Origin of the sequence: Amycolatopsis sp. NPDC051372, from assembly GCF_040682095.1 — a bacterium.
Classification (GTDB): domain Bacteria; phylum Actinomycetota; class Actinomycetes; order Mycobacteriales; family Pseudonocardiaceae; genus Amycolatopsis.
In genome coordinates, this window is the sequence record NZ_JBFBAF010000008.1 from 1 (window position 1) to 56,488 (window position 56,488).

Consider the following 56,488-nt stretch of genomic DNA (forward strand, 5'->3'; position numbering starts at 1 on the left):
GCCATGGGCTCGTTCGTCGCGCTCTACAACGCCGCCGGCTTCCGCCTCACCGGCCGATCGCACCGCCCCATCCGGAAGCCGGCGCGATCTCGCTGGTGGGTCGCCTCGGCAGGGTGAGTTGGGTGGGAATGTGCAGGTGTGTGTGGGCGAGCGAAGGTGAGTGGGCAGGAGGTCCGCGACCACGGGTGTGGGGGCCGGGGGTGAGCGAGCAGGCGGTGCGCGACCGGGGGCGGGAGGCCGGGATGAGGGAGTAGGTGGTGCGCGACCGGGGGCGGGAGGGCGGGGTGAGGGAGTAGGTGGTGCGCGAGCCGGGGTGAGTGGGGAGGGGCGAGTGAGGAGGTTCGATCGTTTGGCGTGATCGTTCGAACAAAAGGATTGTGCGTTGCCGAGGTTGCTGTGCGACCATGCGAGTGCCGAACCCGAGGAGGATGCGCCTGCGATGACCGAATCATCCCTGTCTGCAGGTTTGCCGCGCGCCGCGCGGTTTGCGACGTGGAGCTTCTTCGCGCTCAACGGGTTCGCCGTCGGCATGTGGGTGGTGCACATCCCCGTCGTCGAGCGGGCCACGGGGATTTCGCACACGACGCTCGGCGCGTTGCTGCTGGTGCTCGGCGGTGCGGCCTTCGTCGGGATGCAGGTGTCCGGCCCGCTCGCCGATCGGTTCGGCCATCGCCGCGTGGTGCCGGCGGCCGGTGTGCTGCTGGGCCTGGCGCTCTTCCTGCCCGGGCTGGCCACCAGTTGGTGGGCGCTCGGGCTCTCGCTGGTGGTCTTCGGGTTCTTCAACGGCTCTCTCGACGTGGCCATGAACGCCCAGGCCGTGGTCGTCGAACGCGCCTATCCGCGGCCGATCATGGCGGCGTTCCACGCGATGTGGTCGATCGGCGGCGCGCTCGCGGCCGTGGTCGGGGCGGCGGTGCTGGGCACCGGGATCCCGACGGCGGTCACGCTGAGCGCCACCGGCGCGTTGTGCGTGGTCGCTTCGCTGGCTGCTGGGCGGCTCCTGCTCGACTCCGGGCGCGGCGAGCCCGAAACCGAAACAGGAACCGGCCCCGCGCCGGTCACGCCGAGCCGGACTCCATCGCGTGTGGTCTGGCTGCTCGGCGCGCTCGCGTTCGCGCTGATGCTCGCCGAGGGCGTCGCGAACGACTGGGCCGCGCTGCACCTGCAGGACGTGCTGGGTACGTCGGCGAGCACCGCCGCGCTCGCGTACGGCTCTTTCGCCGTGGCGATGACCGTCGGCCGCTTCGCCACCGACCGGGTCGCCGCGCTGGCCGGGCCGGTCGCGGTGGTGCGCTACGGCTCGGCGCTCGCCGCCGTCGGCCTCGCCACCGCGTCGCTGTCGCCCTGGGCGCCGCTCGCGCTCGTCGGCTGGGCGATCTTCGGCCTCGGTCTCGCAGGTGGCGTGCCGCAGCTGTTCACCGCGGCCGGCAACCTCGACACGCGGGCGTCGGGTGCGCTGATGGCGCGGGTCGTCGGACTCGGGTACGTCGGGCTGCTCGCCGGCCCCGCCCTCATCGGTGGGCTCACGCGGTGGATGCCGCTGAACGTCGCGTTCGCGGTGCCGTTCGCGCTCTGCGTGGCCGCGGTGGTGGCGGCGCCGGTGATCGCGCCGCGGCAGGTCCGCGAACCGGCCGAAGTCGGCTGACGGCGCTCAGCCGCAGCGTTCGCCGCTGCGGACGTTGCCCCCGCCGACGAGCGTGAACACGCTGTCATCCGGGGCGTCACGCAGGTGCAGTGTGCACACGATCTGCGACACGGCCAAGGAAGACAGCGCCTGCACGTCGGTGGCCAGCTGCACGGTGACCTCCGACGCGGAGATCATCACGGTGGCCGGCAGGGCGGACTGCGGGACCTCGGTGGTGAAGCCGGACGCCTTCTCTGCCGACGTCGGCCCTTGTACCAGCGCGTCGATCAGCGCGGAATCGGTCTGGTCCAGACCGGGGCGCTGGACCCGGGCGACCACGCCGTCGGCGACGAGGTAGATCGAGCTGACCGCCGGCGTGCCCGGCGCGGTGGACCGCGGGCCGCTCGGCGCGGCGTCGCCCGAGATCGCGCCGCTCGGCTGCACGCCGCACGCGGTGGCGGCCAGCGCGACCAGCACGAGCGCCACGTACCCGAACGACCTGGTGGCGCGCCGGATCACGCCTCACCGCCCGGGTTCAGCGGGAGGCGCAGCGTGAAGATCGCACCGCCTTGCGGACGGTTGGCGGCGGTGAGCTCGCCGCCGTGCAGCTTGGCGTTCTCCCACGCGATCGCGAGCCCGAGTCCGCTGCCCTCGGAGCGGCTGCGCGCGGTGTCGGCCTTGTAGAAGCGGTCGAACAGGTGGGGGAGCACCTCCTCTTTCAGCCCCGGGCCCTCGTCGGTGACCTCGATCATGAGCGATTCCTCGGCCGCGCTCAACCTCAGCCGGACGGGCGGCGCTCCGTGGCGCAGCGCGTTGCCGACGAGGTTCGCGACGACCACATCGAGCCGGCGCGGGTCGAGCCGCGCGCGGACAGCCGGCGGCAGCTCCGTGGCGACGGCGTCGACCCAGCCGCGGGCGCGCAGGGTGGCGCCGATCGCGTCGGCGACGTCCACCTCGTCGAGCGCGAGCGACGCGGAACCGGAATCGAAGCGCGTGACCTCGATCAGGTCGTTGACCAGCCGGGTGAGATTGTGGGTCTCCTGGCTCACCAGCCGCACCGCGCGCCCGGCGATCTCGGGCAGGCCGGCGACCTCGGCCTCGAGCACCTCGGTGACCGCGGTCATCGCGGCGAGCGGGGTGCGCAGCTCGTGGGACACGTCGGCGACGAACCGCCGCGCGTCGGACTCCATCCGTTCCAGCTCACCGACGTGGTGCTGCAGCGACTCCGCGGTGGTGTTGAACGTCTTGCCGACCTCCGCGAGCTCGTCGGTGCCGTGGATGGTCAGGCGCGTGTCCAGGTCGCCCTCGCCGAGGCGGTGCGCTGCGCGACGCAGTTCGCGCACCGGCCCGAGCACGCTGCGGGCGGCCGCGAGCGCCAGCAGCAGCGCCAGGATCACCGCGCCGGTGCCGGTCAGCCACGCACTGCGGGCCAACGTGGCGATGCTCTCGTTCTCGGCGTCCAAGGGCTGCAGCACGAAGACCTCGATCCCGGACGGATCCGTCTCGTGTGACTTGCTGGTCGTGAGCCGCAGCTGGGTGCCGATCAGCAGCCGGGTTTCGCCGCCGACGGCCACGCGCTGCCAGCCGATCTCGCCCCGCCCGACGATCTCCTTGACGTCGTCCGTGATCACGGACGAGGGCAGATCACCGCCGGAGACGCCGCCTGCGGTCACGAGCGCGTTGCCGGTCCGTCCGGAGATCGCGCCGGCGACGTGGTCGAGCTGGTCCTGGGACGGCTGGTCCACGGGCAGCGGGTAGAGCAGCTGGATGCGGCTGGTCAGCTCCCGCACCGCGTTGTCCTGCGTGTTCGTCAGGATGGTGTTGCGCGCGGTCCGGTACCCGAACCCGGCGACGGCGATGGTCGTGAGCACGCTCAGCAGCACGAACGCGAGCAGCAGCCGCGTGCGCAGACCCCAGCCGGGCCAGAGCTTGCGGAACCGGGCGCCGGTCACAGGGGCCCGAAGCGGTACCCGAACCCGCGCAGGGTATGCACGTACACCGGGGCCGCGGCGTCGTCCTCGATCTTCGCGCGCAGCCGCTGCACGCACGCGTCGACGAGCCGCGAGTCACCCAGGTAACCCTGGTCCCACACGGATTCCAGCAGCTGCTGGCGGCTGAGCACCCGGCCCGGCGACGCGGACAGCTCCAGCAGCAGCCGCATCTCCGTGGGCGCGAGGCTGACGGGGCGGCCGTGTTTGCTCACGACGAGCCCGTCTCGGTCGATGGTGAGGTCGCCGTGGCGCTCGACCTCGGGTTTCGACGTGCCCGCCTGGCGCTGCTCGCCGCCGGTGCGCCGCAGCACGGCCTTGATCCGGGCCTCGAGCACGCGCGGCTGGGCGGGCTTCACCACGTAGTCGTCGGCCCCGGCCTCGAGCCCGGCGACCACGTCGATGTCGTCGTTGCGCGCGGTGAGCATGATGATCGGCAGGTCACCGCTCGCGCGGATGCGCCGGCACACCTCGAACCCGTCCATCCCGGGCAGCATCAGGTCGAGCACGACTACATCGGCCGGGCCCGCGCTCAGCCGCGCGAGCCCTTCCTCGCCGCTTTCCACCGCGTCGACGGTGTGACCCTGGTAGGTCAGGGCGATCTGCAGGCCGTCTCGCACGGCCTGGTCGTCTTCGATCAACAGCACCCGGGGCATGTCTCCCACTATCGCAGCGCACTTCCGGGCCCGCCCGTCCGGATTCCCCGGACAGTCCACAGCGGACACCTCCCGAGAGGATCCGCGTCCGGTCTCATCGCGGGGTGCGCGGAATGTCATGGTTGCGTAACAGCCTCATCCGTGCGCAGCTGTTACAAAACTGTCGGGGTCCGCGTACACGACTTCGACCGTCGGCGCACACGGGGCCGCGACCGTGGACACCATGACCGAACTGCTCCGCTCCCGTGCCGCGGCCTACGCGACGGCCGCCCGGTTGCTGGCCGTGCTGCTGCTGCCGGTGGCCTTCGTGAGTTCGCCCCACCACGCCCGCCGGCTCGCCTGCCGGTGGGCGCTCGCGCTGCGCTACCCGGCGGAGGACCTGGCCGGCCTCACGGCCGCGGCGCGCGAGGCGTTCGTGGCGGCGCGTACCGACGCGTTCTGGCGCGACGGGCAGCTGATCGGCCTCACCTCCGGCCATCGCGACGCCGCCCGGCAGCACGCGATGTTCACCGCCGAGGTCCGGCGCACGGGTTCCGTGTGGGCGGCCCGCCGGCTCGTGCTGCCGCCCGAGGAGTCGGCCCACGTCGGCGGCTTCGCGCTCGACGTACGGCCCACGGAAGGCGCGCAGTGGCTGGAACGCCACGGCGCGGCCTACGACCTGCACCGCCGCTACGACAACGAGTGGTGGCACTTCGAGTACCACCCCGACACGCTGCCGATCCGCCTGCCGCACCCGGGCGTGGCCGTATTGGTCAGAACCGCCGGGTGAACGGCATCGGCTTGCGCATGCGGATCAGCAGGAGCAGGGGCACGAGCACGTACCAGATGTTGAAGGCCAGGAACTTGACCGGGTTGCCCGTGCGCATCGCCGGGTCGCCGAAGAACTCCACGCCGAACACGACGACGCCGGTGAGCGTCACGATCATCGTCGCGTAGATCACCGCGAAGAGCTGGATCCAGTTCTTGCCGGCGAGCAGGCATACGACGAGCACGACGTAGAACGGCATGTACACGAACGCCGAGAGCCCCGTGACGATCCGCATCCAGTCCGGCGGGTGCATGAAGAGGATGTCGGCGTCGTGGGCGTACCAGTAGTTGGAGTTCACGAAGAAGTTGTCCGACGGGCGCGAGAAATCGACGCCCACGGTCGGCAGCAGGTCGCTGATGAGCGAGGTGATCGTGAACGCGGCGAACACGATCGCGAAGAAGATGTCGATCCCGCGTCGGCGCAGCGGCAGGTTCATAGGATGATCCTAAGCGGGCGGCTCGGGCGGTACTCGGGCAGTAGAGTGCGGGCATGAACGCGTTCCAGGCCTGCCTCTGCGTCTTCGCGGGTGTCTGCGCCCTGTGCTGGGTGCTCTCGGTGATCACGCGCGAGTACTCGTGGGTGGACCGGATCTGGTCCCTGGTGCCCGTGGCGTACGTCGCGATCTTCGCCGCCTTCGCAGGCTTCGCCGACGCGCGCCTCGACGTGATGTTCGTCTTGGTGCTTCTCTGGGGTTTGCGCCTCACCTTCAACTTCGCCCGCAAGGGCGGCTACGCCCGCGACGGCGAGGACTACCGCTGGGTGGTGCTGCGCGGGAAGATGGCGCCCTGGCAGTTCCAGATCTTCAACTTCTTCTTCATCACGATCTACCAGAACGCCATTCTGCTGCTGATCACGCTGCCGGCGTGGACGGCCTTGGAGTATCGGTCGCCGTTCGGCGTGGGTGATGTGATCGTGGCGGTGATCTTCGTCGCGTGCCTGGTGGGGGAGACGGTCGCGGATCAGCAGCAGTGGAACTTCCACCAGTGGAAGAAGCGCGAGCAGGACGCCGGGCGCGTGCCTTCGCCGCGGTTCCTGCAGAGTGGTCTGTTCCGCTTCTCGCGGCACCCGAACTTCTTCTTCGAGCAGGCGCAGTGGTGGCTGATCTTTGTCTTCGGGGCGGTGGCCTTCGGCGGGATCCCCTGGACGATCGCGGGCGCGGTCCTGCTGACACTGCTGTTCGTGGGCTCGACGATCTTCACGGAGACCATCACGCGGGGGCGGTACCCGGAGTACGCGGAATATCAGAAGCGGACTTCGGCTGTCGTGCCGTGGATTCCTCGGAGCCGGGTTCCGGTGGGCTGAGTTTCCTTCGCTTCGCCGGCGGCGTCAGCTTTCGTCGGCGAACTCGATGTGATCCGCCTGCAACTGCGGCGGCCGGTAGCGCATCCCGTCGAGCTGGGCCCCTTCGAACCTGACGTCGCCGTCGAACGTGGCGTCGACGAACGTGGTGTAGCTGGCGAACGAGACCCCCTCGAACCACGCCCGCTCTCCGAACCTCGCGCGGTCGAAGTACGCGCTCTGCGCGGCCACGTCGTCGTCGAACACCGGCGCGACCATGAACCCCGCTCGGTTGAAGTTCGCACTGCGCGCGAAGATGGCGTCGCTGAACCGCACGATGCCGCGGAAGAGGGCTTTGTCGAACCGCGCGTTGTGGGCGAACTGCGCGCTGCGAAATGCCGTGGTGCCCACGAACTCGGTGTCTTCGAAACGAGCTTCGCCGTGGAATTCCGCGTTCTCGAATCGGGTACTGCCCTTGAACGTGGCCCGGGTGAACCAGGCGTCGCCCGCGAAAGTGGCGCCGTCGAACCGGGTGGTGCCGGTGAAGCGCACCTCGTGGAACCAGGCGTCACCGGCGAACCGCGTGGCGGCGAAGCGGGCATTGTGGAGCTCGCAGCCATTCAGCGGGAAGTCGATGAGCACCGCGCCGGAGAGATCGAGCTCGATGCCGGCCCAGAACCGATCACCCTCGTCGGCCGGCACGAGGTGCCGCACGAGCAGCCGTTGCGCGGTCAGCCGCACTTCACGTTCTTGCAACTGGTCGCGGTCGGCATCGAGACCGGCGCTGGACCCGGGCAGCTCGTACGGCATGCGCAGGTAGGCACTGATGACATCGGCGATCGTCTGGCGCAGCTGCGCGTTGTCCTGCGCCAGGCGGTCGAGCGCGTACAGCCCGGCGAGCCGGACCGGTGCCTTTTCCGAACCCAGCTGCTCCACGGCTTTCAGGTAGAGCTCGTTGATCCGGCGTTCGGTGGCGTCGTGCCGCGCGGCCCGGTCGGCCTGTTCCCGGAGCCGCAGTTCCGCGCGCTTGGTCGCCAGATCGTGCTCGGCGTCTGCTGCCGCCTTGCCGCGAGCACCAGCGCCAGAGCGCCGCCGGTGCCGACCACGATCGTCCCGACGGTGCGGATACCGTCGAGCCGAGCGCGATCGGCGTCGGTGCCGTGGCCGTACAACGTGAGCAGGACCCAGCAGGCCACCGTTGCGATCGCCACCATCAGAACGCCGCACAGTGCGATCGTCCGGTTGGACAGCGTCCGGCCCGGGTGCGGTCGAATCCCTGCGCCGGCGAGCGGTTCCGCGGTGGTTGAAGGGATTTCGGCCACGACTTCCATGATCGCAGTTCCCGGAAGCGGGGAAAGGTGCAATCGGGTGGTGAATCCGAACCCCCGGGGGCGCTGTCGCGAGTGTCCTCAGTAGACGCTCACTCCGTGAACGAAACCGCCAAGCCGCCACCGCCCGTCTGCGGGGCGCCCGCCGGGCGGACCGACACCTGCGGCTGGTCCTGTTCAGGAACAGGCGTGGTGGTCGGCCGAGGCTTGGAAGGCGACGAAGGCCGCGGCGTAACCGAAGAAGGCGGCGTCCCCGCAACAGTGAATGTCGCCGTCGCCACGCGGCCGTCTGTGCAGGGGAACGTGGCGGTGTACGTGCCGGGGCGGGTGGCGGCGGTGCCGGTGCCCCCGTGGTGGCCCCAGTTGCCGCCGAGGGGCCAGGGGATCGGGGCGGCGAAGCCGGGTGAGGTGACGGGGCCGGCCGGGTTGCAGCCGTTGCCCTGGGCGGCATAGGTTTCCACGTGCATTTCCCCGCCCGGTGCCACTTCCGACGGCCACAGGGACCAGCCGACGTCACCTGGTGCCACAAGCGATGCGCTCAGCAGGGCCGCGCCCGTGAGAAATTCCGTGAACATGTCGTCCTCCCCGAGACTGTGTACCGAACACGTTCGGGGAGGACGGGTGGTTGCCGCTAGCGGTCGTAGAAGTTCGACGGTGGTTCGTTCCACTGCTGCGTCGGCGCGTCGGGCCGCGTGGAGCGCTTGCGGCGGTGCAGGGTGCGTGCGTTGGCCGCCATGCTGTTCACCACGATGGCGATCACCAAGCCGATCACGAGGTTGATCGCGGCCGTCGCGTATTTGGCGCTGGGTTCGACCGTCAACGTCAACGGCAGGACCACCGCGATCAGCGTCACGAGCACCATGATCCAGCCGAAGAACTGGCTGGGCGCGGGCGTCGCGACGCTCAGCAGGTGCATGAGGCCCGTGGCGAGCAGGGCGGCAAGAGCGGCGGCGAGCGCATACGCGGCGGTGCTGGCGCTGCCCCACGCGCCCTCGCCTTTGGGGGCGAGCACGGGGACGTCGAAGATGCCGCGGGCGATGAGCAGGCCGACGATGGCGACGAGTGCCGCCACCACCGCCGTGGCGACGCCGCCCGCCCACAGCCGCGCCGCGTCGATGCCGGGCCGGGCGTCCTGGTCGTACGGGTTCTGCGCCATCACGGATCCCTCCGTCAACGAAGCTGTCCCATTCGATTGTCGTCCTAAGCGGGCTCGTTCGCCTGCTCGAGTTTCGCGACGCGCCGCAGGCGGAAGGACAGGACGACGAGCATGATCCCGTACAGCAGCGCATAGATGCCCACGAGCAAGGCGATTCCGTACGCCCCCGCGATCGGGTGGATGAGCACCAGCACGCCCGCGATGACGGACACCGCGCCGGCCACGATGAGGAACGCCTCGCCCGTGATCTGCTTGCGCAGGCGGATCGCGGCGACGATCTCGGCGACGCCCGTGACCACCGCCCACGCCCCGACGAGCGTCGCCAGCACGAGGATGGTCGCGCCGGGCCACACCAGCGCGATCACCCCGGCGGCGAGCCCGAGCAGACCCAGCAACGCGTACGCGAACCGGTGCGCGCCGTCGCCCGGTCGGAACGCCTGCATGAACGCACCCACAGCGTCCACGAGAGCGTAGATACCGAAGACGAGCGCCAGCGCCAGCACGGTGACGCCCGGCCAGATCAGCGCGATCACGCCGAACACCACCGCCAGCACACCGCGCACGAGCACCAGCGGCCACGTCTGCCGCGGGTCCATCACGAGACCACCGACTCCAGCAGAGATGTGTGCGGACATGCTTGCCTCCCGAGCACGATGCTGACCTGGGAAAACGTTAGCAGCGCAGGAAGATCCAAGCACCGCTTCGTTGTTCACCCGATCGGTGACGAAGTGTCCGAAGAGGACGTCAGAAGCTCACCGGCAGCCCGGCGAGCCGCCACGTGCCGGGGTCGGGCGCGCGCCGCACGTCGCCCAGGCGCAGCTCGGGAAAACGCTCCAGCAAGCCTCGCAACGCCACCTCCGCCTCCACGCGCGCGAGCGCCGCGCCGAGGCAGAAGTGCGGGCCGTACGCGAACCCGAGGTGCCCGCCCTCGGTGCGGCGCACGTCGAGGCGGTCGGGATCGGTGAACACGCGCGGGTCGCGGTTGGCCGACGCGATCGCGGCCGACACGGGCTCGGCCGCCCGGATCGCCACGCCGTGCAGGGAAAGGTCCTCGGTGGCCTGCCGGGGAATCGTCAGCAGCTGAGGTCCACACCACCGCATCAGCTCCTCGACCGCCGTCGGCCACAGTTCGGGTTCCGCGCGCAGCACGGCGAGCTGGTCCGGATGGGTGAGCAGGGCCTCGACGGCGTTGGCGACGAAGTTCGCCGGCGTCTGCCCCGCGAGCACCAGCTGCCAGACGAGGGTCACGAGCTCGGGTTCGGTGAGGCCTTCGGTCCCGGCCAGCAGTTCGAGGAACTCGCTCGCCGGCGGCGTGGTGAGGCCGCGCGCGCCGTCGATGATGCCGGGTACCGCGGCGGCGAAGCTCTCTCCCGAGCCGGCGACCACGTTCTGGCCGTAGCTGTGCCAGCGCGTCCGATCCGCCTCGGGCACACCGACGAGCTCGCAGATCACCTCCATCGGCAACGGCTGTGCGAACCCGGTCAGCAGGTCGGCGCCCTCGGCGGGGAGGCCGTCGAGCAGCTCGCCGACGATCGGCTCGATCCGCGGCCGGAAGTCCGCCGCACGGCGCGCCGTGAACGCGGGGGAGACGAGACCGCGCAGCCGCCGGTGCTCCGCGCCTTCCATCTCCTGCATCGTCCGCAGGTACGCCCGGCAGTGCTCGGGCACGTCGAGCGCCTGGTAGCTGCCCGGGCCGAGCGCGAAGCGCGGGTCGGTGAGCATCGCGCGCGCGTCGGCGAGGCGGGTGAGGACCCACAGCGGGCCAAAGCCGGGGCCGACGAGCTTGGCCACGGGGCCGTGCTCGCGCGCGGCGCCGTAGACGGCGAACGGGTCGCGGTGGACCGCGGGGTCGGTCAGGTCGATCTCGGGGACGTCGCTCACGGGCGCTCCTCATTCTGGATGTCCGAATCAGATGGTCTCATCATATGTACCCGAGCGCTATCGTGACCAGCACGGGAGCACGAGGAGGACGATGGCCCGGCTGACCAGGGCGGAGGCACAGGAGCTCAACCGCGCGAAGGTGCTCGCCGCCGCGCGCGACGAGTTCACCGAGCGCGGCTTCCGCGAGACGAAGATCGACGTGATCGCCGAACGCGCCGAGCTCACCCGCGGCGCCGTCTACTCGAACTTCCCCGGCAAACGCGCGTTGTATTTCGCCGTGCTCGCGGAGGAGGCCGAGCGCGTCGCCGCCGAGCCCCCGGCTTCGGACCCCGGCCTCACGACCGCGGAGGCCCTGGGTGCCCTCGCCCGCGCCTGGGTCGCGCGCCTGCCGCTCGCCACCGACCCCGGCCCACGTCTCGGCGTGGACCTCGGGCCGGAGATTCTCGCCGACGAGCTCACCCACCGCCCGTACGCCCAGCTCTTGCGCTTCGAAGCCGTCGTCCTCGGCCTGGCCCTCGAACGGCTCGCACCGGCCGCCGGCCGTCTCGTCCGCGTCGCCGAACTCGCACTGACCACGTTGCACGGCGCCACCGGCCTGGCCGCGGCCGCGCCGGGCTTCGGCGAACCGTTCAACGTAGTGCGCGCGTGCGAAGCCCTGCCCTCCCTTGGGCTGGACGACATGTGGCCCGCGGTCCCACCGATCGTGGCGCACGCGCAGCCGGTGGACGAACCTTGGGTTCCGCCCGCGGCGTTCGACTCACTGCGGTCGCGGCCGGCCGAGCTGTCCGGTGACGGTGTCGTCGCGATCCTCGGCCTGCACCGGCTTTCCGCCGCGGAGGAGGCCGTCCGCGCCGCACCTGCGGACGCTGCCGTGACAGTCGCCGTGGTGACGGGTTCGGCGCCGGAGCTGGCGCCGTTGACGCACCTCGCGCTGGCGGAGCTGCGTGGTCACCTGCGCCGGGCTTTCCCGGCTTCGGCGTGGCCGCGCCTGCAGGTGCTGCGCGACGACGCCGGCGCGGTCGCGTCGGCGGCCGGGGTTTCGGCGGTGAGCGATGCGACCGAAACGGCGGTGCGGATCACTTCGAGCCGGATCGTGCGCCGCGCCGAGGGGTTCGGCGCCTGCCACGCCGCGGCGACGGGCTGAAAGAAAACCGGGCCGCCAGTCCGAAAAGGACTGACGGCCCGGTTGTCCGGAAACGACACTCAGCCGATCTTGTAGCTGTACGGCAGCGTCGCGATCACTTCACCGGTGCCGACCTGCGGCAGACCCGTCACGCCGGTCGGGAGGGTCGGCACGGTCACCAGGTTGAGGTGGCCGGTCACCGACGCGCCGCGCTTGCCCGAAGGCGTGATCGTCACGTTGACGGTCACCGTCTGGCCCGGCTGGACGAGCAGCGGCGTGCCGCCCGTGCCGTTGGGGTCGACGGACTGGTCGTACGGGTCGCCGGTGGACGAGGTCACCGCGGCGTCGAAGCCCGCCGTCTTGATCGACGCCGTGTAGGAGGCGTGGCCGGCCGGGGCGCCCGACGGGCCGAACGGGCCCATCTCCTGGACGCTGGCGAACCAGATGCCCTTCGTGACGTAGCCCTGCTTCTCGCCGATCGTCGCGACGGACACGGTGCTGCCGGCCTGCGCGGCCTTCAGGTCACCGAGCACGTCGATGCCCGCGGCCGAGCCCTGCAGCTCCACCTGAGCCGGCACCGAAGACGACGTCGCGACGGTGAACTTGCTCGTGTCCGGCGGGATCGAGTAGATCGGCGCGTTGGCGCCGACCTCGGGCAGGTCGACGTCGGTCGAGCCCTGGATGGGCTGCGGCTGCAGGGTCTGCTGCGCGTTGGTCCGCGCGTCCACGCCGATCGCGATCGGCTCGACACCCGTGTTGCGCACCGTCACCGGCACCGTGACAGCCTGGCCGGCGGCCAGCTTCTTCGAGGCCGAGTTCGGCAGCGCCGGAGCGCTCACCACGACCTGGTCGAAGCCCACCGTGCCGGTGAACGGCTGCTCGATCTGCTTGCCCGTCACCGGGTTCTGCACCACGACCACGAAGTGCCAGCGGCCCGGCAGCGGGTTCGCGTCCGTGAGCTGCAGCGTGGTGCCCTGCGACAGTTGGGTCGCGGAGCTGAGGAACACGTTGCTGTTCACGTCCGCGAGCTCACCGTTCGGGTCCACGAGCACCCCGTCGATGACGGTGCCCGGGTCCTGCAGCTTCACCGCGACGTCGAGGTCCTTCTTGCCCTTGGGCACGTCGAACTCGTAGCTGAACGTCTGCGCCGGCGAGACCGCCCGCGCGTTGCCGCCCGTGATCGTGCCGCCGAAGGAACCCTTGCCGTTCTTGGTCGGGACCAGCGCGCGCAGCACGGCGGACACGGTGGTCTGGTGGCCGTCGGAGCTGCCGAACGTGATCGAGTAGTCCGCGTCGCCGCCCGTCGCCGGGGTCTGCAGCGAGACCTTGACCGGCTTGGTCTGGCCCGGCTTCAGCGTCAGCACGGCCGGGGAGACCTGGCCGTACGGGATCGCCCGCTGAGTGGAGGTGGCGAGCTGGATGTTGCCGGTGTAGCCGGTCGGGCCACCGGCGGAGTACAGCACCGCGGTCCACGTGCCCGCGACCGGGCGCGTGACGTCCACGTTGGCGTAGTTCGCCGTGGCCGCGCCACCCTGCGGGCGGCTGTTGGCCACGAACGTGCCGTCGGGTGCCAGCAGCGACACGCGCACGACCGGGGTCACCGACTGGCCGTTCACGGTCTTCGGGCTGCCCTGCCACGCCATCCGCGCGAGCAGGCGCTGCGCACCGGCCGGCACGGAGAAGGTGACCTTCTTGTACGCCCAGTCCGTGCCGTTGTAGTACGGGAACGTCGGCAGCTTCGTCGAGTCGAACGCGGTGGTCTGCGTCTGCGCCGAAAGCGGAGCGAACGAGCGCGTGCCCGCCGTGACCGTCAGCGGCTTGGTGCCGACGTTGGTCACGTTGACCGTGGCCTTCTGCGTGCTGCCCGGCGCGCCCTCCAGCGTGAGCTGGTCGGCCGACAGGGCGATGTTCGACGAGACACCCGCCGGGGCACCGGAAGTGCCGGGCGAGGTCAGTGCCGCCTCCACGGCCGCGCGCGCGTCGAGCAGACCGGAGCCCTGCTCGTCGGCGGGCAGGCCGAGGTCACGCGTGGTGCCGGTGATGAACTGCTTCACCTGCGCGGGCGTCGGCGACGCACCGTGGTGCGTGCCGCGGTAGGCCTGGATCACCAGCGCGGCGACACCCGCAGTCAGCGGGGCCGATTCACTGGTGCCACCGAAGGACTCGAGGTCCGTCGGCTGCGGCACGGTCTTGAAGTCGCGGCATTCGGCATACGCGGGCGCGCAGTCGGCCCAGTTGCCCTCACCCGGGGCGACCAGGTCGATGGTGCGCCCGTTCTGTGTGATGCCCGATGAGGACAGCGCGGAGATGTTGTCGCTCGTCCACTTCCCGTTGGAGAACGGGAAGGCCGCGTAGGTGGTCTGCGCGTAGAGCCGGTTGTCCGTGGTCGCGCCGGCGGAGATCACCAGCGGGTCGGTGGCCGGGCTGCCGATGGTCGACGTGATGCCCGCGTCGCCGCTGGAGGCGGTGACGGTGACGCCCGCGGCCACGGCCTCGTCGTTGAACACCTGGAACAGGTTGCGCGAGCTCGCGTCCGGGTACTGGTTCAGACCCAGCGACTCGTTGATCACGTCGACGTGGTCCACGGTCACGGCGTAGTCGATCGCCTGCAGCACCGCGGAGTTCGTGGCGGTGGAGCCGAACACGTTGAGCCCCACCAGGCTCGCGCCCGGCGAAACACCCTTCACCACAATGTTGCAGCCCGCGGGCAGCGGGTGCTTCTCGTTCACGAACTTCGACAGGTCGTGCACCACCACGCCCTGCGCGGCGATGGACGACGCGTCGCCGAAGGCCTCGGCGCCGGATTCGGTCGTGGCGGGACCGTCGCCGGAGAAGTCCTGGTAGTCGGAGAAGACGTGGGAACCGTCGGGACGGATGAAGTCCGCGTAGTTCGGGTCCATGTTGTCCGCGAGGAACGCGACCTTCACGCCTGAGCCGTCGGCGAGGTCCGAAGCGGCCTTGGACCCGTCGGTGCTGTAAGCGTGGATCGAGGTCAGCGCCTCGGGCTCCAGCAACGGCTTCGCCGGGTCGGTCGGGCAGATCGCGTTCGGGTCCTGGTTCTGCGCCGTGCCGCCGCCGGCCTTGGGCGCGCCGGCGTCCGCGTTCTTGCCCGCGGGGTTCGCGTCGGGCAGCGTGACTTTGCTGTCCGGCAGCACCTGCGCCACGGCCGGGTCGGCCGCCAGCTGCGCCGCCTGGTCCGGCGTCACCGTGGCGGAGAACGCGTTGCCCAGCGCGAAGTGCTTGACCTTGGCCGGCGCCGTGCCGGCCAGCTTGGCCAGCACCGACTCCTGCTGCTGGGTCGCCTTGGCCCGCCGGGTGCCCGAAGCCGCCTTGGTGGCGGGCGCGTCGGGCAGCTGGTCCTTGAGGACCACGATCACCGATTGCGGTGCGCTGCTCGCCTGAGCGGTGGGCGCGGCGACGGCGGCCTGACTGCCGAGCTGGGTGACCCCGGCCAGTGCCAGACCGCCTGTCGCGGCTATTACGAGCGCGCGAACGGATCGCGAGGAACGCCGCATGTGCAGCTCCCACTTCCTTCTCGAAGGGTTCGAAAGTTACCGGCCCCGACGAAATCGAGCACAGTCGTGCCGGCCCGATTTCCCATGCCGGAGAACTATTTCGCGCGCCTCGACGATCCACAAGCGACAATAGTGGTGAAGAAATCGACGCAAATGGGACACCATTTCCGGAATGCCCGGAATCGGTGTCCCATTTGTCGGTGAAGCGAATTCCCGCTCAGGTCACGGGAAGGTGACTACGGGAGTTTCGGGCAACGGTGAGTGTCCCCGCGAACGCCACCACGGCGAGGCAGCCGAGCAACATCGGGTAGCTCGCGACTCCGCTGAGCGCCGCGAGCAGCGACGGCAGCAGGAAGCCGATGTAGGCCAGCGCGTAGTAGACCCCGGTCAGCTGGGCGATTTCCTCAGGTCGCGCGAGCCGTTGCAGCTCCAGGAGTCCGGACACCACGACGATGCCGTACGCGGTCCCGAGCACCACGGCCGTGATCAGCGCGAGCCATGGCGAACGCAGATCCGCGGCGACGGCGGCGAGGACCAGACCAGTGCACATCACGGCCATTCCGGTGAGCACCGCGCGGGCGCTGGTGGTCCGGTCCACGCGTTTGGCGATCGGCTGGATCCCGACTCCCGCGCCGATCGCGCACACCGTCAGCAGCGTTGAGTAGGCGAGTGACCACGAACCGAGTTTGTCCTGCACCAGTTGCGGCATGATCGCGTACGCGACGCCGCACGAGCCGAAGATCCACGGGGCCATCGGCAGGATGATCCGGCGGAACCGCGGGTGCCGGGTCGTCACGGGCAGCCGGCTCAGCGCCGGCTTGCGGCTTTCGAGGCCGAGCGTTTCCGGGCTTCGCGGGATGAGCGGCAGGGCGAGCAGTGCCAGTCCGATGTGGACCGCGAAGGGCAGCACCATCGGCCACGGCCCCCACTGCGCGAGCACCCCGGCCGCGCCGGGCCCGATGCCGAGCCCGAGCGTGAGGCACAGGGCCGCTCGCCGGGTGCCGAGGTCGGCCGCGCCGCGCGGGTCGGCGTCGGCGAGCTCCTTGATCCACGTGGAGCCCACGGCCATCGCGGCCGCCACGGCCACGCCGGTCAGGAACCGGCCCGCGGCGATCCAGCCGGCGCCTTCCGGGCCGAGCGCGATGAGCACGCTCGCGAGCAGCGACAGCACGGTGCCGGCGAGCATTACAGGCCGGCGACCGTAGCGATTGGACAGTCCACCCGAAAGCAGCAAGCCGGGCACCAGCCCGACCACGTACGCGCCCAGCAGCGCGTCGACGGTGAAGGTGGAGTAGCCGGCTTCCTCGTACATCACCAGGAGCGGTGTGAACTGGTTGCCGCCCCAGCCGACCACGAACACCGCCGCGGCGGCGCCGAACCAGGCCGGGCGCGCGGTGGCGGCCTGGGGGAGCGGGGTGCTTTCGGCGGTGGCGGTCATCGGCGGTGCACCAGGTCCAGGTGTGCGCGCAGCGCGGGGCCGAACGCGTCGCCGTCGGCGCGCTCGATGATGCCGAGCAGGTCCTCGTGTTCACGCAGCACCACCGGCAGCACATCCGGGATCGGGCGCAGGGCGTGCACGTTCATCCGGCGCTGCCGGTCGGCGAGCGTGGCGTAGAAGTCGAGCAGCAACGCGTTGCCGCCGGCCGCGACGATGGTGCGGTGGAACAGCTCGTCGGCTTCGGCGAACCCGTGCAGGTCACCGGAGTCCGCATGACCGCGCTGGGTGTCCAGCACCCCGCGCAGCTGCTCCAGCGCGTCGGGGATGAGGTCGGGCCGGCGCACGAGGCGGCGCACGGCCGCGCCCTCCACGGCCTCCCGCGCGTCGAGCACGTCCTCGGCCTCGCCCGGCGGCACGGGCACCACCACGGCACCGCGCTTCGGGATGAGGTTGAGGAACCCCTCGACCTGCAGGCGCAGGAACGCCTCGCGCACGGGCGTGCGGCTCACCCCGAGCCGCTCGGCGATCTCCCCTTCGCTGAACAGGTGCCCACCGGGGAGCTCGCCCGTGAGGACGAGCTCCTTCGTGAGCCGGTACGCGCGGTCGGCAGCGCCGGGCGCGGTGTACTTGGCAGGTGTCACGCCTGCGAAGCTAGCATGCGTCCAAGCTTGTATCTAAGGCCATGTGACCTGCGGCTCACTCGATCCAGCGCAGCACGGGAGCCGACGTCAGCGCACCCGGCTGGAGCGTCGCCTCGGTCTCGACGGTGAACGTCGCCGACTCGCCGGGTAGCAGCGTCACGAGGGCGAAGTCCACGCTCGCGTCGGCGGCGAGGCGGTCGGGGAACAGGCAGACGTCGCGCATGAGCGTGTCGGCGATGACGGTGACCTCGTAGCCGCCGTCGAAGCCGGTGACGGACTGCGTGAACTCGGCCTGGGGGTAGGCGATGTCCTTGTCCTCGGCGAAGAACCAGAACGCGCGCTCGTCGCCGGCGTCGGCCACGAGGAACTCGCGCGTCGGGTCGCCGGCCGCGAACTCGGGGCGCGGCGCGATGCCGGGCGCGACCGCGGCCGACGCCAGCTCCTCGCCGGTCACGGACATCCGCCGCACGTCGACCGTCTCCGGGGCGAAGCCGAGCGCGAAGACCGTGAGGCCTCCGGGGCGCGGCTGGATCGTGAGCAGTTCGTCGGCGTAGACCTCGCGCAGCGCGTACCACAGCGGCTTCGGCCGGCCCGCGCCGTCGACCGCGGCCCACGACGTGACGGGCCAGCAGTCGTTGAGCTGCCACACGATCGCGCCCATGCAGCGCGGCGCGTGCGAGCGGTAGTGCTCCACGGCCAGCCGGATCGCGCGGGCCTGGTTGACCTGGTTGAGGAAGTGCCAGTCGTCGAAACTCGTCGGCTCGGCGAAGTGCGGCTCGAGGCCGCGCGCGAGCTTTCCGTTGCCGTCGAAGGCTTTCTGGTGGTGCAGCACGCCGGGGGAGTCGGCAGCCAGTGGCTCGTCGTGCACGGCCTCGGTGAGCGTGGCGTACGTCGGCGGAGCCTGCCAGCCGAACTCGGACACGAACCGCGGCACGGTGTCGCGGTAGCCGAGGTAGTCGCGCTCGTTCCACATGTCCCACACGTGCTGGCAGCCGTAGTCGGGGTCCAGCGCGTCGCGCTCCGGCGAGAGCGCCCACGGGCTGCCCGGCACGTACGGCCGCGTCGGGTCCAGCTCGCCGACGACCGCCGGCAGCAGCTTCTCGTAGAACGTCGCGCCCCACGGCTGGCCGGCCAGGCGCTCCTGCCAGTCCCAGTGGAACCAGCCGAGGTAGTTTTCGTTGTTGCCGCACCACAGCGCCAGCGACGGGTGCGGCGCGAGGCGGGCCACGTTCTCACGCGCCTCGGCCTCGACCTCGTCGGCCAGCACGTCCTCGGGGTACGGCATGCAGGCGAACAGGAAGTCCTGCCACACGAGCACGCCTTCGCGGTCGCACTCGGCGTAGAACTCGTCGCTTTCGAAGATCCCGCCGCCCCACACGCGCAGCAGGTCGATGTTCACGTCCTTCGCCTGCTCGATGCGGCGGGCGTAGCGCTGCGCGTCGACGCGGTGGGGGAAGCAGTCGTCGGGGATCCAGTTGGCGCCGCGGACGAACAGCGGCGTGCCGTTGACCGACAGGGTGAACGCGCCGTCGGTGGTGTCGAGCGCGACCGTGCGGAAGCCGATCTCGCGGGTCCAGGTGTCGAGCACGGTTCCGTCGGCGGCCTCGAGCGTCACCTCCAGCGGGTACAGCGGCTGCTCGCCGAGTGTGTGCGGCCACCACAGTTCAGGCGACGGCACGCGCGCGGTGTCGCCGGCCGCCTCGACGCCGGCCACGCGGATGCGCACGGTGCCTTCGCCCTCGACCTCGGTGTGGACCGTGACCACACCGTCGGTGCCGTCGACCGTGATCACTGGCCGGACGGACGCGAGCCGGCCCGTGGTGACCTCAAGGCGCGCCGGGCGCCAGAGGCCGGCGGTGACGAGCGACGGGCCCCAGTCCCAGCCGAAGTTGCAGGCCATCTTGCGGATGAAGTTCGACGGCTCGCCGTCGTTGGTGCGCGGCAGCGGGTGGGCCTCGGCCCGCGCACGGGCGTAGCGCACGGCGGAGGCGAAGGTGACCGACAGCTCGTTGCCCTCGGGCCGCAGCTCACCGGCCGGGAAGCGGTAGGAGCGGTGCATGTTCTCGGTCTCGCCGAGCACGCGGCCGTTGAGCTCGATCTTGGCGACGGTGTCGAGGCCGTCGAACGCGAGCGCGGCCGCGCCAGGGGCGTCCGGACGGTCGAACCCGGTCTCGTAGCGCCAGTCCGTGAGCCCGATCCACTGCACGAGGTCCTCGTTGCGGTCGAGGTACGGGTCGGGGATCAGGCCGGCGGCGAGCAGGTCGGTGTGCACCGAGCCGGGCACGGTCGCCGGCAGCCCGGCCCGCAGCGTCTCCACGAGCTCGGCGGGCACCTCGCCCAGGTCGCCGGTCGCCCGCACCGTCCACCGCGTCAGGTCCATCCCCATGCCTCGCCGTCCTCTCTCCGGGCCTGTCCGCGCGATCATGCCTTGTCTCGTCGTTGTCCACCGCCACGAGGGACCGCGAACGCGCTGCTCCTTATGGTCTGAACCATTGCTCTCTTCGCCGCGCGGACGTTCCGGACACCGGGAAAACCCTGATCCTGTCTGGGCTTCTGTCCGTTCGGACGTGATCGTTCACGCCGGGAGCGCTGACAGAATCCGCGACGTCGGGTGAGCAGCCGACCGCGATTCGTCAGCGAAAGGGACGCGCATGTCGTTCGCCAAAGCGGCACTGAAGATCCTCCTCACGTTCCTCCTGGCGGTGGTCGCGTTCACCGTGGTGCCCGCGCTCGCCCAGGCCGCGCCGGCCGCCGCTGTAGCCCCGGTGGCGCCGGTCGTCGGGCGCAAGGCGTGCCCGGAGCAGCCGAAACCCGGTGAGGTCACGTGCTTCGCGCTGTTCCGCGGCGACGCGCACGGGATGCAGCGCGCCGCGGCGCCGCAGGGCTACGGCCCGGCGGACCTCGCCGGCGCGTACGAGCTCCCGACGGCCACGGGCGGCGACGGGATGACGGTCGCGATCGTCGACGCCTACGACACCCCCGACGCGGAAGCCGAGATGGGCGTGTACCGCGCGCAGTTCGGCCTGCCCCCGTGCACGGTCGCGAACGGCTGCTTCACGCGCGTGGACCAGCGCGGCGGCCAGGACTTCCCGGCCGGGAACACGGGCTGGCAGCAGGAGACGATGCTCGACCTCGACATGGTCTCGGCCGTCTGCCCGCGCTGCCACATCCTGCTCGTCGAGGCCGACGACTCGCTGGTGCCGAACATGGGCGCCGCGGTGAACCAGGCCGTCGCCATGGGCGCGAAGTTCGTGTCCAACAGCTACGGCGCCGACGAGGACCCGGCCGAGCTCGACCTGGACGAGGCCTACTACGACCACCCCGGCGTCGTGGTCACCGCGAGCTCGGGCGATTACGGCTACGGGCCGCAGTTCCCCGCAGCCTCGCCGCACGTGACGTCGGTCGGCGGCACCTCGCTCTACCGCGACGCGAACGCCCGCGGCTGGCGCGAGACGGTGTGGTCCGGCACCGGCAGCGGCTGTTCCGCGTACGAGCCGAAGCCCCCGGCGCAGACGGATTCCGGCTGTGCCAACCGGACCATCGCCGACGTCTCGGCGGTCGCGGACCTCGCCACCGGTGTCGCGGTCTTCGTGCACGGCGCGTGGGGTCTCGCGGGTGGCACGAGCGCGTCGTCGCCGATCGTCGCGGCGGCCTACGCGCTGGCCGGCACTCCCGCGGCGGGCACTTACCCGAACGCGCTGCCCTACCGCTCCGGCGCGACCTTCAACGACGTCACCGAAGGCGCCAACGGCACGTGCGCCCCGGCGTACCTCTGCACCGCCGGCGCCGGCTTCGACGGACCCACGGGCCTGGGTACGCCGCGCGGCATCTCGGCCTTCACGCCCGGCGCGACCGGCCTCGTCTCCGGCACGGTCCGCGACGCCGCCGGCGCGCCGCTGGCCGGTGCGCAGGTGAAGGCCGGTGACCTCGCCACGACGGTGGACGCCGAGGGCCACTACACGCTGGGCGTGCCCGTGGGCACCTACGCCGTGACCGCGGGCAAGTTCTCCTACCGCGACACCACTGTCGACGACGTGACCGTCGAGGCCGGCAAGACCGCGACCGCGAACTTCACGCTGGCGTCCGTGCCTTCCGTGCAGCTGAGCGGGACCGTGCGCGACGGCAGTGGCCACGGCTGGCCGGTGGCCGCGCATGTCCAGGTCGCCGGGCAGCCGACCACGGCCGTGCAGACGGATCCGCTCACCGGGCGGTACTCGATGACCGTGCCCGAGGACGCGACCTACTCCGTGCAGGTCGACCCGGACTACCCCGGATACCTGCCCCGCTCCGCGTCCGTGCCGGTCGGCGACACCGCCGCCACGCACGACGCCGTCGTGACCGTCGACCCCGTGACCTGCGGCGCGCCCGGCTACGCCAACCGCTTCACCGGCGACACGCAGGACTTCGAGGCGCCCTCGACGTGGCAGGTGGTGAACAACCTCGGTGACGGCGCGGCCACGTGGGCGTTCGACAACCCGGGCGGCCGCGACAACTACACCGGCGGCACCGGCGCGTTCGCCACCGTGGACAGCAACTCGATCGGCGGCGACCAGGACACGTCGCTGGTCAGCCCCGTCGTCGACCTGAGCGGCACGGCCAACCCGACCGTGCGGTTCGCGAGCGACTACCAGGGCACGCAGGGCCAGCAGGGCGCCGTGGACTTCACGACCGACGGCGGCGCCACCTGGACCACCGTTTGGCAGCACGGCAGCGACACCGTGTCCGGGCCGTCGACGCAGGTCGTGCCGCTGCCGGGTGCGGCGGGCAAGAAGACCGTGCAGGTGCGCTTCAACTACCGCGACCAGCTGTTCGGCTTCTGGTGGCAGGTCGACGACGTCCTCATCGGTGACCACGCGTGCGACGTCGTGCCCGGCGGGCTCGTCACCGGCTCGGTGCACGACCACGTGACCGGCGCCGCGCTCGGTGGGGCCTCGGTGGACAGCGTCGACCGGCCCGGCGAGGGCGCGACGACGCAGTCCGACGGCTCGTACTGGTTCTTCTCCAGCGTCACCGGCAGCCACCCGGTCACCGCGTCGGCCACGAACTTCGTGCCGGGCACGCAGAAGACCGTGGTGGCGCCCGACGCCGTGACCCCGGCCGACTTCCTGCTCGACGCCGGCCGGCTCGAGGTGACCAGCGCGGCCGTGAACAAAACGGTGGCGTGGCAAGGGAAGACAACTGCGAACGTCAAGGTGCGCAACACCGGCACGGCACCCGTGGACGTGCGGCTGAATCCGTCGTCCGGCGCGTTCACCCCGGCCGTGGCGCACTCGGCGCCGCTGCAGCGGATCAAGGGCGACTTCAGCACAGGACCGTTGCTGGGGCACGTGAAGCAGGCCGCCCCCGCCGAGACGCTGGCGGCCGGTGACGCGTGGCAGACCGTGGCCGACTATCCGACGAAGATCATGGACAACGGCGTCGCGACTGTGAACGGGAAGGTCTACTCCTTCACGGGCCTCAACGGCGCCGAGCTGACGACCAAGAACTTCGTCTACGACCCGGGCACGCTCGCGTGGACGCCGATCGCCGAGCTCGCGACTCCGCGGGAAACCCCCGCGGTGGTGGCGGTCGGCACGAAGATCTACGTGACCGGCGGCTGGGCCGACGGCAGCATCCCGGTGACGAACACCGACATCTACGACACCGTCACCGACACGTGGACCGCGGGTGCACCGATGCCCACGGCCACCTCCGCGATGGGCGTCGCCGTGGCCGGCGGGCGGATCTACGTGGTCGGCGGCTGCGACGGCGGCAACTGCGGTGTCACGCGGGTGCAGGTCTACGACCCGGCCGTGGACAAGTGGTCGGCCGGCCCGGCGCTGCCCGCGCCGATCGGCTGGACCAACTGCGGCACCATCGCCGGTTCGATCTACTGCGCCGGCGGCGTCAGCGGCCTGGACAACCTGAAGACCGCGTACAAGCTCGACGTCGAGAAGGGCGCGTGGTCGCGCGTCGCCGACCTGCCGGTGCAGATGTGGGGCTCGGCCTCGACCGTCGCGAATGGACAATTGCTGCTCTCGGGCGGCATCGCCGACGGTGAGCTCACCAACGCCGGCTACGCGTACGACCCGGCGTCCAACCAGTGGTCGGCGCTGCCGAACTCGAACGAGACGCTGTTCCGCGGCGGCAGCACCTGCGGCTTCTACCGCATCGGCGGCTCGGCGAACGCGAGCTTCAACCCGACCAGTCACGACCTGCTGCTGCCGGGCTACGGCGAATGCGGGGAGTACGTGTCGATCCCGTGGCTGTCGACCACGCCGTCGGTGACCACGATCGCGCCGGGCAAGACGGCGACGTTCACGGTGACGCTCGACGCGAGCGTCGCGGCGATCACGCAACCGGGCACGTACACGGCGCAGCTGGTCGTCGGGGCGCAGGTCCCGAAGGCGGTGGCCGCGATCCCCGTGTCGTTCACGGTGCAGCCGCCGGCCACGTGGAGCAAGCTGACCGGCACCGTCACCGGCGCGCGCTGCGGCGCGACGGCGGGTCCGCTGGCCGCGGTGACCGTGCAGGTCGACAGCTGGGCGGCGAGCTACACGCTCAAGACCGACGCCGCGGGCCACTACACGCTGTGGCTCGACCGCCGGAACAACCCGCTCACGCTCATCGCGGCCCGCGACGGCTGGCAGCCACAGACGCGCAGCGTCAAACTGGTCAAGGGGCAGGCGGTGACCGCGGACTTCGTCCTCAAGCCGGCCGGCTGCTGAGCTTCGGCGGCGGGGCCGGGGTGACGGCCGGTCCCGCCGCCGGGGTGTGGGGAACCGCACGTCCCGATGTTGTGCAATGTGACATACTACTGGCCATGGTGGCGACGGGAAGGTCCCCCGACGTGGTCGTCGTGGGCGCCGGAGTGGTCGGGGCGGCGTGCGCTTACTACTGCGCGGCCGCGGGCCTGCGCGTCGCGGTGCTCGACCGCGGCGGCGTCGCCGGCGGGACGACCAGCGGTGGCGAGGGCAACATCCTCGTGTCGGACAAGGAACTCGGGCCGGAGCTCGACCTGGCGCTGCTGTCGATCCGGCTGTGGGCCCGGCTGGGCGAGGAGTTCGGGCCCGCTTCCCTGGAGCTGGAACACAAGGGTGGCGTGGTCGTGGCGCAGTCCGCGGACGCCGCCCGGGGCTTGGCGGAGCTGGCGGCCGAGCAACGCGCGCGCGGCGTTTCGGTCGAAGATCTGACACCGGCCGAGGTCGCCGAGCTGGAGCCGAACCTGACGCCGGACGTCGCTTCCGGCGCGTATTACCCGCAGGACAAGCAGGTGCAGCCGATGCTCGCGGCCGCTGCGCTGCTGCGGCAGGCGGGCCGGCTCGGGGCCGAGTTGCACACGGGCGTCGAGGTGCGGTCGTTCCGGCGGCGGGCCGACGGTTCGGTCGGCGGGGTGCGCACGTCCGCGGGCGAGTTCTCCGCGCCGTGGGTGGTGAACGCCGCGGGCACGTGGGGCGGAGACGTCTCGAAGCTCGCGGGCGCCCCGATCCCGGTGCTGCCGCGGCGCGGTTTCGTGCTGGTCACCGAACCGCTGCCGCGCGTGATCCGGCACAAGGTCTACACGGCCGACTACGTCGCCAACGTCTCGAGTGGCGACGCCGGACTGGAAACGTCGGTGGTCGTCGAGGGCACGCAGGCCGGCACGGTGCTCATCGGCGCGAGCCGTGAACGCGTCGGCTTCGACCGGCGGTTCTCGCTGCCCGTGGTGCGCAGGCTGGCGGCCCAGGCGATCGGTGTTTTCCCGTTCCTCGCCGACGTTTCCCTGCTGCGTAGCTACCTCGGCTTCCGGCCCTACTGCCCGGACCACCTCCCGGTGATCGGCGAGGACCCGCGCTTGCCTGGATTGGTGCACGCGTGCGGTCACGAAGGGGCGGGCATCGGTTTGGCCGCGGCGACGGGACACCTGATCGCGCAGGTGGCCACGGGTGCGAAGCCGGAGCTGGACTTGACGCCGTTCCGGGCCGACCGGTTCGAGGAGGTCGCGTGAGCGAGCGCGTGAAGTTTTCCTTCCGGGGCCAGGAGATCGTCGCGGAAGCCGGGCAGAGCGTGGGCGCCGCGTTGATCGCCGCCGGCCACCGGTCCTGGCGGACGACGCGCCGCGAAGGCGCGCCCCGCGGGGTGTTCTGCGGGATCGGCGTGTGTTTCGACTGTCTGGTCGTGGTGAACGGCAAGCCGGGGCGGCGCGCGTGCCTGACCGAGGTGCTGCCGGGCGACGTCGTCGAACCGCAGGAAGGAGCGGGCCGTGGTGAGCTTTCCCGCTGAAGCGGCGGAAATCGCGGTCCTCGGGGCCGGCCCGGCCGGGCTCGCCGCCGCGGTGACGGCCGCGTCGGCCGGCGCGCGAGTGACGCTGGTCGACGCCGGCGCGCGCGTGGGCGGGCAGTTCTGGCGCCACCGCGAAGGCGACGACGGCGTGGGCCACCACGACTGGCCGACGCTCGTGCGGCTGCGCGCGGGACTGTCCCGAGTGGACGTTCGAGCGCGGCACGCGATCTGGCACGTCGAGCGCACGGACGGCGGCTTCACCGTGCACACCGACCGCGGCGAGATTTCCTGCCGCACGGTGATCGTGGCGACGGGCGCGTACGACCGGCAGGTGCCGTTTCCCGGCTGGACGCTGCCGGGCGTCTACACCGCCGGTGGCGTGCAGGCGCTGCTCAAGGGCCACGGCGTGCGCGCGGGGAGCCGGGTCGTGGTGGCGGGGACGGGTCCGTTCCTGCTGCCCGTCGCCGCCGGGCTGGTCGAGGCCGGCGCCGAGGTGGCGGGGGTGTTCGAGGCCGGTTCGCCCGCCGGGTTCGCGCGCTCGCCGCTGGCCGTGCTGGCCAACGCCGGCAAGCTCGCCGAAGGCGCCGGGTACCTGAAAACGTTGCTGCGCCAACGAGTTCCGTACCGCACGCGCACCGCGGTCGTCGCCGCGCGGGGCACGGACGGGGTCGAGAGCGTCACGGTCGCGTCGCTCGATCGGCAGTGGCGGATCGTGGCGGGCAGTGAGCGGACGGTCGGGTGCGACACCGTCGCCGTCGGCTACGGCTTCACGCCCCAGCTGGAGCTCCCGCTGCAGCTGGGCTGCGAAACCCGCCTCGGCGCGGACGGCAGTCTCGTTGCCGTCGCCGACGACCAGCAGCGCGCCACCACGCCCGGTGTCTACCTCGCCGGCGAGGTCTGCGGCGTCGGCGGCTCCGCGCTTGCGCTGGTGGAGGGCGAGCTGGCCGGCCTGCACGCGGCACTCACCACGGTCGGGGCCGAGCCGAACCGGGACACCGTCGCGCGCTTGCTGCGGCAGCGCAAGTCGTTGCGCGCCTTCGCGAACGCGATGCACGCGGCCCACCCCGTGCGGCCCGGGTGGCAGACGTGGCTCGACTCCGAGACGCAGGCCTGCCGGTGCGAAGAGGTGTCCGCCGGCACTGTTCGAAGTGCGGTCAAGGACTTGGGCGCCACGGACGCGCGGACGGTGAAGCTGCTCGCCCGGCCGGGAATGGGCCTGTGCCAGGGCCGCGTCTGCGGCTACGCCACGGCCTGCCTCGTCGCTGCCGAATGCGGCCGTGAACCGACGGCCGCCGACCTCGCCGGGATCGCGGCGCGGCCGATCGCGCAGCCCGTGACGCTCGGGGACCTCGCGCGTGGCTGACCTCGAACTGTCCGAAGAGGACAACGCGATGCTCGCCGGTGAGCACGGCGAGGCGGTGAAACTGTGCCTGCGCATGGTCATCGCGCTCGCGCAGGTCCGGGGCGCCGCGCGGCTGCTGGCGGTCGAGTCCGCCCACGTCGACGGCTGCCTCTACCACGGCCAGGCCGGCCTGGACTTCGTCGAACGGCTCGGAGAGCTCGGCGGCCGCGTCGCCGTGCCGACCACGCTCAACGTCGGCTCCCTCGACCTGCGCCACCCCGACCTCGTGCACGCCGATGCCGAAACGACCGCCAACGCGCGCCGCCTGATGGCGGGTTACACCGCGCTGGGCTGCGAGCCGACGTGGACCTGCGCCCCGTACCAGCTCACGCACCGCCCGGCGTTCGGCACGCACGTGGCGTGGGCGGAGTCCAACGCGATCGTGTTCGCCAACTCCGTGCTCGGCGCCCGCACCGACCGCTACGGCGATTTCCTCGACATCGGCGCCGCCATCACCGGCCGTGTGCCCGACGCGGGCCTGCATCGCGACGCCGACCGTCGCGCGACGATCCGGCTCGACTGCGCGGGCCTTTCCCGGCGGCTGCTCGACGAGGACGCGGCGTGGGGCGTGCTCGGCCACCTCGCGGGTCGCCTCGCGGGCAGTGGGGTGCCGGTGCTGACCGGCGTGCCCGCGACCGTGACGGAGGACCAGCTGAAGGCGTTCGGCGCCGCCGCCGCGTCGAGTGGGGGAGTGGGGCTGTTCCACGTCGTGGGTGTGACGCCGGAGGCGCCGGAGCTCGCGTCCGTCGCGTCGCCGGACCTCGTGACGCACGGGGTGGACGCGGACCAGGTGCGTGCCATCCGCGACGAGCTGACCACGGCCCACGGCACGGACCTCGACGCGTTGTGCCTGGGCACGCCGCACTTCTCGCTCACGGAGTTCGAGCGCCTGGCCGCTCTGCTCGCCGACGGCGGGCCGTTCCACCACGACGTGCGCGCCTACGTGACCACGAGCCGCGCCGTGCTCGCGGAGGCCGATCGGCTCGGTTACGCGGAAACCGTGCGCTCCGCCGGGGCGCGGATCGTCGTCGACACCTGCACCTACATCACGCCGATCCTCGACGCCGGCCTGCGCACGGCGATGACGAACTCCGGCAAATGGGCCTGGTACGCGCCCGGCAACATCGGCGTGGACGTGGCCCTCGGCTCGCTCGCCGAATGCGTCGCGTCGGCGCGGGCCGGCCGGATCGTGCGGGACGAGGCGCTGTGGGCGAGCTGACCGGACGCACCGTGTTCCCTGGCGAAGCCACCGGCAAGCCGCTCGTGCTCGACGCCCCGCTGTCGTTCTGGGGCGGCACCGACCTGGCCGGCCGGATCGTCGACGAACACCACCCCCAGCGCGGCGCCACCCTCACCGGCCGCGTCCTCGTGCTGCCGCGGGCACGTGGCTCCAGCTCTTCGTCGTCGGTCCTGGCCGAGCAGATCCGCAGCGGCACCGCGCCCGCCGCCCTCGTCCTCACCGAACCCGACGCCATCCTCATGCTCGGCGCCTGGGTCGCCGCCGAGCTGTACGACCTGCGGTTGCCGATCGTGGTTCTCACCCGGCCCGACTACGCGCGGCTCGCGGCCTGCCGTGGTGCGGTGGAAGTCAGCGCTGGCCCGGAAACCGCGACGATCCGGCTCGGCTGACAGCTGGGCCGAACGCGTTCACCGAGGGTGGACGCGGCTTGCGCCCGGGCGATCGCAGCGCTGTTCCCGAGGGCGATCACCGTCCGCTCCGGTTCAGGCATCCGCGATGGACGCCGTGCGGAGGTGACGAAGCGCCGCTTCCGACGCCGAGCCCGGGTCCGCTGTGTAGAGCGTGAGGAACTGGTCCGCGTCGTCCAGCACGCCGAGCAGCTCGTAGGCCAGGGTGAACCGGCCCGCCACCGGATGGTTGAAGCTCTTCGCTCCGTAGGTGTGCTGGTGCACGTCGTGGTCGGCCCAGAGGCCGCGGAAGTCCTCGCTCGCGGCCGACAGGTCGCTGACCAGGCCCGCCAGCAGCGGGTCGGCGGGGTGGCGGCCCTGGTAGAGGTGCAGGTGCGCGACCGCCTCGGTCGCGCTGCCCGCCCAGTCCACCAGCACGCTGCGCGCCGCCGGGTCGGTGAAGAGGAACCGCACCATGTTGCGTGACGGTCCGGGCAGGGCTTCCCAGTCCGTGTACAGCGCGCGGGCCGGCCGGTTCGCGGCGAGCACGTCCATCCGGCGGCCGAGGACCATCGCCGGGAGCGGCTCGTGGGCATCGAGGATCCGGTGCACCGACGGCCGCACCCGCTGAGGCGGAACCGAGCGCCGCGCCGGGCGGGTGCTCCCGGGGCGCACCAGCGCGAACAGGTGCGCCCGCTCCGTGGCGTTCAGCCGCAGCGCGCGGGCCACCGCGTCGAGCACCGAATCGGACGGGTTGATCCGGCGGCCGCGCTCCAGCCGCACGTAGTAGTCCACGTTCACCCCGGCCAGCCTCGCGACCTCCTCGCGCCGCAGGCCGGGGACGCGGCGAACGCCGGCACCCGGACCCAGCCCGGCCTCGGCCGGGGTGACCCGGGCGCGGCGCGAGCGCAGGAACTCGCTCAGCTCGTCGTCCCGCTCCATGCGCCCGAGCCTAGAGCGAAGCGAGAACCAGCCGCCCGCTCACCTCCCGGGCGTCGATCCGCCGGTGCGCTTCGCGGGCCTCGGCGAACGGCAGCGTCGTCACTGGCAGGCTGATCTTCCCGTCGGTGAACAGCGGCAGCACCGTCCGCACCGCAGGCACGGCCGGTGAGGTGTCGGCGGCCAGGTAGCCGCCCACGTTGAACCCGACGACGCCGATGTTGCCGCCCCACACCGCGTTCGAGTCGAGCGCTGCGCCGTGCTCGCCGCCCGCGTTGCCGACCGCGAGCAGCCGGCCCATCGGAGCGAGCACGCCGATCGAGGCCCGCCGCAGGTCGCCGCCCACCGGATCGACGATCACGGTGAACCGCTCGTCTCCCAGCGCCTCGGTGAACTCACCGGAGAGGACCACCCGGTCGAACCCGAGCGCGAGCGCCGCGTCGACGTGCTCGGCCCGGCGCACGGTGCCGACCACATCGTTCGCCCCGAGCAGCCGCGCCACCTCGGGGTAGACCGACGACAGTGCGCCGAGGGCGCCGTGCACCAGCACCTTGCCGCCGACCGGCGGGCGCACCGCCTCGGTGAGGGACAGGTACGCCGTGACCGTGTTCGCGAACCCTGCGACGGCCTGTTCGCGGCTCACACCCGTGCCCGCCAGCGGCACCACCAGGTCGGCGGGCGCGACGGTGACCTCCGCGTATCCGCCCATCCGCGGCAGGGTCAGCGTCGCCACCTCGTCGCCGACGGCGAACCGGTCGACGCCCGGGCCCACGGCGCGCACGGTGCCCGCCACCTCCAGCCCGGGCACCACCGGCGGTCGTGGCGCGTAGTCGTAGTCGGCCAGTTCGCCGCGGCGGATGATCGCATCGACCAGCCCGACGGCCGAGTGGGACACGGTGACACTGAGTTCACCCGGCCCTGGGACGGGCTCGGGGACCTCGGCCGGCTCGAGGACGCCGGGGTCGCCGTACGCGGTGATGAACATGGCCTTCATGGGTGCGTTCCTCCTGGTGTGGCTGCGATCCACGACCGAGGCTAACGACGCGCGAGGCCCGGTCCGGCGTCCAGAGGGGACCTGTCAGGCCCCCTCTGGCCCGGAATTCCACCGCGCGCTCGGCCGGACCTGCTCCCGGCCGGGAGCACGACGATGCGGGACTGCTTCTGGCCCGGCGCGGTGCCGGTGTTCCGGCCCGGTCCGGACCAGACCGGAGCACCGTCGGTCAGCGCCGGACGCGCACCACCCCGTCCTGCACGACGGCCGCGAGCCCGGCCGACGGATTCGCCAGCACGTCGAGGTCCTCCAACGGGTTCGCCCGCGCGAGCAGGACGTCACCCCTGGCGCCGGGCGCGAGCGTGCCGACCGTGCCGACCTGGCGCAGCAGTTCGGCCGCGACCGTGGTGGCCGAGCGCAGCACCGCGGCCGGCTTCTGCACCTTGGCGCGCAACGAGAACTCCTCCGACTGCCGTGCCTGCATCGCGCCCAGCAGGTCGCTGCCGTAGGCGATGCGGACACCGGCGGAGTCGGCGAGCTGCAACGCCTGGTAGCCGTTTTCCGTCACCCGCACGACCTTTTCGTACTGCTCCGCCGTGAAACCGAGCTCCCGGCTCTGTTCCAGCAAGGCCTGGTAGGTGATCAGCGTGGGCACGTAGAACGCGTCGTGCGCAAGGAACAGGTCGATCGACGTCGCGTCGAGGAGGTTCCCGTGTTCGATCGTGCGGACGCCGAGGCGCAGCCCGCGGTTCACGGCGTCGGCAGTGTAGGCGTGGCCCGCCGTGTAGAGGTTCGCCGCGGCCGCCTCCTCGACGATCGCGGTCACCTCCTCGTCGGAGAACTGCAGGGAGTCCACGCGGTCGGTCGGGCTCGCGCAGCCGCCGGACAGCATGATTTTCAGGTGGTACGCGCCGCGGCGGATCTCGTCGCGCGCGGCGCGGCGCACCTCGTCGACGCCGTCGCACACCCGGCCGAGCACCGGGATCGCGTAGTGCTGGTCGTGCACGTCGCGCCCGGCCGGGCGCAGGTCGCCGTGCCCGCCGGTCTGGGAAAGGGCCTTGCCGCCGAAGAAGATCCGCGGACCGGTGAACAGGCCTTCGGCCACGGCGGCGGCGATCCCGAAGTCCGCGCCCCCGACGTCGCGGACGCTCGTGAAGCCGCGCGCCAGCATGTCCTTCAGCAGGTGCGATGCCTGCGCGGCCACGTACGCGGGCGACTCGTCGGCCACCGTGCCGAGCGCCGCGCTCACGGCGTTGACGTGCACGTGGCAGTCGATGAGCCCCGGCACGGCGAACAGCCCCGTGCCGTCCAGCTCGCCGGCCCCGACCGGACTGCCGGGATCGGCTTCGACGGCCGTGATCCGGCCGCCGGTGATCCGGACGACCTGCTCGCCGGTCACCTGCTCGGACTCGGGATCGACGACACTGACATGCCGGACGCTGAGGTCGGCGGACATGCGGGCACCTCCAGAGGTTTCGCGGGGTTCAGCCACGTCCGATCGTCTCCTGCCCGATCGTTTCGAGCGAGCGGCCGGTGGTGCGCTGGCCGAACACGGCCACCACCCCCGCGCCGATCACGAGCAGGATCAGCAGCATGGTGAACACGCCGCCGAACCCGACGTTGCTGTAGGAGAAGCCGATCACGATCGGCGCGATGATGCCGCCGATCCGCCCGACCGCCGACGCGACGCCGAGGCCGGTGGTGCGGATCATCGTCGGGTAGATCTCGGACGTGTAGGAGTACTCGAGCGCCGCGTTGCCGTTCATGAAGAACGACAGCACGATGCCCCAGATCAGGATCTGGGTGCTGTTGCCCGCGAAGGCCAGCCCCAGTGCGCCGAGCGCACCGCCCGCCAGGTAGATCACGATCGTCCACTTGCGCTCGATGCGCTCGCTCACGAACGCGGCCGAGTAGTAGCCGGGGATCTGCGCGAGGTAGATGACGATGGAGAACAGGAAGCTCTTCGAGATGTCGAAGCCCTGCTTCACCAGCAGCGACGGGATCCAGGTGAAGAAGCCGTAGTAGGTGAAGATGGCGACGAACCAGTAGACCCACGACGTGATCGTGGTCTTGCGCAGCCCGGTCGAGACCAGCGCGCGCAGGTTCGACAGGATCGTGCCCGAGGACACCTGCACTTCTTCGTCCTGTGTGGATGGTTGCGGCGCCGGCAGCGGGCCGACGCGGGCGCTCACCTGTCGCTCGATGTCGGCGACCACGAGCTCGGCCTCGGCGACGCGGCCGTGGACGTGCAGGAACCGTGGTGACTCCGGCAGCGAGCGGCGCCACCACAGCAGCATCACGATCGGCACCGCCGTGAGCACCTGGACCCAGCGCCAGCCGTGGGGTACGTCGCTGACCACGAAGTAGCCGAGCAGGCTCGCGAACACATAGCCGAACGCGAAGAACCCGGCCAGGGAACCGATGTAGCGCCCGCGCACGCGCGAGGGCACGAACTCCGAGAGGTAGGGCGCGATGATCGCGCTCTCCGCGCCGGTGCCCATGCCCGCCACGACGCGCGCGACGAACAGCACCGCGAAGTTCGGCGCGACGGCCGCGACGAGGCTCGCGGCCGCGTAGAGGATGAGCGCGCTGACCATGACCGCGCGCCGGCCGATCTTGTCGCCGAGCACCCCGGCGCCGAACGCGCCGAAGAGGAACCCGATCAACAGGCTGCTGCCCAGGATGCCGGTGGCTCCGCTGGACAGGCCCCATTCGGCGGTGACGGAGGGGAGGATGAAGGCGACGATCGCGCCGTCCATCGCGTCGAAGGTGTAGCCGAGGCCGCCCGCGAAGAGCAGCTTGTAGTGGAACCGGGAGATCGGCAGGCGTTCGAGCCGGGCCGCCAGCACGTGCGACGTGAGCTTCGGGGGCGCGCCGGTCGTCTCTGACATGGATCCTCCCACGATGGGGGACGAGGTCAGGACACTGTACAATGTCACATGACACATGGCACGATGAATTTCCGACCGGTTTTCGGGCTCAGCTCCGGCTCACGGCGCTGAGTAACATCGACTTCGTGGAGGGCTTGATGACGGGGCGCGAAAAGCCGTGGCACGGCGTGCTGGTGGCGGCGGCACTCCCCTTGCGGGAGACCGAACCGGGTGCGCTGACGGTCGATTTCGACGCGTACGCCGAGCACGTCGCGTGGCTGGCCGAGAGCGGTTGTGACGGGGTCACGCCCAACGGTTCGCTGGGGGAGTACCAGACGCTGAGCGTCGAAGAGCGCACGCGCGTGGTCCACACGGCGGTCGAAGCGGCGCCCGAGGGTTTCACGGTGATGCCGGGTGTCGCGGCGTACGGCGCGACGGAAGCGCGGCGCTGGGCCGAGAGCGCGGCGGAGGCGGGCTGCCCCGCGGTGATGCTGCTGCCGCCCAACTCCTACCGGGCCGACGAGCGCGCGGTGGTCGAGCACTACCGCGAGGTCGCGAAGGCGGGCGTGCCGATCGTCGCGTACAACAACCCCTTCGACACCAAGGTCGACCTCGTGCCGGAGCTGCTGGCCGAGCTGCACGCCGAGGGCCTGATCGTGGGCGTGAAGGAGTTCTCGGGCGACGTGCGGCGGCCGTACCGGATCGCCGAGCTGGCACCGGAGCTCGACGTGCTGTGCGGCGCCGACGACGTGCTGCTGGAGCTGGCGATCGCCGGTGCGCCCGGGTGGGTCGCGGGTTACCCCAACGCGTTCCCGAAGGCCACCAGCGAGCTGTGGGCCGCGGCGTCGGCCGGCGACCTGGAGAAGGCCGTGCCGCTCTACCGGCTGCTGCACCCGTTGCTGCGCTGGGATTCGCTCACGGAGTTCGTGCAGGCGATCAAGCTGAGCATGGACATCGCGGGCCGCTACGGCGGGCCGTGCCGCCCGCCGCGGGTGCCGCTCACGCCCGAGCAGGAGAAGGCCGTCCGCCAGGCCACCGAACGAGCGCTCGAGGAAGGGCTTTCCTAGACCATGCGCGCCAAGCGGCTGTTCCACGCGGTCGACTCCCACACCGAGGGGATGCCGACCCGCGTGATCACGGGTGGAGTCGGCGTCGTGCCGGGTGCCACGATGTTCGAGCGACGGCAGTACTTCGTCGAGCACCTCGACCACATCCGGCAGCTGCTGATGAACGAGCCGCGCGGGCATTCGGCGATGAGCGGCGCGATCCTGCAGCCGCCGACGCGTCCGGACGCCGATTGGGGCGTGCTGTTCATCGAGGTGTCGGGCTGCCTGCCGATGTGCGGGCACGGCACCATCGGCGTCGCGACGGTGCTGGTCGAGACGGGCATGGTCGAGGTCGTCGAGCCGGTCACCACGATCCGGCTCGACACCCCGGCCGGGCTCGTCATCGCCGAGGTGGCGGTGCGCGACGGCGCGGCGCGGTCGGTGACGATCCGCAACGTGCCGTCGTTCTCGGTGGGTCTCGACCGCAAGGTGGCCGTGCCGGGGCTCGGTCAGGTGCGCTACGACCTGGCCTTCGGCGGCAACTTCTACGCGATCGTCGAGCTCGAGGAGCTCGGGCTTCCCTTCGATCGCGCGGAAAAGCAGAAGCTGCTCGACGCGGGACTGTCCATCATGGACGCGATCAACTCCCAGGATCTGCCCGTGCACCCGGAGAACCCCGAGATTTCCGGGTGCCACCACGTGTACCTGGCCGCGCCGGGTTCCGACGCGCGGGTTTCGCGCCACGCCATGGCCATCCACCCGGGCTGGTTCGACCGGTCACCGTGCGGCACCGGCACGAGCGCGCGGATGGCGCAGCTGCACGCGCGCGGCGAGCTGGCGCTGCACACCGACTTCCGCAACGAGTCGTTCATCGGCACGCACTTCATCGGCCGGCTGGTGGAGGAGAAGATGGTGGGCACGGTGGGCGCCGTCGTCCCGACCATCACCGGTCGCGCGTGGCTGACCGGCACGGCGCAGTATTTCCTCGACCCCGACGACCCGTTCCCGGCAGGGTTCGAACTGTGATCGAGGTGCTGGCCGCGCGGCCGTCGATGTCCGCGGCGATCGCGGCGTTGCGTGCCGCGTTGGCCGACGGTCTCGACCCTTCGGCGGACCCGGCGCGGGCCGTCGTTCCGGTGCCGAGCGGGCAGTTCCTGCTGATGCCGGCGTTCTGGGGTGCGTTCGCCGGGGTGAAGGTGGCGACGGTCGCGCCCGGAAATCCCGCCCGTGACCTGCCGCGGATCCAGGGCGAGTACCTGCTGCTGGACGGGGCGACGTTGACCCCGCTGGCCTTGCTCGACGGGGTCGCGGTGACGTCGGTGCGGACGGCGGCGGTGTCGGCGCTGGCCGTGGACTGCCTGGCGGCGCCGGACGCGTCGCGGCTGGTGGTGTTCGGGACCGGACCGCAGGCGGCGAGCCACCTCGAGGCGCTGCGGGAGGTCCGGCCGGTGCGCGACGTCGTGGTGGTGGGTCGTTCCGCTTCGCGGACCGAGGCTTTCGCGTCGGCCTGGGGCGCCCGGGTCGGCACCGCGGCGGACGTGGCTTCGGCGGACCTGGTGGCGTGCTGCACCACTTCGCCGACGCCGTTGTTCGACGGCGCCCTGGTTCGAGACGGGGCGACGGTGGTGGCGGTCGGTTCGCACGAACCGCACGTGCGTGAGGTCGACTCCTCGTTGGTGGGCCGCGCCACGGTGGTCGTCGAAGCGGTGGACACCGCCCTGCGCGAGGCCGGCGACGTCGTCCTGGCGGTGCAGGAGGGCGCATTGGCGCCGGACGCGCTGGTGCCGCTGTCCGATGTGGTCCGCGGGGCGGCGCTGCCCTGGTCGGGGCCCCGGCTGTTCAAGAGCGTGGGAATGGCGTGGGAGGATCTGGTGGTCGCCGCCACCACCTACGAGGCCGCCCGGGGAGAGTCACGTTGACCAGCCAGGAGCACCTCACGCTGACGCTGCCCACCTTCGGCGTCCAGCGGAACCTGCGCGACCAGATCACGCAGACCCTTCGCGCCGCCGTCATCTCCGGCGAGCTGCGCCCCGGCGTGGTGTACTCGGCGCCCAGCCTCGCCACGCAGTTCGGCGTCTCCGCGACGCCCGTGCGCGAGGCGATGCTCGACCTCGTCAAAGAGGGCTTGATCGACACGGTGCGCAACAAGGGTTTCCGCGTCACCGAACCGTCCGAAAAGGACCTCGACGACCTCAGCGAGCTGCGTGCCCTCATCGAGGTGCCCACCGTCCGCCGCCTCGCCGAGACCGGCGTCGATCCCGCCGTGATCGCCGAGCTGCGCCCGCTGGCCACCGGCATCGAACACGCGGCCGCCGCGCACGACCTCATCGCCCACGTCGCCACGGACATGCAGTTCCACCTGCGCCTGCTCGAACAGGCGGGTAACCCGCACCTCGTCGAGACCGTCCGCTCCCTGCGCTCCCGCTCCCGAATCTACGGCCTTCGCGGCCTCGCCGACCGCGACGAGCTCGTCCCCTCCTCCCACGAACACGCGGAACTCCTGGACCTCATCGAAGCCCGCGACGCGGACGGCGCGGAAGCCTTGATGCGAAGCCACATCCGTCATGTGCGGGGGATCTGGGCCGAGTAGCGCCGGGCTCAGTACCGCCAGGTGATGGCGGCGCCGCAGTTCGGGTAGCCGTGTGGCTCACGGGTTTCGCGCCCGTCGACCGCGAAAACCGGGCCCGGGTCGCCGGGCTCGAGGTGACCGGTACCCACCTGGACACGTTCGACCCCGGCAAGCCTGTTCACCGCACGGAAACCCTGATCACTCTCCGGAAAACCGCTGCTCCAGCTCGTTCACCTCAGGCAGCCCGATCAGCGTCGTGAACTCGTCGAACGTCGGCACGCCCGGCAAGGCGGCCGTGGGGGTGCCGTCGCGGCGGATGACGTCGAGCAGGGAGCGGATGCCGGCCGTCGCGGCGAGCAAAGTGCCGATCGGGTACAGCACCAGGGAAAAGCCGAGGTCCGCGATGCGCGACAGCGGCAGCGGCGGCGTCCGGCCGCCTTCGGCCCAGTTGAACACCAGGGGTGCGACGCCGCGCAGCTCCGTGGCCACGCGCTCGATGCTCTCCTCGCTGGTCGGCGCCTCCACGAACAGCACGTCGGCGCCCGCGTCGGCGTAGGCCTTGGCGCGGCCGACGGCGTCGTCGAGACCGTGGACGGCGGCGGCGTCCGTGCGGGCGATGAGGACGAAGTCCGGGTCGCGCCGGGCGGCGGCGGCCGCGGCGATCTTGCCGACCATCTCCTCGCGCGAGATCACGGCCTTGCCCGACATGTGGCCGCACTTCTTCGGCATCACCTGGTCTTCGAGGTGGATCGCCGCGACGCCGGCCTGTTCGTACGCCCGGACGGTGCGCACCACGTTGATCGCGTTGCCGTAGCCGGTGTCGGCGTCCGCGATCACGGGCACGTCGACCGCCGAGACGATGCGCGTCGCGTTGTCGATCATCTCCGCGGCGGAGAGCAGGCCCACGTCCGGGCGCCCGATGAGCGACGCGGTGGTGCCGAAGCCCGTCATGTACACGACGTCGAACCCGGCCTGCTCCACCAGCCGGGCCGAAAGCGCGTCGTACGCCCCGGGCGCGACCAGCGGCGGGCCCGCGGTCAGCAGCTCGCGCAGGCGCTTGCGCGGGGTTCCGGCGGTACCGAGCAGATTTCCCACGGAATTCCTCCTTGTATACATCCACTGCGAAAATACTCCCCATGCCTTGCGGACGACAAGGCGTCGGCCTAGATTGCACACAATCTGAGAGACGGGGTGACGGGTGACACAGGCGGCGACTTCATCGGGACGCGCGGTAGACGCATTGCGCGAGCTGATCCTGAAGGGCGAGTTCCCGGCGGGCGCCCGGCTCGGCGAGGTCGAGCTGGCCGTCCGGCTCGGCGTGAGCCGGACCCCGGTCCGCGAGGCGCTGACCCGCCTCGCGGCCGAAGGACTCGTGGAGCTGGTTCCCAACCGGGGGGCCCGCGTGAGTCAGTGGAGCGTCGAAGAGCTGGAAGGGATCTTCGACCTGCGCACGCAGCTGGAACCCCAGCTCACCGCACTCGCCGCCCCGAACGCGAGCGACGCGGACCTCACGGCGCTCGACGAGCTCGCCGCGCACATGGTCGAGGTCGGTCACCCTGGACCCGGGCAGGACCTCGACGCGCTGGTGCCCCTCAACCGCGAGTTCCACGCCCGGCTCGTGGAGCTCGCCGGGCACCCGGCGCTCGCGGGAGCGCTCGCGACCGCCGTTCACGCGCCGGTCGTGCTGCGCAACTTCCACACCTACGACGAACAGTCCCTGCGGCGCAGCCTCGCGCACCACGTCGAGATCGTCGCCGCCCTGCGCGCCGGCGACCCCGAGTGGGCGCGGGCCGTGATGACCGCCCACATCCGCAACGCGCGCGCGGTCATGATCCGCGCAGCTGAAGATCAGGAGAACCCGTGACTCATCTCCTCAGCCACACCATCACGGCCGGCTCGTCCCGCCAACAGCAACCACAGCGCGAGATCGCGCCGGCGTCTCGATCAGGCGGTGCGATCGGCCCCCGGCCGATCCGACCGCGTGATCGAGACTCCGGCTCAAAAGCGATCTCGCACGCCCCGGCGGAGCCGAGGCCAACAGCACAGACTTACCGGCTGGGTGTCGATGTCGGTGGCACGTTCACCGACGTGCTGCTGGTCGAGGAGACGACCGGCGGCACCTGGCGGGCGAAGACCCCGTCCACCCCCGCCGACCAGTCGGTCGGCGTCCGCAACGGCATCGCGAAGGTGTGCGCCGACGCCGGCATCGCGCTGAGCGAAGTCGCGCAGGTGCTGCACGGCACGACCGTGGCCACCAACGCCATCCTCGAAGGCAAGGGTGCCCGCGTGGGGCTCGTGACCACGCGCGGGTTCCGCCAGGTGCTGCAGATCGCGCGCTCCTACGTCCCGGGCGGGCTCGCCGGCTGGATCATCTGGCCGAAGCCGGAACCGTTGGCGGCGCTGGAGAACACCGTCGAGGTCGACGAGCGCATCGCCAGCGACGGCGCGGTGATCCGCGAGCTCGACGATGCCGACGTCCGGGCCCAGCTGGAGAAGCTGCGCGGCCGCGGCATCCAGGCGCTCGCCGTGTCGCTGATCAACTCCTTCGCTGACTCCGCGCACGAGCGCCGGCCCGGATCGCCGCAGACGTGCTGCCCGGCGTGCCGGTGTCGCTGTCGTCGGACGTGCTGCCCGAGCTGCGCGAGTACGAGCGCACGGTCACCACCGTCGCCAACGGCTACGTACAGCCGCAGGTCAAGAAGTACGTGGAGACGCTCGCGAGTGAGCTCGCCGGCAGCGGCGTGGCCGGTGAGCTGGCCATCCTGCGCAGCGACGGTGGCCTCTCGGGGGCCGATGCCGCAGTCGCCGCCCCGGTGACGATGCTGCTGTCCGGCCCCGCCGGCGGCGTGACGGGCGCGGTGTGGGTGGCCGAGCAGTGCGGCCACCGCGACCTCATCACGTTCGACATGGGCGGCACGTCCACCGACGTCGCGCTCGTGCAGGACCTCAACCCGCGCATCGGCCGCGAGACGCAGGTCGGTGACCTCACCGTACGGGCGTCCAGTGTGGACGTTCGCACGGTCGGCGCCGGCGGCGGTTCCATCGCCCACGTACCGGAACTGACGAGGGCGCTGCGCGTCGGCCCGCAGTCCGCGGGTGCCGACCCCGGCCCCGCCGCGTACGGCAAGGGCGGCACGGAGCCGACGGTGACCGACGCCAACGTCGTCCTCGGTTACCTGCCCGCACAGCTGGCCGGCGGCGAGATCACGCTCGACGTCGAAGCCGCCCGCACCGCCGTCGCGAAGGTGGCCGACGCGATGGGCCTGCCGAGCGTCGAGGCCGCGGCGGCCGGGATCATCGACATCGTCAACGAGAACATGCTCGGTGGCCTGCGGCTCGTCTCGGTGCAGCAGGGCTTCGACCCGCGCGACTTCGCGCTCGTCGCGTTCGGCGGCGCGGGTCCCTTGCACGCCAACGCCCTCGGCAAGCTGACCGGCGCGTGGCCTGTGATCGTGCCGCCGTCCCCCGGCGTGCTGTGCGCGCTGGGCGACGCGACCACGAGCCTGCGGGATGTGTCGGCCCGCACCGTGCTGCGCCGCTTCGCCGACCTCACCGGCGCCGAGCTCGTGCAGATCCTGCGCGAACTGGGTGACGAGGCCGGTGGCCGGCTCGTGGAGCAGGGGCTCGACCGCGCCGATCAGACGCTCGGTTTCCAGGTCGACGTGCGCTACCACGGCCAGGGCTTCGAGATCCCGGTCGAGGTCGACCCGGCGTCGCTGGACACCCCCGACACCGCGCTCGAACTGCTGGCCAAGCACTTCGACGCCGAGCACGACCGGTTGTTCTCCTTCCTGCTCAACGTGGACCACGAGCTGGTCAACGCCCGCGCCACCGTCACCGGCCCGCGCCCGTCGGTGGCGGCCGTGACGCTGGCCGAGGGCACCGGCGACCCGGCCGCCGCGCTGGTGGACACGCACCCGATCCACGTGTCGGGCAAACAGCTCGACGCGAAGGTCTATGACCGCGCGAAGCTCCTGGCCGGTGACGTCGTCGCCGGGCCCGCGATCGTGACCGAAATGGACTCCACGACCCTCGTGCTGCCCGAGCACGCCGCCACCGTGCACGCGTCGGGCAGCCTGCTGATCACCCCGCTGGAGGGCTGAACCTTGGCTGAGATCATCGAGACCGCCACCGGCGCGATCACCAGGTCCGAAGTGGACCCGGTCACCCTCGACCTCATCGAGAACGGACTGCGCAACGCCCGGTACGAGATGGACGAGGTGCTCTTCCGCACCGCGCTGTCACCCGGCATCCGCGAGCAGCACGACGAGTTCCCGCTCATCGGCGACCCGAGCGGCAAGATGGTGGTCGGCCAGTTCGGACTGTCCATCCCGGACTTCCTCGCCTTCTTCGACGACACCATCGAAGAAGGCGACGTGCTCATGACGTCGGACCCGTACGCGTGCGGCGCGGCGATCAGCCACGCCAACGACTGGCTGATCGTGATGCCGATCTACCACGAGGGCCGGCTCGTCGGCTGGGCGTCAATGTTCGGGCACATGTCCGACGTCGGCGGCAAGACGCCGTCCTCGATGCCCACCGACGCGCGCACGATCTACGAAGAGGGCGTGGTCGTCCCGCCGTTCAAGCTCTACAGCAAGGGAAAGCTGAACGAGGACGCCCTGCGCATCATCCTCAACCAGGTCCGCATGCCGGACTGGAACCGCGCCGACCTCAACGGGCTCGTCGCCGCCTGCCGCACGGCTTCGCGCCGCGTGGTGGAGATGTGCGACCGGTTCGGCACGGCGACCTACCTGTCCGCTTTGGACGCTCTGCTGCAGCGCAACTACGACGCGATGAAGATCCTGCTGCAGACGGTGTTCGAAGACGGCAAGACGATCAGCTTCACCGACTACATCTGCGACGACGGCGTGGGTTTCGGCCCCTACGAACTGAAACTTTCGCTCACCCGCACCGGCGAGAAGGTGCACCTGGACTTCACGGGCAGCTCGCCGCAGGCCGCGGGGCCGATCAACTACTACATCAACGAGAACCTCACCCGGATGTTCTTCGGGATCTACATGATCACCGTGGCCGACCCGCAGATCCTGTGGAACGACGGGTTCTACCCGCTGGTCGACGTGACCATTCCGGACGGATCCTACTGGAAGCCGAAGCACCCGGCTTCGCTCAACGGCCGCAACCACGGCATCGGCCGCGTGTTCGACCTCTTCGGCGGCCTGCTCGGCCAGACGAACCCGGCCCTGCTCAACGCGGCCGGCTTCTCGTCCAGCCCGCACTTCATGTACTCCGGTAACTACTCGAGCGGCGAGCGCAAGGGCGAGTGGTTCCAACTGTACTCGATCGGTTTCGGCGGCATCCCCGGCCGGCCGCTGGGCGACGGGCCCGACGGGCACTCGCTGTGGCCGAGCTTCGTCAACATCCCGTGTGAGTACCTGGAGTCCTACTACCCGCTGCGCATCGAACGCTGGGAGACCGTCGCCGACACCGGTGGCGCGGGCCTGCACCGCGGCGGCAACGGCGTGGACGTGACCTACGTCTTCGAAGAGCCGGGCACGATCGCGATCCACGACGACCGCTGGCTCACCTACCCGTGGGGCGTCAACGGCGGCGCGCCCGGCGCCCGCGGGACCAAGTGGATCGACCGCGCGGATGGCACCAGGGAAGTGCTGCCCAGCAAGTGCCACGACGTCCCGGTGCACACCGGCGACGTGCTTCACTTCGTCACGTGGGGTGGCGGCGGCTGGGGCGACCCGCTGGAGCGCGACCCCGCGCTGGTGGGCCTGGAGGTCGAACGCGGTCTCGTGACGCCGGACGGCGCCCGCGGCTACGGCGTGGTCGTGGCGGCGGACGGCACTGTCGACACCGACGCGACGAACACGTTGCGCGATCAGCTGCGCGCGTCGCGGCCGGCGGAGCTGCCCGTGTTCGACATGGGTCCGCCGATCGAGGAGCTGCTGGCCAACTGCGAGGCGGAGACCGGCCTGCCGGCGCCGCAGCGTCCGGTCTGGTCGGCGTCGTGAGCGGGCCGCACGGGTCCGCGTTCTCCGGCCGGCTCGGCTGGGGAGCGCGGCCCGCGCTGCTCGTGATCGACCTCGTGCGCGCGTACACCGAGGCCGGCGGGCCGTTCGAGCTGCCCAGCCCGGGGCCCGCGATCGAGGCGACCCGCGCGTTGCTCGAAGCCGCGCGCACGGCCGGACACCCGGTCGTGTGGACGTCGGTGGTCTACACGCGCGGCCTCGCCGACGGCGGGTTGTTCGTGCAGAAAGTCCCGGCGCTCAAAGCGTTCGAGGAAGGCGCCGAAGGTGGCTGGGGTGAGATCGGCCCGCTGAAGCCCGAGCCGGGGGAAGTCGTGGTGACCAAGCAGTACGCGTCGGCGTTCTTCGGCACTTCGCTGGCGTCCACTTTGCACGCGTCCGGTGTGGACACTCTGGTCGTCACCGGGGTCTCGACGTCCGGGTGCGTGCGAGCGTCCGCAATGGACGCGCTGAACCACGGGTTCCGGCCCCAAATCGTGCGGCAGGCCTGCGCGGACCGCACGGAAGCCGTGCACGGCAACAACCTGGTGGACCTCGACGCGAAGTACGCCGACGTCGTGGACCTCGACGAAGCGTTGGAAAACCTCAGGAACTAACCACGAGGGGCCTCCCCGGCCGGCTCGGGATACCGGCGGGGAGACCCCTCTTTGGTGCGGCCGCGACTACTTCTGCTGCTCGTCGCCGCCGAAGCGTTCCTTCAGCTTGTCGGCACCCTGGTGGATCTGATCGCCGTGCTTGCCGCCGGTCTTTTCGTCGGCGACGTCGGCGGCCTTGTCGACGCCCTGGTCGACCTTGTCCGGGTGCTGGCCCGCGAACTCCTGCAGCTTCTCCTTGGCCTTGTCGAACATGCCGGCCATCTCTCGCTCCCTTCCGTCGTGCCGAATTCCGGTGGACGTTTCGAGGAGTACCCAGCAGTTCACCGGGTCAGCCTCATTGTCCCCTCATCGGGTGAGGTGGGAACGCGAGGTTTTTCAGTTGAAGCGGCCGGCTCCGTCGATGTAGGACACCTTGTCGACGGTGATCCCGCCCTCGAGCAGCTCGTCGGCCCGCGCGACCAGGCCGCGCAGCGCGTCGTTGCCACTGTGGACCTTCAACGCGTCGAGGTCGGCGAACATCTCGTAGAAGACGAACTCGCCCTCACGCTTGTTCAGCAGGTAGAGCAGGGTGCCCTCTTCCTGCCGAGCCGCGTCGACGAGCCCTCGCAGCAGCTGCTCCACCTCCGCCTCTTTGCCCGCTTTGGGACGGATGTAGGCGATCTGCGCGACTGTCATTCCTGACCTCCAAGACGAGGGTGTTCCCGGCTTCCCCAACTTACTGGGTTCAGGGTGTGACGGTGCTGTGGTGTTGGAAGGGCCATTGCGCCACCGGACGCGCGAGCAGCTCCTCCGGCGGGTCGGGCAGGCGCGGGGGAACGGCGTTCCAGCGCGCGATGACCACGACGCGGTCCTGGCCGCCCAGGTAGACGTCGGCACCGGCGAAGTGCTCCGTGGCCGTGAGTTCCGGCACGGCGGTGGCCTCGACCCACGACAGCAAGTCCTGCTGGCGCCCCGGTGCGGCGCGGACTTCCCACATCAGTGTGTCGCTCATGGCCGAAACTCTACTGTGCCGATCGTTGCCAATCCGACCACAGTCACGGCCGAATGGCTTCGTAGAAGCGGTTACGTGCCGCGTGGGGGTCGGCCTGCTTTTGGCCGGATCAGTAACGGCGGCACCGTGGGCACGTCAGTGGCGGAGGCGATGTCCTGCGCGGTCAGGCGGAACGCTTCGGGGTAGTGCGCACGCTGGGTGCGGCGGGCCGGTTCCGTGCTGCGCCAGGTGTAGCGGCAGCGCGCGCACTGGTGGACGGTCCACACGCCGGCAACGGGGGAGTCGGCGAGCTTCGCGATGTCGGGGTGGTCACAACGGGGGCAGGTCACGGTCGGGGCTCCTTCCAGGGCGGTCATCGTGCGGCCAGCTTGCGCAGTTTGTCCACCCACGCGGCGGTTTCCGGCAGGTCCTTCACCGGCTGGCTGAAGTGGCCGCGCTCGTCCGGGGCGACGGGAGTGGTCGCGTCGATGATCATCTTGTGGGTGATGCCCGCGGGGTCTGCCGCCGGATCGAGGGCCACCACGGGCAGGTTCGGCAGCACCATCACGTCGCCGGCCGGGTTGACCTTCGTGGACACCGCCCACATCACGCGGGGCAGGTCGAACGGGTCCACGTCCTCGTCGACCACGATCACCGTCTTCAGGTACCCGAGGCCGTGCGGGGTGGTCATGGCGCGCATGCCGACGGTTTTCGCGAAGCCGCCGTAGCGCGACTTCGCGGAGATGATCGCCAGCAGGCCGTGGGTGTACATGGCGTTCACCGCCTGCACCTCGGGGAACTCCGCCGTGAGCTGCTGGTGGACCGGCACGCAGGTGTTGGCGGCCATGAGGAAGTCGATCTCGGTCCACGGCATGCCGAGGTAGAGAGACTCGAACACGGGGTGCGTGCGGTAGGAGATCCGGTCGATGCGGATCACGGGCATGCTGCGCCCGCCGGAGTAGTGGCCGGTGAACTCGCCGAACGGGCCCTCCAGCTCGCGGCGCCGGCCGACGATCACGCCCTCCAGTACCACTTCCGCGCCCCACGGCACGTCGAGGCCGGTCAGCGGCGCGGCCGTGACGGGGGCGGGGGCACCACGCAGGGCGCCGGCCAGCTCGTACTCGTTCTGGTCGTAGGCCAGGGGAGTGGCGGCGACGATGGGGATCACCGGGTCGTTGCCCAGCGCGATCGCCACCGGCAGATCCTCGCCCGCGCGCTCGGCCTTGGCCAGCTGCAACGCGATGTCGTGCATCGGCACGGGCTGGATGCCCAGCTCGGCGCGGCCTTTCACCTGCAGGCGGTAGATGCCGACATTCTGCTTGCCGTCGTTGCCGGGGTCCTCGGGATCGCGCGAGACGACGGCGGCCTTGTCCAGGTAGAAGCCGCCGTCGCCGTCGTTGAGGCGGAACAGGGGCAGCACGGAGAACAGATCGACGTCGTCGCCTTCGAGCACGTTTTCCGCCCACGGCGGGTCTTCGCGGCGCTCCACGGGCACCGGGAAGGTCTCCCAGCGGCGGATGAACTCCGCGACCTGGTCCTTCACGCCCGTGGCGGCGGGCAGCCCCAGCGCGAGCGCGTGGTTGGCCCAGGAACCGTGGACGTTGAGGGCGACGCGGGCGTCGGTGAAACCTTCGAGGTTGTCGAAATACAACGCGGGGGCGGCGTCGCCGAGCTTCGGCGCGGCGTTCGCGGCCGCCGCGAGGTCGGGCTCGGGGGAGACCTGCTCGGTCACCCGGACCAGCTGGCCTTCTTTGTCGAGCGTGGTCAGGAACGACCTGAGGTCGTCGTGGGGCATGGGTCCTCCTGCGGGTTCAGCCCGGTCCAGCGGCGGGCCGCGGGCGCGGACAGGCCGAACTGGTCGAGCACGCGCGCGACGACGTGGTCGAGCACGTCGTCGAGCGACTGCGGGTGGTTGTAGAAGGCGGGCATCGGCGGCACCATGACCGCGCCCATGCGGGTGAGCGCGAGCATGTTCTCCAGGTGGATCTCCGAAAGCGGTGTCTCGCGCGGCACCAGCACGAGCTTGCGCCGCTCCTTGAGCACCACGTCGGCGGCGCGGCCCAGCAGGCCGTCGGCGTAGCCGGTGCGGATGCCGGCGAGGGTTTTCATGCTGCACGGCACCACGATCATGCCGTCGGTGCGGAACGAGCCCGACGAGATCGCGGCCGCCTGGTCCTCGGGCGAGTGCACGACGTCGGCCAGTTCGCCGACTTCGCGCGCGGACAGCGAGGTCTCCAGGTGGATGGTGGTGCGGGCCCAGCGGCTCAGCACCAGGTGCGTCTCCACGTCCGGCATCGCGCGCAGCACCTCGAGCAGCCGGATGCCGAACGGGGCACCGGTCGCGCCCGTCATGCCGACGATCAGCCGCACGGCGGCACCTCCTCCTGCGTGTCGTTCACCGAACAAGTTCGTATACGAACCGTTCGCATTCATACTAACATGGCGATCATGACGAGCCGGATGGACGAGTCGGTCTTCCACGCGCTGCGGCGCGCGATGCAGGAGCACGGCGCCCGTTGGCAGGCGACGCTGCCGGGGCTCACGAAGCCGCAGTACGCCGTGCTGGTGGCGATCTCGGAGACGCCGGGGCTCGATCAGGGCGCGGCGGGGCAGCGGGCCGCGACGGACAAGGCGACGCTCGCGAACCTGCTGCTGCGCCTGGAAGAACGCGGGTTGATCACCCGCACGGTGGGCACCGACCGGCGCCGCCGCGAGCTGCGGCTCACGCAGGCGGGGGAGGAGCTGCTCGCCACGGCGACGCCCGTCGTCGATCGGGTGAACGAGTCGATGCTCGCGCCGCTCGACGACGACGAACGGCGCCAGCTCGTGGCGCTGCTCACCAAATTGGCGCTCTGAGGCCCGGTAGGGTCGGGCGATCGGCATCGGAGCTGAGGAGGGCACGTGGCGGGACCGCTGAGCGGACTGAAGGTCGTGGAGCTGGCCGGGATCGGCCCGGGCCCGCACGCGTGCATGGTGCTCGCCGACCTGGGGGCCGACGTCGTGCGCGTGGAGCGTCCCTCGGGCTCGCTCGACCTCACCGGCGGCAAGGCGGACCCGCTGCTGCGCGGCCGGCGTTCCGTGGCGGCCGACCTGAAGACGCCCGAAGGCCGCGACCTCGTGCTGCGGCTGGCCGCGAAGGCCGACGTGCTCGTGGAGGGCCTGCGTCCCGGCGTGACCGAACGCCTCGGCGTCGGCCCGGCCGACTGCCACGCGCTCAACCCGCGGCTGGTCTACGGCCGGATGACCGGCTGGGGCCAGGAGGGCCCGCTGGCGCAGCGCGCCGGGCACGACATCAACTACATCGGGCTCGTCGGCGTGCTCAACGCGATCGGCCGCGCGGGCGAGCGGCCGGTGCCGCCGCTCAACCTCGTGGGCGACTTCGGCGGCGGGTCGATGTTCCTGCTCGTCGGCGTGCTTTCCGCGCTGTGGGAACGGGAGCGCACGGGCCTGGGCCAGGTCGTGGACGCCGCGATGGTCGACGGCACGGGCGTGCTCGCGCTGATGGTGTGGTCGTTGCGCGGCCTCGGCGTGTGGTCCGACGAGCGCGGCGTGAACTTGCTCGACGGCGGCGCGCCCTTCTACGACACCTACGTGTGCGCGGACGGCCGCTACGTCGCCGTCGGCGCGCTGGAGCCGCAGTTCTACGCGGCGCTGCTCGCCGGGCTCGGCCTGGAGTCAGCGGATTTGCCGCCGCAGATGGAGAAAACGAGCTGGCCGACGCTGCGGGCCGAGTTCACCAAGGCGTTCCTTTCGCGCACGCGCGACGAGTGGGCCGAGGTGTTCGGTGGCGTCGACGCGTGTGTCACCCCGGTGCTGGAGCCGGACGAGGTCGCGGCGCACCCGCACATCGCGGCGCGCGCCGGCCTGGTCGAGCTCGACGGGGTGCTGCAGCCCGCTCCCGCGCCGCGGTTTTCGCGGACGGCACCGGATCTGCCGTCTGCGCCGCCGAAGCCGGGCGCCGACACGGAAGCGGTCATCGCCGACTGGTGCGCGTGACGGGCACCGGTTCCTCACTGCGACGTGGGGCGAGCGTCAGCACGGCCACCGCGACCACCGCGCCGCACGCGCCGACGAAAACGAACACCGCCGGGTAGCCCAGCGACAGGGAGATCTGGCCGACCAGCAGCGGACCGAACGCGTTGGCGAGGTGCCCGGCGCCGTAGCAGAGGCCGGTGGCCGTGGCGCGGATCTCCGCGGGGAACAGCCGCGGCGTGTGGGAGTAGAGGAGCGCGACGAGCGTCTGGTTCAGCGCGGCCACTAGGAAGCCGAAGATCACGATCGCGGCGGGGGTGAACGTCAGTCCATACGCGACACCCGCGCAGGCGAAGAGCAGGCTGAACACCGTGACGGGGCCGCGCAGGCCGAAGCGGTCGGCGACGGGCCAGGCCAGCAGCGCGCCGGGGACCGCGCCGAGGGTGGTCAGCGCGGTGTAGCCGACGCTGTGGGTGAGGGTGAAACCGTGCTCCTGCAACAGGGTCGGCGCGAACGAGGCGAACCCGTAGTAGCTGATGGTGAGGAAGATCCAGACGGTCGCCGGCATGGTGGTGCGGCGGGCGAAGCTGCCGCGGAAGAGCTGGAGTGGTGTCCCTGCGTCGGGAGTGCGCCGCCAGGCCGGTGATTCCGGTAGCCATCCGCTGATCACCAACGGGAAGACGCCGAGCGCGCCGAAGACGAAAACGAGCCGCCAGCTCTGCGGACCCAACCCGATCACGGCTCTCCCGAAGAACGCCATGGCCGGAATGCCGAGCAGTCCGACGGCGAGCGTGCCGGCCTGGACTCGGCCGCGCTGGTTCGCGGGGATGAGCTCCGCCAGGTAGGTGACCGCGACGACGGTCATCGCGCCGAGCCCGCAGCCGGTGAGGAAGCGGGTGGCCAGCAGGCTGATCGTGTCGAAGGCGCCCGCGGTGGCCAGGGAGCAGACGGAGAACCACAGCACGGAGCCGCGCAGCGCGCGCTTGCGTCCGGTTCGTTCGGCCACCCGGCCGCCGGCCGTGGCGCCGGCGAACATGCCGAGGAACCCCGCCGCCGTCACGACGGAGATCTCGCGCAGCCCGAGGTGCAACGTGTGGTGGACGGCCGGGGCGACGTAGGCGAAGGAGTTGATGTCGGCCAGCTCGAAGGCGAAGCACAGCGCGAGAGTGCCGGCCACTTTCCGGTGGTGGCGCGTCCAGGGGAGGCAGCCGGGCCGGGCGGGCAGCGTCACGCCAGTCCCTTTCGGACATCAGTGCGAAGCGGCCGCGGGTGGTGCCGCTTCGGTTACAGCGGTACCGCCCCGCCGAGGGTGGTGGCGGGGCGGTACCTGATCGGGCGCGGTGGGGTCACCAATCGGCGCCGGAGACCACCTCGGCGGACGGCGCGGTCTCGGCACCGAGCGCGCACGCCAGGGCGGCGAGCTCGGCGGTCTGGACGGCCGGCGGGTTCACCAGTCGGCCTTGCGGGCGAGGGAAACAGAGTTCGTCACGGGACAGGCTCCTTTTGCTCGATCGTCGGAAGGGGCACGAGCGGGGAGAGGGGAAGTCTCGAGGCGGCAGGGTCGGAGGCTCGGATGGGGAGGGCTCGGAGCGGGAGGTGTCGCGAGGCGCGGTTTCGGCGTGGGAGGGCTCGGAGCCGGAGTTCTCGCCGGGCACGGTTTCGCAGCGGCAGGTTCCGGAGCCGGAATCTCCCCAGGGAGATTCCGCATCCGGGAATCCCGGAGCGGGAGGTGGAGACAGTGGAACGGCCACGGCACACGCCCCTGGTGCTGCCCGCGGTCACCGGTCGGCCCCCTCGGCCGGCCGGGTCCGCCACGAGCAGCACCCCGGGCTCGGGCACCGCGCCCAGGCCCCCCACGGCGGCGCCCCGCCACCGTGCTGCCCCGAGACCGAGAACGAGGACGTCGCGAACTCCCTTGCGGAGCCCGCCGTCGGAACGCGGCCCGCCCAGTCTGCGGCCGGGGTGCGCCATTCGCTCTGGCGTCGCGGCCGCATGCGGGTGGCCGATTTCCCGGCGGCGCGGGCCCACCTTCCGAGCTGCCGGCGCGCCCTGGCTGTTGCCGCTGCTTTCGTGCGCGGCGGCCGATGGCGAGTTGTTCGGCGTGCCCGGGCGGGTCGGCAAGCTGCCCCGGAGGTCCGCCCTGCGGCCGGACCGCACAGCCGGCGCCGTCGGACCCGGCAGCCCGCCCAGGCTGCGCAGGGTTGCCGCGGAAGGGGTCGCGCACACCCACGCGGAGGACTCGGGAGTCCTCGGGTGAACGAAGGTGGCGGCCATGATCACGAAGCGTAGGGAGCCGGGTGGTGGTGAACAACTCCATCGCGCGGCGAGATCATTGCGCGCGGCGCAACGGTCGGGACATGCGTTTGCCGTGGGCGCGGGCGATGCGCGCGAGGGTTTGCACGCTGTCGGCGACGGTGGAGCTGCGGTGCCATGCCAGGAAGATCGTGCGGCCCGAGAACGACGGGTCGTCGATCGGGATGCGGGTGATGCGGGGGTGCTGGTGATCGTTCATGCCCTCCGGCACCACCGACACCCCGATCCCCGCGCCGACCATGGACTCGACGACGAACAGGTCGTTGCCCTCCACCGTGATCCGCGGGACGAAGCCGGCCCGCGCGCACGCGTTGACCATGTGCGTGCGGCTGCTCGACCCCGGTTCCATGGCGACGAACGGCCGCTCGCTGACCGCTCGCAGCGACACGCGTTCGCGCCCGGCGAGGTCGTCGCCGACGGGGACGGCCAGCAGCAGCGACTCGGTGAACAGCGGCTCCACCACGAGGTCCGACTCGGTCGGCGCCACCGACGAGAAGGCGGCGTCGGCGTCGCCGCGCAGCAGCGTCTCGACGACGCCGGTGGCCGGGCTTTGCGTGCAGCGCAGGCGCAGCTCCGGCCGTTCGGCGAGCAGGTCGGCCAGCACGCAGGGCACGAACCCCAGCCCCAGCGAGTACGTGTGCGCGATCCGCAGGAGCCGTTGCGGCTCGCCGGCGTCGGCGAGCGCCGCGCCGACCGCGTCGGATCGCGCGCGCAGCACGGCGTGCGCCTCGCGCACCAGCACGTGCCCCGCCGGCAGCATCCGCACGCGGCGGCCGTCCTGCTCCACGAGTCGGATCTCCAGCTTCCGCTCCAGCGCGCGGATTCCGCGCTGGACCGTCGCCACGCTCACGCCGAGCTCCGCGGCGGTCTGCCCGAAGTGCTCGGTGTCGGCGAAGCTCAGGAGCAGCTCCAGGTCCGCGAAAGTGACCTTGCCGGCGCGTCCGTCGTCCACCCGTCCGATTATCCGCCCAGGGCCGAGGTGGCGGATGTCGCTGCGAATGTCACCTTTCCGGCCTGGTCGTGCGGGATGTCGTTCCACCAGCCGCGATGGAAGTGCCGGGCGGCGTGAGAGACGGGTCCGAAAGTACCGCTGCGGCTGCCCCGATGGTCATTTCGGCGGCCCTGCCCCGTTATCGTCATCCGGATGCGGGGGCTGGGGGCGGATTTCCGGAGGCTGTGGTGGGCGTTCACCGCGAGCGAGACGGGCTCGGCCATCGGCTACGGCGCGATCCCCCTCGTGGCGGTGCTGATCCTGCACGCGTCCGCCGCCGAGGTGTCCCTGCTCGCCGCGATCCCCGGCCTCGCCGGCGCGCTGATCTCCCTGCCGATCGGCGGGTTCGTGGAGTTCCGGCGCAAACGGCCGGTGATGATCACCGCCGACGTCGTGCGGTTCGTCGCCCTCGCGAGCGTGCCGGTGGCGATCGGGCTGGGCGTGGTGTCGCTGGCTCAGCTGTACGTGGTCGGTGCCGTGCAGACGGTCGCGCTCGTCGCCTTCACCGCCGCCAGCGGAGCGCACCTTCGGGCACTGGTCACCGCGCGCCAGCGTGCCGAAGCCGCCAGCCGCTTCGAAGCCGCGAGCTGGACGGTGAACTCCGCCGGGCCACCCGTCGGCGGAGTGCTGGTCTCGCTGACCGGCCCGGCCGTGACGATGCTGGTCGACGCCGTCTCCTACCTCGCGTCCGCCCTCGGCGTGCGCTCGCTCCGCAGCCCGGAGCCACCGCCACCCGCGCGCACCACGCCGGCGCACGTCGGCCGTGACCTGCTCGAAGGCTGGCGCTACCTGCTGCACAGGCGCGAACTCGCGCTGCTGTTCGCCAACGCGCTGCTCTTCGGCTCCGCCGTGCTCGCCATCTCGCCGCTGGAGACCGTGTTCATGCTCGACGACCTGGGTTTCCGCCCGTGGCAGTACGGCCTGGTCATCGGCCTGCCCTGCCTCGGCGGCGTCCTGGGCGCCCGTCTCGCACCCCGCCTGGCGGCGCGCTTCGGCACGCGCCGGGTGCTGATCTGGGCCGGAATCGCCCGCACGCCATGGGTGCTGGCCATTCCGTTCGTGGGGCCCGGCCTCGGGGGCGTGCTCGCGTTCCTGGCGATCGACACCCTGCTGCTGCTCGCCGCCGGGGTGTTCAACCCGCTGTTCAGCGCCCACCGCATGACGTTGACGCGCGAGGACATGATGGCGCGAGTCCTCGCCGGCTGGTCCGCCGGCAGCCGCCTGGTCCGGCCGCTGTTCATCGTCGCCGCGGGCCTCCTCGCGAGCGCCACGGACGTCCGGGTCGCGATCGCCGCCGCGGGTGTCCTTTGTGTCCTCAGTGTCCCGTTGCTCCTGGTCCCCGGAACCCGGGAATCCAGCCCGGAACCTGACTCGATTACCCCCGCATCCGGTGGCTAGCGTGAGACCCATGGATCTCCCCGACGGTCTTCTCGCTCTGCTGGAACAGCCGAGCCTCTGCTTCATCGCCACGACCATGCCCGACGGCTCGCCGCAGCTGACGCAGACGTGGGTGGACACCGACGGCAAGCACATCCTCGTCAACACGGTCGAGGGTTTCCGCAAGGTGCGCAACATCGAGCGCGACCCGCGAGTGGCGCTGAACATCGCGGACGCGACGCATCCGTTCCGCTACTTCACCGTCCGCGGGCGCGTGCTGGAGGCGACCACCGAGGGCGCCGCCGAGCACATCGACAAGCTCGCCCTCCGCTACACCGGGCAGCCCTACGCGTGGTACGGCGGGCGCGACCAGGTGCGGCTGATGCTGCGCATCGAGGCCGAGCACATCGGGTCGATGGGCTGAAGCTCACAACAGCCGCACCGGCAAAGACTCGTGCCCGTTGGTGATGAACGACGCCAGCGGGCGCAAGTCCTCGGCGGGAACGGCCAGTGCCAGCTGCGGGAACCGGGCGAACAGCGCGGGCAGCGCGATCTCGGCCTCCATCCGGGCCAGCGGCGCGCCCAGGCAGTAGTGCGCGCCGTGGCCGAAGGCCAGTGACGACTTGTTCGCCCGCGTCACGTCGAAAACCCCGGCGTCGGGCCCGTGGCACGCCTCGTCGCGCCCGGACGGGCCGAACGAGGCCAGGATCGGGTCCCCGGCGTGGATCGTGGTGCCGGCGACGTCGATGTCGGCCAGGGCGTAGCGCAGGGGCAGGTGGGAGACGGGCGACTGCCAGCGCAGGCTTTTGTCGATCACGTCGGACCAGCCGCGGTCGCCGTCGAGCACGAGGGCAGCTGCGCGGGGTGCGTGAGCAGCGCGGCCACGGATTGGTCGAGGAGATTGACCGTGGTTTCGTGCCCGGCCGTGATCACCAGCATCAGCGAATCGAGCAGTTCCGCGTCCGTCAGGGCGGAGCCGTCGTCGTCGCGCGCGGCGATGAGCACGGTGGCCAGGTCGTCGCCGGGCTCGGCGCGGCGGGTCTCGGCGAGGCCGCCCAGCAGTTCGTACAGCCGCGCGACGTTGGCGGTCGCCTCCTCCGCCGTGGCCGACGTCGCGAACAGTCCCGCCACGCCCTCGCGCAACCCCGGCCGTGACTCCTCCGGCACGCCCACGAGCCGGCAGATCACCTCGATCGGCAGCGAGTAGCAGTAGTTCTCGCGCAGGTCGGTGTGCGCGGGCCCGGCGGCGAGACCGTCGAGCAGGTCCGCGGTGAGCTCCTCGACCCGCGGCCGCATGCCCTCGATGCGCCGGGGAGTGAACGCCTGCGACACCAGCGAACGCAGCCGGCGGTGCTCGCTGCCGTAGGCGGTGAACATGTTCTGCACGGAAACCCAGATGTGCAGCGGCCAGTCTTCGGGGATCTCGCCGGCGCGGTAGGCGGGCCAGTGCCGTCGCGGATCCCTTCGACACGGCGGGTCGGTGAGCAGCTGCTTCAACGCCGCGGGGCTCGTGACCACCCACGCCGGCACACCACCCGGCAGCTCGACCGGCGTCAGCGGCCCCCGTTCGCGCAGCCGCGCGCCTTCGCCGTGCACGTCGCGCGCGGCGGGGTCGAGCACGAAGGGGGTCGCGGTGTGGTCCATCGGCGGGTGCTCCTCGCTGGCCGGTGTGTCCACAGAGGACGGTTGTCCTCGCCGGGCACCGGTGCTGGGAACCGTAGCGCGCGACCGACCCGAACCGTCCCCCCGAAAGGGGTCCGATGATCATTCGGGGTGAAGGCCGTCAAGAGGGGTTGACGAGCGCCGAACGCGCGCCCCGAACAGTCCCCGAACGCGGAAAAGGGCGCCATCCCGGCCCACCCGGATGGCGCCCCGCCCTCGGAGATTCCGCTCAGCCGTCGGAGCGGCGGCGGTGCAGCGAGAACTTCTCGAACACCGAAAGCTCGCCGTGCGGCTTGTTCACGTTGTAGTAGGTCACGTGCATGGTCGTCGTGTCGCCGCGGTGGCGGCCCGGGTCCACGGTGAAGGACGCGAAGCCGTAGGGGTGCTCCTCGTCGCGGACCGCGCTCCACACGGCCTGCTCCTCGACGTAGGTCGACACGCGCTTGCCCGTGCCCGGGTCTGCTTTGGCGGAGACGGCGGTGATGACCTTGCCCGTGCCGTCCTTGAAGAAGCTGCCGTTGGTCGTGCCGGAGACCCCGCCGCCGCCGAGGATCATGTGCACGGTGCCGTGCGAGGCGTCGATGTTGTCGGTCGCCGTCGAGACCGGGTTCGGCGTGAGCGTCTCGCTGCCGGAGACGACCCCGTGCACGGCCAGCGAACGCTCGTAGTCGTGCTCGTGCCCGCACAGCACCAGGTCCACGCCGTACTGGTCGAACAGCGGCCCGTACTTCTCGCGCAGGCCGAGGTCGGCACCGTTGGCGTCCGACGTGCTGATCATGACCTGGTGCATCGCGACGACGATCCAGTCGATGTCGTTCGACGCGCGGGCCGCGGCCAGCTCCTTCTTCAGCCACGCGAGCTGGCGGCCGCCGGAGTAGCCGTTGATGTAGACGTCGCCGCCGTCCTGCAGGGCGTTGTCGTCGTTCTGCAGCACGATCACGCGCACCGAGCCGACGGTGAAGCCGTACCACAGGCCGGCCAGCTCGCGGTCGGTCTCGGTGGAGGGCAGCTGGAAGTAGGCCTGGTATGCGCCGAGGCCGATCTCGCCGTTGAGCTTCTCGATCTCGTGGTTGCCCGCGGCGGGCATCCACGGCCGGTAGCGCGCGGAGCGGGTGTTGTTGGTGAAGAAGTTGTTCCACGTGCGCACGCGGTCGACGTCGAGGTTCGCGTAGCAGAGGTCGCCGTTGAGCAGGTGGAACAGCGGCGCGACCGTCTCGATGCCGGTGACGATGTCCTTGGTCGCCGGCGTGGAGTTCGCGTCGAGGCCCACGGCGCCCGCGGCGTTCCAGGTGACCTGCGGCGCCGACTGGTCGCCGAAGCTGGTGAACGTGAAGGCCGAGCGGCCGCTCGGGGCGGTGCGGAAGGTGGCCGCGTCGGGCGTCGCGCCGTCGTGCTGCGCGGCGTAGATGTACTCGGTGCCGGGACGCAGCCGGTCGAGCATCGCGTGGTGCACCCACACGGTGCGGCCGGACGTGCCGTCGACGTACG

General features: G+C 71.3%; 53 protein-coding genes (1 of these 53 cut by a window edge). 23 read left to right on the forward strand and 30 right to left on the reverse strand.

Annotated elements, in window-relative coordinates; all coding sequences use genetic code 11:
• Positions 1-439 precede the first annotated feature (439 nt).
• Positions 440-1,645 (forward strand): MFS transporter, encoded by a 1,206-nt coding sequence (locus AB0M56_RS13930; protein ID WP_364174967.1) that lies wholly within the window; start codon positions 440-442, stop codon positions 1,643-1,645.
• A gap of 6 nt (positions 1,646-1,651) precedes the next feature.
• On the opposite strand, the gene AB0M56_RS13935 is transcribed toward AB0M56_RS13930, so the two are convergent.
• From AB0M56_RS13935 to AB0M56_RS13945, 3 genes are read right to left on the reverse strand one after another with little or no spacing between them, the layout of a single operon-like run.
• Positions 1,652-2,143: a hypothetical protein gene (locus AB0M56_RS13935; protein ID WP_364174970.1), complete on the reverse strand. Its 492-nt coding sequence runs from the start codon at positions 2,141-2,143 to the stop codon at positions 1,652-1,654.
• Positions 2,140-3,576, reverse strand: coding sequence for a HAMP domain-containing sensor histidine kinase (locus AB0M56_RS13940; RefSeq protein WP_364174973.1), 1,437 nt, complete (start codon positions 3,574-3,576; stop codon positions 2,140-2,142). Before AB0M56_RS13940 ends, AB0M56_RS13935 begins: the two co-directional genes overlap by 4 nt.
• Positions 3,573-4,268, reverse strand: a complete 696-nt coding sequence (locus AB0M56_RS13945) for a response regulator transcription factor (RefSeq protein WP_364174976.1) — start codon at positions 4,266-4,268, stop codon at positions 3,573-3,575. The genes AB0M56_RS13940 and AB0M56_RS13945 overlap by 4 nt, the downstream gene beginning before the upstream one ends.
• A gap of 223 nt (positions 4,269-4,491) precedes the next feature.
• On the opposite strand from AB0M56_RS13945, the gene AB0M56_RS13950 reads away from it, so the two are divergent.
• The gene (locus AB0M56_RS13950; protein ID WP_364174979.1) at positions 4,492-5,037 is read left to right on the forward strand and encodes a D-alanyl-D-alanine carboxypeptidase; all 546 of its coding nucleotides are present in this window, start codon (positions 4,492-4,494) and stop codon (positions 5,035-5,037) included.
• Here AB0M56_RS13950 and AB0M56_RS13955 read toward each other — a convergent pair.
• A complete protein-coding gene (locus AB0M56_RS13955) occupies positions 5,021-5,512 on the reverse strand; it encodes an emopamil-binding family protein (RefSeq protein WP_364046391.1) in 492 nt (163 codons plus the stop codon). The genes AB0M56_RS13950 and AB0M56_RS13955 overlap by 17 nt on opposite strands.
• Before the next feature lie 53 nt (positions 5,513-5,565).
• Between AB0M56_RS13955 and AB0M56_RS13960 the strand changes: the two genes are divergently transcribed.
• Positions 5,566-6,378, forward strand: coding sequence for a DUF1295 domain-containing protein (locus AB0M56_RS13960; protein WP_364174982.1), 813 nt, complete (start codon positions 5,566-5,568; stop codon positions 6,376-6,378).
• A 24-nt stretch (positions 6,379-6,402) separates the two neighbouring features.
• On the opposite strand, the gene AB0M56_RS13965 is transcribed toward AB0M56_RS13960, so the two are convergent.
• The 6 genes from AB0M56_RS13965 to AB0M56_RS13990 form a co-directional block, all read right to left on the reverse strand.
• A complete protein-coding gene (locus tag AB0M56_RS13965; RefSeq protein ID WP_364174985.1) occupies positions 6,403-7,290 on the reverse strand; it encodes a pentapeptide repeat-containing protein in 888 nt (295 codons plus the stop codon).
• A gap of 5 nt (positions 7,291-7,295) precedes the next feature.
• Positions 7,296-7,685 (reverse strand): hypothetical protein, encoded by a 390-nt coding sequence (locus tag AB0M56_RS13970; RefSeq protein ID WP_364174988.1) that lies wholly within the window; start codon positions 7,683-7,685, stop codon positions 7,296-7,298.
• An 89-nt stretch (positions 7,686-7,774) separates the two neighbouring features.
• The gene (locus tag AB0M56_RS13975; RefSeq protein ID WP_364174991.1) at positions 7,775-8,257 is read right to left on the reverse strand and encodes a hypothetical protein; all 483 of its coding nucleotides are present in this window, start codon (positions 8,255-8,257) and stop codon (positions 7,775-7,777) included.
• A gap of 56 nt (positions 8,258-8,313) precedes the next feature.
• Positions 8,314-8,838 (reverse strand): DUF6069 family protein, encoded by a 525-nt coding sequence (locus AB0M56_RS13980; RefSeq protein ID WP_364174994.1) that lies wholly within the window; start codon positions 8,836-8,838, stop codon positions 8,314-8,316.
• 44 nt (positions 8,839-8,882) lie between these two features.
• Positions 8,883-9,473, reverse strand: a complete 591-nt coding sequence (locus AB0M56_RS13985) for an HdeD family acid-resistance protein (protein ID WP_364174996.1) — start codon at positions 9,471-9,473, stop codon at positions 8,883-8,885.
• A gap of 109 nt (positions 9,474-9,582) precedes the next feature.
• Positions 9,583-10,719, reverse strand: coding sequence for a cytochrome P450 (locus AB0M56_RS13990; protein WP_364174997.1), 1,137 nt, complete (start codon positions 10,717-10,719; stop codon positions 9,583-9,585).
• Between the two features lie 91 nt (positions 10,720-10,810).
• On the opposite strand from AB0M56_RS13990, the gene AB0M56_RS13995 reads away from it, so the two are divergent.
• A complete protein-coding gene (locus AB0M56_RS13995; protein ID WP_364175000.1) occupies positions 10,811-11,863 on the forward strand; it encodes a helix-turn-helix domain-containing protein in 1,053 nt (350 codons plus the stop codon).
• Between the two features lie 59 nt (positions 11,864-11,922).
• Here AB0M56_RS13995 and AB0M56_RS14000 read toward each other — a convergent pair whose 3' ends face one another.
• The 4 genes from AB0M56_RS14000 to AB0M56_RS14015 all read right to left on the reverse strand — a co-directional run bounded on the left by AB0M56_RS14000 (position 11,923) and on the right by AB0M56_RS14015 (position 19,822).
• Positions 11,923-15,357 carry a S8 family serine peptidase gene (locus AB0M56_RS14000; protein ID WP_364175003.1) on the reverse strand — a complete coding sequence of 1,145 codons (3,435 nt, stop codon included), beginning with the start codon at positions 15,355-15,357 and terminating at the stop codon, positions 11,923-11,925.
• A gap of 217 nt (positions 15,358-15,574) precedes the next feature.
• On the reverse strand, positions 15,575-16,795 hold the full coding sequence (locus AB0M56_RS14005; protein WP_364175005.1) for an MFS transporter: 1,221 nt from the start codon (positions 16,793-16,795) through the stop codon (positions 15,575-15,577).
• Positions 16,792-17,436, reverse strand: a complete 645-nt coding sequence (locus AB0M56_RS14010) for a GntR family transcriptional regulator (RefSeq protein WP_364175008.1) — start codon at positions 17,434-17,436, stop codon at positions 16,792-16,794. Before AB0M56_RS14010 ends, AB0M56_RS14005 begins: the two co-directional genes overlap by 4 nt.
• Positions 17,437-17,491: 55 nt before the next feature.
• Positions 17,492-19,822, reverse strand: a complete 2,331-nt coding sequence (locus tag AB0M56_RS14015) for a glycoside hydrolase family 2 protein (protein WP_364175011.1) — start codon at positions 19,820-19,822, stop codon at positions 17,492-17,494.
• A 265-nt stretch (positions 19,823-20,087) separates the two neighbouring features.
• Here AB0M56_RS14015 and AB0M56_RS14020 point away from each other — a divergent pair, with 265 nt between their 5' ends.
• The 6 genes from AB0M56_RS14020 to AB0M56_RS14045 all read left to right on the forward strand — a co-directional run bounded on the left by AB0M56_RS14020 (position 20,088) and on the right by AB0M56_RS14045 (position 28,708).
• Positions 20,088-24,143 (forward strand): carboxypeptidase regulatory-like domain-containing protein, encoded by a 4,056-nt coding sequence (locus AB0M56_RS14020; protein ID WP_364175014.1) that lies wholly within the window; start codon positions 20,088-20,090, stop codon positions 24,141-24,143.
• Positions 24,144-24,238: 95 nt separating this feature from the next.
• Positions 24,239-25,402: an FAD-dependent oxidoreductase gene (locus AB0M56_RS14025; protein WP_364175017.1), complete on the forward strand. Its 1,164-nt coding sequence runs from the start codon at positions 24,239-24,241 to the stop codon at positions 25,400-25,402.
• Positions 25,399-25,677: a (2Fe-2S)-binding protein gene (locus AB0M56_RS14030; protein ID WP_364175020.1), complete on the forward strand. Its 279-nt coding sequence runs from the start codon at positions 25,399-25,401 to the stop codon at positions 25,675-25,677. Before AB0M56_RS14025 ends, AB0M56_RS14030 begins: the two co-directional genes overlap by 4 nt.
• The gene (locus AB0M56_RS14035; RefSeq protein WP_364175023.1) at positions 25,661-27,040 is read left to right on the forward strand and encodes an FAD/NAD(P)-binding oxidoreductase; all 1,380 of its coding nucleotides are present in this window, start codon (positions 25,661-25,663) and stop codon (positions 27,038-27,040) included. Before AB0M56_RS14030 ends, AB0M56_RS14035 begins: the two co-directional genes overlap by 17 nt.
• Positions 27,033-28,298 (forward strand): aconitase X catalytic domain-containing protein, encoded by a 1,266-nt coding sequence (locus AB0M56_RS14040; protein WP_364175025.1) that lies wholly within the window; start codon positions 27,033-27,035, stop codon positions 28,296-28,298. The genes AB0M56_RS14035 and AB0M56_RS14040 overlap by 8 nt, the downstream gene beginning before the upstream one ends.
• Positions 28,286-28,708, forward strand: a complete 423-nt coding sequence (locus AB0M56_RS14045; protein ID WP_364175028.1) for a DUF126 domain-containing protein — start codon at positions 28,286-28,288, stop codon at positions 28,706-28,708. Before AB0M56_RS14040 ends, AB0M56_RS14045 begins: the two co-directional genes overlap by 13 nt.
• 93 nt (positions 28,709-28,801) lie before the next feature.
• Here AB0M56_RS14045 and AB0M56_RS14050 read toward each other — a convergent pair whose 3' ends face one another.
• The 4 genes from AB0M56_RS14050 to AB0M56_RS14065 all read right to left on the reverse strand — a co-directional run bounded on the left by AB0M56_RS14050 (position 28,802) and on the right by AB0M56_RS14065 (position 33,526).
• On the reverse strand, positions 28,802-29,647 hold the full coding sequence (locus tag AB0M56_RS14050; RefSeq protein ID WP_364175032.1) for a helix-turn-helix transcriptional regulator: 846 nt from the start codon (positions 29,645-29,647) through the stop codon (positions 28,802-28,804).
• Positions 29,648-29,657: 10 nt separating this feature from the next.
• A complete protein-coding gene (locus AB0M56_RS14055; protein WP_364175035.1) occupies positions 29,658-30,638 on the reverse strand; it encodes a zinc-binding dehydrogenase in 981 nt (326 codons plus the stop codon).
• Positions 30,639-30,864: 226 nt separating this feature from the next.
• Positions 30,865-32,091: an amidohydrolase family protein gene (locus AB0M56_RS14060; protein ID WP_364175038.1), complete on the reverse strand. Its 1,227-nt coding sequence runs from the start codon at positions 32,089-32,091 to the stop codon at positions 30,865-30,867.
• 28 nt (positions 32,092-32,119) lie between these two features.
• A complete protein-coding gene (locus AB0M56_RS14065) occupies positions 32,120-33,526 on the reverse strand; it encodes an MFS transporter (protein ID WP_364175040.1) in 1,407 nt (468 codons plus the stop codon).
• A gap of 137 nt (positions 33,527-33,663) precedes the next feature.
• On the opposite strand from AB0M56_RS14065, the gene AB0M56_RS14070 reads away from it, so the two are divergent.
• The 4 genes from AB0M56_RS14070 to AB0M56_RS14085 are packed head-to-tail and all read left to right on the forward strand — an operon-like array spanning position 33,664 to position 37,141.
• Positions 33,664-34,572 carry a dihydrodipicolinate synthase family protein gene (locus AB0M56_RS14070; RefSeq protein WP_364175042.1) on the forward strand — a complete coding sequence of 303 codons (909 nt, stop codon included), beginning with the start codon at positions 33,664-33,666 and terminating at the stop codon, positions 34,570-34,572.
• Between the two features lie 3 nt (positions 34,573-34,575).
• Positions 34,576-35,577: a proline racemase family protein gene (locus tag AB0M56_RS14075; protein ID WP_364175045.1), complete on the forward strand. Its 1,002-nt coding sequence runs from the start codon at positions 34,576-34,578 to the stop codon at positions 35,575-35,577.
• Positions 35,574-36,470 carry an ornithine cyclodeaminase family protein gene (locus AB0M56_RS14080; RefSeq protein ID WP_364175048.1) on the forward strand — a complete coding sequence of 299 codons (897 nt, stop codon included), beginning with the start codon at positions 35,574-35,576 and terminating at the stop codon, positions 36,468-36,470. The genes AB0M56_RS14075 and AB0M56_RS14080 overlap by 4 nt, the downstream gene beginning before the upstream one ends.
• Positions 36,467-37,141 (forward strand): GntR family transcriptional regulator, encoded by a 675-nt coding sequence (locus AB0M56_RS14085; protein ID WP_360592895.1) that lies wholly within the window; start codon positions 36,467-36,469, stop codon positions 37,139-37,141. Before AB0M56_RS14080 ends, AB0M56_RS14085 begins: the two co-directional genes overlap by 4 nt.
• A 177-nt stretch (positions 37,142-37,318) precedes the next feature.
• Here AB0M56_RS14085 and AB0M56_RS14090 read toward each other — a convergent pair whose 3' ends face one another.
• A complete protein-coding gene (locus AB0M56_RS14090; protein ID WP_364175051.1) occupies positions 37,319-38,215 on the reverse strand; it encodes an oxaloacetate decarboxylase in 897 nt (298 codons plus the stop codon).
• Positions 38,216-38,318: 103 nt separating this feature from the next.
• On the opposite strand from AB0M56_RS14090, the gene AB0M56_RS14095 reads away from it, so the two are divergent.
• The 5 genes from AB0M56_RS14095 to AB0M56_RS14115 all read left to right on the forward strand — a co-directional run bounded on the left by AB0M56_RS14095 (position 38,319) and on the right by AB0M56_RS14115 (position 43,715).
• Positions 38,319-38,984 (forward strand): GntR family transcriptional regulator, encoded by a 666-nt coding sequence (locus AB0M56_RS14095; RefSeq protein WP_364175053.1) that lies wholly within the window; start codon positions 38,319-38,321, stop codon positions 38,982-38,984.
• A gap of 224 nt (positions 38,985-39,208) precedes the next feature.
• Positions 39,209-39,937 (forward strand): hydantoinase/oxoprolinase N-terminal domain-containing protein, encoded by a 729-nt coding sequence (locus AB0M56_RS14100; RefSeq protein WP_364175056.1) that lies wholly within the window; start codon positions 39,209-39,211, stop codon positions 39,935-39,937.
• Positions 39,826-41,223 (forward strand): hydantoinase/oxoprolinase family protein, encoded by a 1,398-nt coding sequence (locus tag AB0M56_RS14105; RefSeq protein ID WP_364175711.1) that lies wholly within the window; start codon positions 39,826-39,828, stop codon positions 41,221-41,223. The genes AB0M56_RS14100 and AB0M56_RS14105 overlap by 112 nt, the downstream gene beginning before the upstream one ends.
• Before the next feature lie 3 nt (positions 41,224-41,226).
• Positions 41,227-43,104, forward strand: a complete 1,878-nt coding sequence (locus tag AB0M56_RS14110) for a hydantoinase B/oxoprolinase family protein (protein ID WP_364175059.1) — start codon at positions 41,227-41,229, stop codon at positions 43,102-43,104.
• Positions 43,101-43,715 carry an isochorismatase family protein gene (locus AB0M56_RS14115; protein WP_364175062.1) on the forward strand — a complete coding sequence of 205 codons (615 nt, stop codon included), beginning with the start codon at positions 43,101-43,103 and terminating at the stop codon, positions 43,713-43,715. The genes AB0M56_RS14110 and AB0M56_RS14115 overlap by 4 nt, the downstream gene beginning before the upstream one ends.
• Before the next feature lie 66 nt (positions 43,716-43,781).
• On the opposite strand, the gene AB0M56_RS14120 is transcribed toward AB0M56_RS14115, so the two are convergent.
• The 6 genes from AB0M56_RS14120 to AB0M56_RS14145 all read right to left on the reverse strand — a co-directional run bounded on the left by AB0M56_RS14120 (position 43,782) and on the right by AB0M56_RS14145 (position 47,055).
• Positions 43,782-43,976, reverse strand: a complete 195-nt coding sequence (locus AB0M56_RS14120) for an antitoxin (protein ID WP_364175064.1) — start codon at positions 43,974-43,976, stop codon at positions 43,782-43,784.
• A 114-nt stretch (positions 43,977-44,090) separates the two neighbouring features.
• Positions 44,091-44,390, reverse strand: a complete 300-nt coding sequence (locus AB0M56_RS14125) for a putative quinol monooxygenase (protein WP_364175067.1) — start codon at positions 44,388-44,390, stop codon at positions 44,091-44,093.
• A 49-nt stretch (positions 44,391-44,439) separates the two neighbouring features.
• A complete protein-coding gene (locus AB0M56_RS14130) occupies positions 44,440-44,706 on the reverse strand; it encodes a hypothetical protein (protein ID WP_354875167.1) in 267 nt (88 codons plus the stop codon).
• 71 nt (positions 44,707-44,777) lie between these two features.
• Positions 44,778-45,035 carry a non-oxidative hydroxyarylic acid decarboxylases subunit D gene (locus AB0M56_RS14135; RefSeq protein WP_364175070.1) on the reverse strand — a complete coding sequence of 86 codons (258 nt, stop codon included), beginning with the start codon at positions 45,033-45,035 and terminating at the stop codon, positions 44,778-44,780.
• Positions 45,036-45,058: 23 nt separating this feature from the next.
• Positions 45,059-46,480: a non-oxidative hydroxyarylic acid decarboxylases subunit C gene (locus AB0M56_RS14140; protein WP_364175073.1), complete on the reverse strand. Its 1,422-nt coding sequence runs from the start codon at positions 46,478-46,480 to the stop codon at positions 45,059-45,061.
• Positions 46,450-47,055, reverse strand: a complete 606-nt coding sequence (locus AB0M56_RS14145) for a non-oxidative hydroxyarylic acid decarboxylases subunit B (protein ID WP_364175075.1) — start codon at positions 47,053-47,055, stop codon at positions 46,450-46,452. Before AB0M56_RS14145 ends, AB0M56_RS14140 begins: the two co-directional genes overlap by 31 nt.
• Before the next feature lie 78 nt (positions 47,056-47,133).
• Between AB0M56_RS14145 and AB0M56_RS14150 the strand changes: the two genes are divergently transcribed.
• Together AB0M56_RS14150 and AB0M56_RS14155 are read left to right on the forward strand one after the other, a co-directional pair.
• A complete protein-coding gene (locus AB0M56_RS14150) occupies positions 47,134-47,541 on the forward strand; it encodes a MarR family winged helix-turn-helix transcriptional regulator (RefSeq protein ID WP_364175078.1) in 408 nt (135 codons plus the stop codon).
• Between the two features lie 45 nt (positions 47,542-47,586).
• Complete coding sequence (locus AB0M56_RS14155) at positions 47,587-48,681, forward strand: CaiB/BaiF CoA-transferase family protein (protein WP_364175080.1); 1,095 nt, start codon at positions 47,587-47,589, stop codon at positions 48,679-48,681.
• Here the strand turns inward: AB0M56_RS14155 and AB0M56_RS14160 are convergent.
• The gene (locus AB0M56_RS14160; protein ID WP_364175083.1) at positions 48,659-49,888 is read right to left on the reverse strand and encodes an MFS transporter; all 1,230 of its coding nucleotides are present in this window, start codon (positions 49,886-49,888) and stop codon (positions 48,659-48,661) included. The two genes, AB0M56_RS14155 and AB0M56_RS14160, sit on opposite strands and share 23 nt — an antisense overlap.
• 1,098 nt (positions 49,889-50,986) lie before the next feature.
• Positions 50,987-51,922: a LysR family transcriptional regulator gene (locus AB0M56_RS14165; protein ID WP_364175086.1), complete on the reverse strand. Its 936-nt coding sequence runs from the start codon at positions 51,920-51,922 to the stop codon at positions 50,987-50,989.
• A gap of 192 nt (positions 51,923-52,114) precedes the next feature.
• Here AB0M56_RS14165 and AB0M56_RS14170 point away from each other — a divergent pair, with 192 nt between their 5' ends.
• Together AB0M56_RS14170 and AB0M56_RS14175 are read left to right on the forward strand one after the other, a co-directional pair.
• Positions 52,115-53,359, forward strand: a complete 1,245-nt coding sequence (locus tag AB0M56_RS14170) for an MFS transporter (protein WP_364175089.1) — start codon at positions 52,115-52,117, stop codon at positions 53,357-53,359.
• Positions 53,360-53,369: 10 nt separating this feature from the next.
• Positions 53,370-53,762: a PPOX class F420-dependent oxidoreductase gene (locus tag AB0M56_RS14175; RefSeq protein ID WP_364175092.1), complete on the forward strand. Its 393-nt coding sequence runs from the start codon at positions 53,370-53,372 to the stop codon at positions 53,760-53,762.
• A 3-nt stretch (positions 53,763-53,765) separates the two neighbouring features.
• Here AB0M56_RS14175 and AB0M56_RS14180 read toward each other — a convergent pair whose 3' ends face one another.
• The 3 genes from AB0M56_RS14180 to AB0M56_RS14190 form a co-directional block, all read right to left on the reverse strand.
• Entirely contained in the window at positions 53,766-54,185 is a 420-nt protein-coding gene (locus tag AB0M56_RS14180) for a cytochrome P450 (RefSeq protein WP_364175095.1), read from the reverse strand.
• Positions 54,152-54,982: a hypothetical protein gene (locus AB0M56_RS14185; protein WP_364175098.1), complete on the reverse strand. Its 831-nt coding sequence runs from the start codon at positions 54,980-54,982 to the stop codon at positions 54,152-54,154. Before AB0M56_RS14185 ends, AB0M56_RS14180 begins: the two co-directional genes overlap by 34 nt.
• Positions 54,983-55,229: 247 nt before the next feature.
• Positions 55,230-56,488, reverse strand: the 3' portion of a protein-coding gene (locus tag AB0M56_RS14190) for a metallophosphoesterase family protein (protein WP_364175101.1). The gene runs 301 nt beyond the window's last position; only the last 1,259 of its 1,560 coding nucleotides appear in the window; its start codon lies off the right edge, out of view — the gene reads right to left on this strand; its stop codon occupies positions 55,230-55,232.

Bases quoted from the DNA above. Each gene is read 5' to 3' on its own strand.
- AB0M56_RS13930 (WP_364174967.1), top strand. From the start codon at position 440: ATGACCGAATCATCCCTGTCTGCAGGTTTGCCGCGCGCCGCGCGGTTT.
- AB0M56_RS13945 (WP_364174976.1), bottom strand. From the start codon at position 4,268: ATGCCCCGGGTGCTGTTGATCGAAGACGACCAGGCCGTGCGAGACGGC.
- AB0M56_RS13950 (WP_364174979.1), top strand. From the start codon at position 4,492: ATGACCGAACTGCTCCGCTCCCGTGCCGCGGCCTACGCGACGGCCGCC.
- AB0M56_RS13955 (WP_364046391.1), bottom strand. From the start codon at position 5,512: ATGAACCTGCCGCTGCGCCGACGCGGGATCGACATCTTCTTCGCGATC.
- AB0M56_RS13960 (WP_364174982.1), top strand. From the start codon at position 5,566: ATGAACGCGTTCCAGGCCTGCCTCTGCGTCTTCGCGGGTGTCTGCGCC.
- AB0M56_RS13970 (WP_364174988.1), bottom strand. From the start codon at position 7,685: ATGGAAGTCGTGGCCGAAATCCCTTCAACCACCGCGGAACCGCTCGCC.
- AB0M56_RS13975 (WP_364174991.1), bottom strand. From the start codon at position 8,257: ATGTTCACGGAATTTCTCACGGGCGCGGCCCTGCTGAGCGCATCGCTT.
- AB0M56_RS13980 (WP_364174994.1), bottom strand. From the start codon at position 8,838: ATGGCGCAGAACCCGTACGACCAGGACGCCCGGCCCGGCATCGACGCG.
- AB0M56_RS13985 (WP_364174996.1), bottom strand. From the start codon at position 9,473: ATGTCCGCACACATCTCTGCTGGAGTCGGTGGTCTCGTGATGGACCCG.
- AB0M56_RS13995 (WP_364175000.1), top strand. From the start codon at position 10,811: ATGGCCCGGCTGACCAGGGCGGAGGCACAGGAGCTCAACCGCGCGAAG.
- AB0M56_RS14000 (WP_364175003.1), bottom strand. From the start codon at position 15,357: ATGCGGCGTTCCTCGCGATCCGTTCGCGCGCTCGTAATAGCCGCGACA.
- AB0M56_RS14005 (WP_364175005.1), bottom strand. From the start codon at position 16,795: ATGACCGCCACCGCCGAAAGCACCCCGCTCCCCCAGGCCGCCACCGCG.
- AB0M56_RS14015 (WP_364175011.1), bottom strand. From the start codon at position 19,822: ATGGGGATGGACCTGACGCGGTGGACGGTGCGGGCGACCGGCGACCTG.
- AB0M56_RS14020 (WP_364175014.1), top strand. From the start codon at position 20,088: ATGTCGTTCGCCAAAGCGGCACTGAAGATCCTCCTCACGTTCCTCCTG.
- AB0M56_RS14025 (WP_364175017.1), top strand. From the start codon at position 24,239: ATGGTGGCGACGGGAAGGTCCCCCGACGTGGTCGTCGTGGGCGCCGGA.
- AB0M56_RS14050 (WP_364175032.1), bottom strand. From the start codon at position 29,647: ATGGAGCGGGACGACGAGCTGAGCGAGTTCCTGCGCTCGCGCCGCGCC.
- AB0M56_RS14055 (WP_364175035.1), bottom strand. From the start codon at position 30,638: ATGAAGGCCATGTTCATCACCGCGTACGGCGACCCCGGCGTCCTCGAG.
- AB0M56_RS14060 (WP_364175038.1), bottom strand. From the start codon at position 32,091: ATGTCCGCCGACCTCAGCGTCCGGCATGTCAGTGTCGTCGATCCCGAG.
- AB0M56_RS14065 (WP_364175040.1), bottom strand. From the start codon at position 33,526: ATGTCAGAGACGACCGGCGCGCCCCCGAAGCTCACGTCGCACGTGCTG.
- AB0M56_RS14070 (WP_364175042.1), top strand. From the start codon at position 33,664: ATGACGGGGCGCGAAAAGCCGTGGCACGGCGTGCTGGTGGCGGCGGCA.
- AB0M56_RS14075 (WP_364175045.1), top strand. From the start codon at position 34,576: ATGCGCGCCAAGCGGCTGTTCCACGCGGTCGACTCCCACACCGAGGGG.
- AB0M56_RS14120 (WP_364175064.1), bottom strand. From the start codon at position 43,976: ATGGCCGGCATGTTCGACAAGGCCAAGGAGAAGCTGCAGGAGTTCGCG.
- AB0M56_RS14125 (WP_364175067.1), bottom strand. From the start codon at position 44,390: ATGACAGTCGCGCAGATCGCCTACATCCGTCCCAAAGCGGGCAAAGAG.
- AB0M56_RS14130 (WP_354875167.1), bottom strand. From the start codon at position 44,706: ATGAGCGACACACTGATGTGGGAAGTCCGCGCCGCACCGGGGCGCCAG.
- AB0M56_RS14140 (WP_364175073.1), bottom strand. From the start codon at position 46,480: ATGCCCCACGACGACCTCAGGTCGTTCCTGACCACGCTCGACAAAGAA.
- AB0M56_RS14150 (WP_364175078.1), top strand. From the start codon at position 47,134: ATGACGAGCCGGATGGACGAGTCGGTCTTCCACGCGCTGCGGCGCGCG.
- AB0M56_RS14170 (WP_364175089.1), top strand. From the start codon at position 52,115: ATGCGGGGGCTGGGGGCGGATTTCCGGAGGCTGTGGTGGGCGTTCACC.
- AB0M56_RS14175 (WP_364175092.1), top strand. From the start codon at position 53,370: ATGGATCTCCCCGACGGTCTTCTCGCTCTGCTGGAACAGCCGAGCCTC.
- AB0M56_RS14185 (WP_364175098.1), bottom strand. From the start codon at position 54,982: ATGGACCACACCGCGACCCCCTTCGTGCTCGACCCCGCCGCGCGCGAC.